Source organism: Roseateles sp. P2_H4, assembly GCF_056403315.1.
Genome location: NZ_JBFUFR010000032.1, coordinates 1 through 53,135 on the forward strand (window position 1 = coordinate 1; position 53,135 = coordinate 53,135).

Genomic DNA, 53,135 nt, shown 5'->3' on the forward strand with positions numbered 1-53,135 from the left:
GCAGGCACGACAAGTCCACCGGACTTGCCGTGTCCGGCCTCAGCCCCCGAGGGGACGGCGATGCTTGCCGGCTCGACCGGCAAGCACATCGCCAGGGCGGGCCGGCCAGGGAGCGGCCCGGCGCTCGGCCCGCAGGTTTCATCTGCCTCGATGGCTGATAACGCCGAGATCGAACTGAAGTTCCTCGTGCCGGCGGCGGCCCGTGTGGCGCTGGCGGCCGAGCTGACGGGACGCGGCACCGCGCGACGCGTCGCGCTGATCGATGCCTATTTCGACACGCCCGACCAGCGCCTGGCGCGCGCCGGTCTGGCCTGGCGCATGCGCCGCGAAGGCCGCCGCTGGGTACAGGGATTGAAGGCCGCACAGGCAGGGGCGCTGGAGCGCTTCGAGCATGAGGTCCTGCGTCCCGATGCCCATCTCGACCCACAGGCGCATGACGAAACCGCACGCGGCCGGCAGCTGGCGGAGCTGTTGGAGAAGGCCCATGCCCAGGGCCAGGACGTCGGCCTGCGCTTCCAGGTCCAGCAACGCCGCCTGCTGCGCCGCGTGCGCACGCGCGGCGCCGTCGTCGACATCGCGCTGGACGAGGGCCGGCTCACGGCCGGCGCCCAAGCGCTGCCGCTGCGCGAGATCGAGTTCGAGCTGGTGTCGGGCTCGGTGGTAGCGATGCTGGGGCTGGTCGAGCGTTGGCGACAGCGCTTCGGCCTCGTCTACGACCCGCGCAACAAGGCGGAGCGTGGCCACCGGCTGGCAGAGGGCTCGCCCCATCCGCCGCTGCGCAAGGCCAAATCGCCCCGCTATGACAAGGCTTCCAGCACGCTGGATGCCTTCGGCGCCGTGTTTGACGAATGCCTGGCTCACATCAGCCGCAACGCCATCGGCCTGGCTGAGGGCGACCCCGAGTTGCGCGCCGAGCATGTGCACCAGGCTCGCGTCGGCATCCGCCGGCTGCGCAGCGCGCTGCGAGCCTTCCGCGGCTGGGTGGCCGAGGCGCCGGCCGAGTTGGTGGAGGGCCTGCGCGCGCTGTTCGCCGAACTCGGCAAGGCGCGCGACAGCGATGTGTTGGGCAGCGGTGTCGTCGCCGAACTCCAGCGGGCCGGTGCACCGCCGCTGGCCCTGCGCGCAGACGGCAACACGCCCGACCTCGCCGCATTGATCCGCAGCGACGCCACGCAGCACCTGCTGCTGGCCTGGATCACCTGGCGCGCCGGCCTTCAGCCCCTCACGGAGCCGCTGGATGCTCTGAAGCGCCTGGCGCGCAAGCGGCTGCGCGGCTGGCACAAAGGCCTGGTGGACGGCTGCCACCGCTTCGACGAACTCGAACCCACCGCGCTGCATGCGCTGCGCAAGCACGCCAAGCGACAGCGCTATGCGCTCGAATTCTTCGCGCCGCTGCTGCCGCGCAGGCAGGCGGCCCGGCATCTGCAGGCCCTGGCCGCGGCCCAGCAGGCATTGGGTGAGATCAACGACCTCGTCGTCGCCCGCGACCGCTATCAGGCCCTGGTGGCCAGCGACCCCGCCGCCTGGTTCGCCGTCGGCTGGCTGACGGCACGCCTGGCCGAAGCGCGGGAAAAGGCACGCGGCGACCTCGGCCACCTGGCGGCCATCGAGAACCTAGCGCGCTAGCCTCAGCCTCACGATGGGCCGCGCCGGCTTGCGCCTTGCGACCTCCTCGAAGCCCAGTTCATCGAACATGGCCAGCGAGCCGAACCAGGGCGCGTCCGGTGCGCCGTCCTGCGCCTTGTCGACCGGGTAGGCCTCCACCAGCTTCACGCCGCGTGAACGGGCGTAGTCCACCGCGCCCCGCAGCAGCGCCCGGGCGACGCCCTGCTTGCGGTGCTCCGACGGCACGACGAGGCAGACGATGGACCAGACCGGCTCGTCGTCCACCGCCTTCATGGCCGGCGAGTTGCGCAGCTTGGCGTAGGCCTCGCGCGGGCCGAGCGACAGCCAGCCCACCGGCGTGTCGCCGTGGTAGCCGATCAGGCCGGGCGGTGGGTCGTGGGCCGCGAGCCCCTGCAGCGTGTCATGGGCCCGTTGGCGCTGCGCATCGCTGGGCCGCGTGTAGGCACCCTTGCCGCTGACGCGGTAGTACATGCACCAGCATCCGCGCGCCACCGAGCAGCCGCGCGCCTCGAAGACGGCCTCCAGATCGGGCCAGCGCTCGGGCGTCAGCGCATGCACGGCGAGCTCCACGGCGGTCTCAGCTCGGTGAGGACAGCTTCAGCCCGACGATACCGGCCACGATGAGAGCGACGCTGAACAACCGCGCCGGGTTGGCCGGCTCACCGAGCAGGAAGATGCCCAGCACGACGGTGCCGACCGCGCCGACGCCGACCCAGACGCCATAGGCCGTGCCCACCGGCAGCGACTTCATCGCGATGCCGAGCAGCCACAGGCTGGCGATCATGCAGGCCGCCGTCGCCACGCTGGGCCAGGGGCGCGTGAAGCCCTCGGTGTATTTCAGGCCGATGGCCCAGCCGACCTCGAGCAGGCCGGCAATGACAAGAACGATCCAGGCCATCCGTCTTCCTTCCGCAATGCCCGGGTCATCGCCAAGGCCTCGGCAGGATTCTGGCCGGGCCGGAATTCCCGGTCCTCCGTGGGGCTGCCTCCCAGCCGCCGCGGACTCTCGCGCTGTCCTACACACAAGCACCTGGATACGGCAAAAACTCGACACGACGACGGCCAAGGAGAGCACATGGAAATGCCGCAAACCCACTCATTGAGCGAAGGCTGGTCCCAGGGCTGGATGGTGCTGAGGGTGAAGCTGGAACCGCCCGGCGACTTCGTCAGCTTCCATGCCCATGCCGCCGAGGCGCAGGCCGACGCCCGGCAGCGCGGCGCCGGCCATCAGGTCTTCCATGGGAGCTATCGCGCCGGCACCGGTGAGTTCATCGTCGACTAGCGCGGTTCTGCGCACACCCTCGCTCTGGTAGCGTCGCGGCATGGACCTGCCCCTCTTCCGCTACCACCCCGATCCCCTCGCGACCGGCGCCATCGAAAAGCGCAAGGTCGAATGCGTCTGTTGCGGCCAGCAGCGCAGCTTCGTCTACGTGCAGCCGGTGTATGCCACCACCGACCTGGACGAGAAGCTCTGCCCCTGGTGCATCGCCGACGGTTCGGCGGCGAGCAAGTTTGCGGCGAACTTCTCGGACCCGCAGCCCCTCGCGAAGGCCGGTGTGTCGCAAGAGATCGTCGACGAGGTGAGCCTGAGGACGCCGGGCTACTCCTGCTGGCAGCAGGAGGAGTGGCTGGCGCATTGCGACGACGCCTGCGAGTTCCACGGTGATGCCTCCGAGGAGGACGTGGAGGACGCGAGCGCGGCCACGAAGGCGGACTGGTGTCAACGCTACGGGCTGGGCGAGAAGGACTGGGTCCGCGCGACGGCCAACTACGAGCCCGCAGGCGACAGCGCCTTCTACAAATTCGTGTGCCGGCATTGCGGCGCGGTGCGGCTGGGTTGGGATTGCTCGTGAATTGAGCGCCATCGAGCCCCGCTTGCCTGCCCGGACAATCGGGGCATGTCTCATGCCGTGTCTCTTCTGCGCGCCGCGCGCCTGGCGAGTGCCACCAAGCCCTTCTCGGCTCGCGGTGGCTTCAAGCGGGAGCGCTGCGAAGGCTGCCGGCTGGTGCCGACGCACTGCATGTGCGCCTTGCGCACGTCGGTGGCCACGCGCGCCGCGGTGTGCCTGCTGATGGCCGACATCGAGCCGCTGAAGCCGACCAACACCGGTTGGCTGATCGCCGATGTGGTCGCCGACACCTTCGCTTTCGGCTGGTCGCGAACCGAGCCCGATCCCACCCTCCTCGCGCTGCTGAGCGATCCGGCCTGGGACTGCTACGTCGTCTTCCCGGGCCAGTACGCCGCGCCGGAGCGCGTGGTGCAGGCCCTCAGGCCGCAGGCGCCTGGCCAGGGCGGCATCACCAGGCGGCCCCTCTTCATCCTGCTGGACGGCACCTGGTCCGAGGCGCGCAAGATGTTCAGCCGCAGCCCCTACCTGAACCACATGCCGGTGCTCAACCTGGCGCCCACCGGGGCCTCGCAATACCGGCTGCGCCGCTCACGCTGCGACGACCATTTCTGCACCAGCGAAGTGGCCGCGCGCTGCCTGAGCCTGGCGGGCGACGAGCGCGCGGAGAAGACGCTGGACGCGTATCTGGGCGTCTTCACGCATCACTACCTGCAGGCGAAGAACCAGTTGCCCGTCGCCTGGGAGGGCGCGGCGCATCAGCGCCTGCACGAGGCGATTGCCCGGCAGGCCTAGCAAGTCGGCGATCAGGCCTCCACGATCACCTCGAAGCCGCCGAAGATCATCCGCTGTCCGTCGAACGGCATGCCTTCCGGCCCCTTCTTCATGCTCGGGTCCTCCATGACCTTCTTCATGCCCGCGTTGCGCGCCTGCTTGGAAGGCCAGACCACCCACGAGAAGACGACGGCCTCATCGGCCTTGCGCTGCACGGCCAGTGGGAAGGAGGTGAGCTTGCCTTCCGGCACGTCATCGCCCCAGCACTCGACCACCTGCAGGGCGCCGTGCTGCTTGAACAGCGCGGCCATCTCCAGCGCCAGCTGGCGATAGGTCTCGCGCTTGGCCACGGGCACAGGGACCAGATATCCGTCGACATAGTTCATGGTGTCTCTCCATCGGGGGACGGCAACAACGCCGCCTCATGGGCGACGAGGGAGCGGGAGCGATCTCGACAAGATCGGCCGCCGGACATGTAAGTGCATGTGCGGAGGGGCTGCGCCCCCCGTATCGTCTGCCCTCCGAACTCGACTCCATTTCCGGCATGACCCACCCCCACTTGCACGGCCTGCCCGCACTGCGCGGTGGCCTGCTGGCCCTGCTGGCCGCGGCGCTGTTTGGCATCAGCACGCCCTTGGTGCAGCGGCTGGGCATGGGCCTGGGACCGTTCACGACAGCGGCCTTGCTCTATGCAGGGGCCGCCGTCATCGGCGCGCTGCTGCGCCAGCGGGTGGAGAAGGAAGCCCGGCTGCTGCGTTCGGACCTGCCCCGCCTGCTGGCTGTCGCCTTCTTCGGCGCCTTGCTGGGGCCCGTGGCCCTGGCCTGGGGCCTGCAGCGCACCAGCGGCACCGGGGCCTCCCTGATGCTGACGCTGGAAGCCCTCTTCACTGCCGTGCTGGCCTGGCGCCTGTACGGCGAGACCCTGGACAGGCGCGTGCAGGCCGGCATGGGACTGCTGCTCGCCGGTGGCGTATTGCTCGTGCTGGACCAGGGGCCGGCATCGGGTGGCCCATGGCTCGGACTGCTGGCGGTGCTGGCAGCCACAGCGGCCTGGGGCATGGACAACACCTTGTCGCGCGCGCTGGCCGAGCGCGACCCCGCCCAGGTGGTGCTGGCCAAGGCCACGCTGGGCGCCACGGCAACGACGGCACTCGCCTTCGCTTCAGGCGAGCCGCTGCCCTCGGCCGGTGTCGTCCTGGGCTTGCTGGCCGTGGGCGCCGCCGGCTACGGCCTGAGCCTGCGCTTCTATCTGCTGGCCCAGCGCGAGTTTGGCGCGGCGCGCACGGGCTCGGTCTTCGCCTTCGCCCCCTTCATCGGCGCCGCACTGGCCTTCGCGCTGGGCGATCGTTCGGCCGGCTGGGGCATGGCGCTGGCCGGCGGGTTGATGCTCGCGGGCGTCGCCCTGCATCTCGCCGAATTGCACGAACATGAACACGAGCACGAGGCCCTGGATCACGAGCACGCCCATCGACATGACGATGGCCACCACGACCATCACCACGACACCCTGCCCGAGGGCGCACACAGCCACCCGCATCGGCACCGGCCCATGCGCCACAGCCATGCGCACGTGCCGGACGCGCACCACGGCCACGACCATTGAGCGCTAGGACAGCCGCCGCTTCACCGCCGCCACCAGCGGCTCGATCGCCGAAGGTGGAAACGGCGACACGCTGCTGGCGTTGATCTCGCACAGCACGTGGCTGCCCGGCTGCTCGCCGAACAGGAAGTCGCAGTCCCACAGCAGCGGCAGCTGTTCTCGCGTGAGGCCCACGCGCTCGCGCAGCAGCTCCACCCAGCCGCCCTCCAGGCGCTCGCGCAGCGCCTGGAACTGCGGCAGGTCCGCCGGGTGGTAGAGGCGCGTGGTGGTGGCGGGCGGCGGCGCGCCGTCGGTGGCCGGGTACAGGGCATTGATGTGCTGGTGGCCGAAGCCCGCCACGCGGTCGCCGACGAGGTAGGCGCGCACCATGCCGTCCACCAGGCGCGGCTGCCAGGCCTGGTCCACCATGTGGCCGCCGGCCTCGGGCTCGAAATACGGCGCCAGGCGCTGCAGCAGCCCGTCCATGTCCAGGGTCTCTTCCTGCGCGCCGCGCTGGGCATGGCGCACCGTCATCAGCGGCGAAGCCTGCACCGACTCCACGCGCCACACGCCGTTGCCGCTCTGGCCCCGGTACTGCTTCAGCACCCGCGCGCCGTGCCGCAGCCGCTGCGGCAGCGCCACCGCCAGCTGCGCCAGGCTGTCCACACGCACCGCATCGCTGCCGAAGGGCAGATCCCTCGTCTCAACGAGCACGTCCTTGGTGCCCAGCCTGAGGAGGGTGTCGGGGTGGGTGCTGACGAGCACGCCGGCCGCAGCCACCTCGCGCAGCAGCCTGTCCAGGCGGTCGCGCCGCCGGCCGCCCTCGATGGGGTTGCACCAGACGAGCACGGCCTGCACGCGCCGCAGCTGCGCGGCCACTTCATCGGCGAAGTCGTCGTGATAGACGGCCGGCTCGGCGGGCAGGCCGGCGGCCTTGAAGGCATCGAAGAGGGCCGCGAAGCGGCTCTGCGCCGGGTCGCTGCGGTCACGCGCGGCGCGGTCGCCCGGGTAGAGCAAGGCGATGGTGGGCTGGCCTGGCATGCAAGCTCCTGAGGCGTCAGAGGTGGGCAAGCGGACAGAGCACCAGCCCCGCGATGGCGACGGCGACAACGATGGGCTCCGGCACTCTCATGGTCCGGTTCACCGGGCGGTGAACAGGGCGCACTTGATTGATTCATGTCGCGAAGAATGCATTGATGTAGAGCTCGATACAAGAATTCGACCCTGGGCCTGCGGAGATTCAGCCGAGGCAACCCCGCGCGTCGATTGCCGCGGAGGCCTACACTGCGCCGCACATCAGCTCCAAACCCTCCGCCCATGGACAGCCGAGAGAGCAGCCGGTTTACGGCTCCTCTGGCCCAACGCGTGGCAGAGGGTGCCGGCTCCCTGCAGATTGCCGACGCGATCGGCGCGACGTGGACGGACATCCAGTTCGCCCTGCAACCCGTGCTCGGGCAGCGTGGTGTCGCCGCGCTGTTCAGGCGCACGCTACACCTGACGGCCACACACCACCCCTGCCTTGCACCGCTCAAGTCAGGCGGCATCGACGCCACGACCGGGTTGGTCGAACTGACCACCCTCTTCGCTGCACAGCAACCGGCGGTCGCCATGGAGGCTTGCAGTGCCCTGTTCATGAACTTCCACGAGCTGCTGACGACCTTGATCGGCGCTCCGCTGACCGAACGGCTTCTACAGGCCGTCTGGTCGACCCCTTCGAGCGCTGCCCCGGCGCAGGATCCCAAGCCATGACTCCCAAAGTGACGATCAACAGCCTGTCAACGGGAGTGCCCGGGCTGGACGACCTGCTCGGCGGTGGCTTGCCGGAGTTCTCGTTCAATCTCATTGCCGGCCAACCCGGCTGCGGCAAGACGACGCTGGCGCACCAGATCATGTTCGCGCTGGCCACCGAGGCGCGCCCGGCGCTGTACTTCACCGTGCTGGGCGAGCCGCCGCTGAAGATGCTGCGCTACCAGCAGCAGTTCAGCTTCTTCGACCCTGCGGCCATCAACCGCAGCGTGCGCTTCGTCAACCTCTGCGAGGAGGCGATGGCCGGTGACCTGGACCAGGTGCTGGCGCGCATCACCGAGGAAGTCGCCGCGCACGAGCCGGCACTCGTCTTCGTCGATTCCTTCCGCTCCGTCGTGCTGGCCACCGATGCGGGCGGCCACGCGCACAACCACTTGCAGCGCTTCATGCAGCAGCTTGGCATGCTGATGACGAGCTGGCAGGCCACCACCTTCCTGATCGGCGAGTACTTCACCGACACCGACTCCAACCCGGTGTTCACGGTGGCGGATGGGCTGATCTGGATGCGTCAGAGCGTGCAGCGCAACGCGATGGTGCGCAAGATGGAGATCATGAAGATGCGCGGCCAGCCTTCGCTGCCGGGCCTGCACTCGTTTCGCATCAGCGGCGACGGCGTGCACGTCTTCGTGCCGGCATCGGCTCCGCCGCCGACGACGACGGGCGCCAGCACCGCGCCACGCGCGTCCATGGGCGTGCCTGGTCTGGACGAGATGATGGATGGCGGCCTGCCGCGCGGCTACTCGCTGCTGCTGGCGGGCCCGTCCGGGTCGGGCAAGAGCATCCTGGCGGCGGCCTTCCTGGACGCCGGCGTGCGCAACGGCGAGACCGGCGTCATCGCTGCCTTCGAGCGGCGCCCCCATCGCGTGCACAACAAGGCGCTGGCGCAGTACATCGCGGATGGCCGCATCGGCCTCGTCGAGAGCCACGCGGCCGACATCTCCATCGAGGAGGTCATGCAGATGCTTGCCACGGAGATCCGCCAGCGGGGCGCCAGTCGCGTCGTCATCGACTCGCTGTCAGGGTTCGAACTGGCGCTGGGGCCGTCGTTCAAGGAGGATTTCCGCGAGTCCTTGCTGCGCCTGGTCACGTCGTTGGCCGGTCTGGGCGTCACCGTGCTGATGACGTCGGAGCTGGAGGACCGCTACACCGATCTGCGCTTCAGCCCCTACGGCACGGCCTTCATGACCGACGCCATCATCGTGCAGCGCTACATCGAGGTCGAAAGCCGGCTGCGCCGCGTGCTGGCGGTCGTGAAAGTGCGCGACAGCAGACATTCGGATCAGCTGCGCGAATACAGCATCGGCGACAGGGGCATCGAGATCGGCACGATGCTTGCTGGACAGGAGGGTCTGCTGGGCGGTCGCCCGGCGACCCGGCCCCGCGGCGTCGCCGCCGGCGAGGCCTAGCAACGCGCTGCCATCCCGGCAGGGCAATATTTCAGGGGCGCGGCATGGCCACGGTTCCCGACGCACCGGACCCGAACGCACTGCAGGCGGAGCTTGCCGCGCTGCGGGTGCAGACCGTCGAGGCGAAGGCGGAACTGGGTCGCGTCCGCGCCGACCTGGTCGAGGCCCGGGAGCAGCTGGGCAGCCACACCATGCACCAGTTGCTGGAGGCCAACGAGCAACTGGTGATGGACGCCGTGCGCTCGCGCGACATGGCCGACTCCACGGCCTTGCTGGTGGCCGAGCTGACGCGATCCAGCGAGCTCGATTCGCTGACGCGGCTGCCCAATCGACTGTTGCTGATCGATCGCTTCTCTCAGGGCCTGACCCATGCCAGGCGCCATGAGGGCAGGCTCGCCCTGCTGTTCATGGATCTCGACGGGTTCAAGCAGATCAACGACGCGCTGGGCCACCAGATCGGTGACGCCGTGCTGCGCGCGGTCAGCCTGTGTCTGGTCGGCTGCGTGCGCCAGATCGACACCGTGTGCCGCCTGGGCGGCGATGAGTTCATCGTGCTGTTGCCGGAGATCACCGACGTCCACGACGCCGGGCTGGTGGCGCAGAAACTGATGGACTCATTGGCGCAGCTGACGCAGGTGGGCGGCGTGCGGGTGCGGGTATCGGCCAGCATCGGCATCAGCGTCTACCCCGACGATGCCGAGGGCATCGAGGCGCTGGTCGACTGCGCGGACCAGGCGATGTACCGCAGCAAACATGCCGGCGGCGGCGGCTACAGCTTCTTCTCGACACGCGGCCCGGGACCGGGCCACAGCTGAGCGCTTGCCGAATATCGGTAAAAGCGGACCGCGGACCCTGGGAATCGGCTGCGTTTACCGCCCCTCGTCTGGGTGGCCAGGCCGGCGCCCTGCACTGCCAGCGCCCCCTACGCCCGGCACACCGGCCTGACGCACCGCGACGCGCGCCTGGGCGCGGACCTTGCCGCCTGAGTGGCACCCGACCAGGACGACGAGGACGCGATCGACACGCAACCGAACACCGCCATCGGCGCCGACTCCAAGAGCCCCACCTGATTGCCGTCGAGGACGGCATCAAGACGGGCCTTCCCGAGGCCTCCGCCCGGCATGGCGCGCTGTTTGCCAGGTGCCGGCGTCGCGCCCACCTCGATCCCTGGAAGCCCCCATGCCCACCTCTCGCAAGACCTCGGCGGCAGCCGCCGCCCGCAATACCGACAGCGCAGCCGCCCACCCGGGCCAGCCCACCGACCAGGCCTCCCGCAAGACCGCCGAGACCGGCGACATGGCCGCCGCCATGCCCTTCAACGCCAACAAGGCTGCGGAGCATGGTGAGCAGCCGCAAGCCCCTGTCGGCGCCACCGTCCCGCCGCCATCGCGCCTCCCCACGGGCAGCACGCTGACGGAAGCGACGGCGACAGGCAAGGCCGGCGGCGCGGCACAGGACGGCGTCAACCCCACGGCGGCTCCGCTGGACCGCGTGCGCGTGGACAGCGGCGGCCAGCGGCTGACGACCAACCAGGGCGTGCCCATCGCCGACAACCAGAACTCGCTGAAGTCCGGCACCCGCGGCCCCACGCTGCTGGAAGACTTCATCCTGCGCGAGAAGATCACCCACTTCGACCACGAGCGCACGCCTGAGCGCATCGTGCATGCGCGCGGCTCGGCGGCGCATGGTTTCTTCGAGGCCTACGACGCCATCCCCCAGTTGACCAAGGCGGCGCCTTTCCAGGAAGCCGGCAAGGTCACGCCGGTGTTCGTGCGCTTCTCCACCGTGGCCGGCGAGCGCGGCTCCAAGGACACGGCACGCGACGTGCGCGGTTTTGCCGTCAAGTTCTACACCGACGAAGGGAACTGGGACCTGGTCGGCAACAACATGCCGGTGTTCTTCATCCAGGATGCGATGAAGTTCCCCGACCTCGTGCATGCCGTCAAGCCCGAGCCCCACCACGGCATGCCGCAGGCCGGCAGCGCCCACGACACCTTCTGGGACTTCGTCTCGCTGATGCCCGAGTCCACCCACATGCTGATGTGGGTGATGAGCGACCGGGCCATCCCGCGCAGCTACGCGACCATGCAGGGCTTTGGCGTGCACACCTACCGGATGGTCAATGCCGAAGGTGTCTCGGTGTTCGTCAAGTTCCACTGGAACCCCAGGTTCGGCACCCATTCGCTGTGCTGGGACGAGGCCGTGAAGATCTCCGGCGCCGATCCCGACTACCACCGCCGCGACCTGTGGGAGCGCATCGAGGGCGGCGCCTTCCCCGAGTGGGAGCTGGGCCTGCAGGTGTTCACCGAAGAGCAGGCCAACGATTTCAGCTTCGACATCCTGGACGCCACCAAGCTGATCCCCGAGGAACTCATCCCCATCCAGCCCGTCGGCCGCATGGTGCTGAACCGCAACCCCGACAACTTCTTCGCCGAGACCGAGCAGGTCGCCTTCTGCACCGCCAACATCATCCCGGGGCTGGACTTCTCCAACGACCCGCTGCTGGCCGGCCGCATCCACTCCTATGTGGACACGCAGATCACACGCCTGGGCGGGCCCAACTTCCACGAGATCCCGATCAACTCGCCCCTCGCGCCGGTGCACAACAACCAGCGCGACGGCATGCACCGCCAGGCCATTCACCGTGGCCGCGTCGCCTACGAGCCCAACTCGCTGGGCGGCGGCTGCCCCTTCCAGGCCGGTGCGGCCCAGGGCTTCACGTCGGTCGCGACAAGGCTGCAGGTCCAGGACGAGCAAGGCAAGGTGAGGGCCAAGCCCGAGCTCTTCGCCGAGCATTTCAACCAGGCCGCGCTGTTCTTCGACAGCCAGACCGCGGCCGAGCAGGCCCACATCGCCGCGGCCTTCCGCTTCGAACTGAGCAAGCTCACGGTGCCGGCCATCCGCCAGCGCGTCGTGTCCATGCTGCGCAATGCGTCGGAGGCGCTGGCCGCCAAGGTGGCCGAGGGCTTGAACATGTCACCGCTGCCGGAGGCCATGCCGCGAGCGCTGCAGCAGCCGGTCAAGCCGGAGATCACCGTGTCGCCGGCGTTGTCGCTGATGGCGCGCCCGGGTGACGGGTCAGTCAAGGGGCGCAAGGTGGCCGTGCTCGTGGCCGACGGCTGCGTGGGCCAGAGCGCCTTGGACCTGCATGCCCTGCTGTTCGAGGCCGGTGCCGTGCCGCGCTTCGTCGCGCCGCGCATCGGGCCCGTCGCCACCGAGGACGGCGTGGCGCTGCAGGCGGATGCCTCGCTGGAGAACGAACCCGGCTTCCTGTTCGACGCGCTGGTGCTGCCGGACGGCGCCGCTGCCGTGGTTGCGCTGGCCGGCGACGGCCACACGATGGAATGCATCCGCGATCAATACCGCCACGGCAAGACCATCGTGGCGCTGGGCACCGGCGCCGACCTGCTCGACCTCGCCGGCGTGCCGGACGAACTGCCCGGTGGCGGCACGGACCCCGGCATCAGCGTCACACCCGACGCGCCGACGGGCGCCGAGGCGCTGCTGCGCGGCCTGGCCCGCCATCGCCACCCTGAGCGCGAGACCGATCCGCCGGCCCTTTGACACGGCTTGACACCATTGCGGCGCAGGACCGGCACGTGCCTTGCCGCTTCTGTGCGCCGCAGCCCGCCGGCAAACATCAAGGGATCAGCGATGAACAACCCTTTGTCTCACGTCGGCCAGACGGCCCGGCCTGAAGGTGCCTCGCCCATCGCGAGTGCCCTGACCGACGTTCACCTGGGCGTGCGCTTCAGGGCCGAAGCCATTGCCCGCAATGACCTGTTCGAGGGTCGCTTCACCCTCCTCGAGGAGGGCATGGGAGGTGGCAGCGGCCGCGACGACAGCTACCGCCCCACCACGGACAACGCCTGGGCGACGCCCACCGAAGCGCTCACCTATGCCACCGAGGCCGCTCACCATGCCATCGAGGGCATCCCGCCTTTCACCAAGGGGCAGCCATCGGGCAAATGAGGCCGGCGGGCGGTGTCACGGGCCGGCGCCATAGCTGCGCGGCAGCAGGATGCGGAAGGCCGTGCCCACGCCGATGTCGGACTCGAGCTCGGTGGTCGCGTCGAGCAGGTCGCACAGGCGCTTGACGATGGACAGCCCGATGCCCTCGCCGACCTGCTGGCGCACCGGGCGCCTGTCCGCGGGCGACGCCTGGGCCTCGGCCAGGTCGACATTGACGTGGGTGATCGCGCCGGTGGCATGGTCGCTCGCGACCTGCCTGGATTGATCGGTGGCTTCCTCGAGGGCGCCGGCCAGTTGGGAGCCCGGGCCGGCATGGAAGCCCGGGCCGGTGTCCCTCACCTCGAAGAACCAGCGCTCCCGATCGCTGGAGACGCCGTCGTCACAACGGACGGTGATGCCGCCCGTGTGGGTGTACTTGATGGCATTGATGACCAGGTTCTGGGCAATGCGCCGGATCTTGACCACGTCGCCCTCGACGGGCAGTGCCGTCGGGCCCTCGAAGCGCAGGTACAGGCCGCGCTCCTGCGCATGCGCTTGCAGGTCCTCGCACAAGGTGCCGAGCAAGGCGACGGCATCGACAGCCTCCAGATGGCGGTGCTCCAGCCCGCCCTGCAGTCGGGCCAGGCTGGTCACGTCATTGAGCAGATGGCTCAACGAGCCGACATTGCGATCCAGCAGGCGCAGGAAGCTGCTACGCGTCAGCTCGGAGGCCTTGGGCGAGGCCAGCCCCGCGGTCGCCGTGGCGACGACGCCGAGGTTGCCGCGCAGGTCATGCGCCGCCTGCTGCCACAGCCGTGCGCGCTCCTGCTCCAGCTCGCGCACGGATTGCAGCGCCTGCTCAAGATCACGGATGTGGCTGGTCGCCTCGATCTGCTGCAGCTGGAAATACTGCGACACGCTGGCGCTGATGGCATCGCCGCATTGCTGGGCCCAGATCCGGCGCGCTTCAGCCATGACGGCCGGACTGAGGGCGGGGTTGTCGACCGCGTACGCTTCCAACTCCACGACAACGCATTCGTTCAGCCGACCGAGTTCGCGGGTCACCTCGGCCAGGTCGAATCCCTGCTGCCAGCGATGCAGGCCATGGGCTGCCGCGTCCCCCTGCTGGCGTTCCTCATCATCGGCCGCCGCCATCCCACCGCCGGCGAGCCTGCGCTCGAAGTCGACCAGCAGCGCGGGAATGTGGTCATGCAACTGGGCGCGGGGCAGTGCGGCCCCGGTGGTGAGCGCCGGGTCCGCCGTCACGGCGACGCGCCATGCCTGCAGGATGACGCCACGCCGCCGCTTCAGATATGCGCTCAGTGCCAAATGCTCGACGGCTTGCATCGGCGCATCCTTGTCCAACGAAATCAGGGCTCCATTCTGGGCTCAAAAGCCAGGCCGGCGTGAAKTTCGCTTGAGAGCGACGGCCACGTGCGCAGCCGCACGGACGGGCGCGCAATACCTTGCCAGCATGGGAGCCGCACCCAGGAGCCCGCATGTTCTACAGCGTCAGCCACGTCACCGCGGCCCATGTGAAGGCCGTGGACGGCGATATCGGCCCCATCGACGACGCGCTGTTCGACGACCGCCACTGGGTCATCCGCTATCTCGTCGTGGATGCGGGCAGCTGGCTGGCCGAACGCGATGTGCTGATCTCGCCCTACTCCGTCAAGCAACCGGTGGGGCACGACGGCGTGATCAACGTCGCACTGACGCGCCGGCTCATACGCAGCAGCCCGCCGCTGGACATCGAACGCCCGGTCTCACGCCAGCAGGAGCAGGCGTTCGAGCGCCACTACCACTACCCGGCCTACTGGGACGGCGGTGGCCTGTGGGCGCTCGGCGCCATGCCTTATCCATCGGTCGCGCCGCGGCTCGATGCCGATCAGCAGATGGTTGGCAACTACCCGGCAGACATGCAGTTGCGCAGCACCGAGCAGGTGTGCAGCTACGAGGTCCAGGCCACCGACCACGGCATCGGCCAGGTGCAGGACTTCGTGTTCGACGACGAGAGCTGGCAGATCCGCTACCTGGTCGTGGACACCCAGAGCTGGTGGCCCGGCGGACGCAAGGTGCTGATCGCGCTGCCCTGGGTGGACCGCATCGACTGGGCCCGCCAGCGCATCCACGTGTCGCTGACGCGGGAGCAGGTCAAGCGCAGCCCGGTCTACCAGGATGTCGCCACCATCCATCGCGACTACGAAGTCCTGCTGCATGCGAACTATCAACGCCCGGGCTATTGGGCCTGAGCCTTCAGCGCCATCGAAAGGCATGACCATGACCGCACGAGAAACCTATGTCGAGAACATCAAGCTCGAACTCGATGGGCTGAACGATCAGCTCAGCTCCTTCGAAACCAAGGTGACCCACGCCAGGCAGGACGCGCGCGAACGCTACGCCGCCGAGTTGGCCAAGCTGCGCGTGCATTCACATGATGCGCGGATGAAGTGGGAGGCCTTGCAGACGTCCAGCGAGGCCTCGTGGCACCAGTGGGTGTCCGACATGGACCGAACGCGCGATGCCTTCATCCACGCCTTTCACGATTTCAAGGAGCGCCTTTGAAGCCCGCAGTTGCAGGGCGGTGGGCAGGGCGCAGCGTGATGTCGTTGCTGACGCCGGCCAATCCGGGCAGATAACGCACGCACTCGGCGGCATCCTGGCGTTGGTAGTTCCACAGCACTTCGCCCGACAGGGTCAGCCAGCCGGCCGTGGCGCTGGCCCTGACGCCGCAAGGGAGCAGCTCACGGTTCCAGGTCAGGGCACTCTGCGCCAGGTAGGCGAGCTCCGCGTCACAAAGCATGGGCAAGGCAGGTTGGCGGGGTGCGTTGGCGTTCATGCAAGGCTCCGCGGTGAATGATGAGGCTGAGGCTGCGCGCCGGCACCGCTCGCGTCTGTGCGGCAGCCCACCTCGCACCCGACGCAGGCGTGCGCTGGCGCACCGTCAAAAGTCCCATGTCGCTCTAAGGTCGAGCCCGTCGCGGCCAGAAATCCTTCGACGGCCGGACGTTGAGCCAGGAGCTCCCATGAAGAAGTCGATGAAGTCCAAGAGCAAACCCGCCGAACCCGCCGGCCACCCGCCCGTGCTGGACATCAAGCCGGAAGGGCCCAAGGTATCGGCTCCCACGCCGGAGCGCCACAAGTCATCCGGTCGCCGAGGCCAGAAGGGCGGACGCTGAACGCCGTCAGCCGCTGAAGCGGTAGCGCAGCTTGCTCAGGCGGCCGTGCCAATAGGTCCGGCGCCCGTCCAGCAGCAACCAGGCCCACTCGCCGGCGAGCGGAACGCGCATGCCGTCCCGTATCGCCCAGTCCTTCCAGCGTCCCTCCCAGCGTGTCATCACCATGGCCCGGCCCACCCTGCGGCCGCGCGCCTCGGAGCGCACGGCCTCCACCAGGCCCGCGTCGCCGAAGCTGAAGCGCAGCGTCACCGACACCGCGCCATCCGTCAGCGTGGCATCGGCACGCCGCGCGTCCACCGCGACCCATTGCACGCCCTGGCTGGGCAGCAGCGCCGTGGGGTACCAGGGCGCCTCGGCCAGGAAACGCATCAGCTCCGCGCGCGCCAGCTCGCCCTCACCTTGTTGGCGGGCCATGTCGATGAAACCCAGCAGCACCGCATGCAACAGGCCCGCGCCGGCCAGATAGCCGTCGTGCAGGCGCACGCTCAGCCCCGCGAACACGCCCACGCGGGCATTCCACAGAAAGCCCGGCCCGCGGGTCGCCACATGCTGCTCCGCCGTGAAGGGCTGGGAGCGCCCGCTCGCGGGCGACAGGCTGAGGAAGCCGCTCTGCGTCAGGTGCACGCCGCTCACCATGGGCTGGCCGGCGGTCAGTGCAGCGCGCAGATAGCGCTGCACGGGCGCCGGCAGGTCGTTCAGTTCGGCAGGATCGAAATGCGTCACGCCGGCCGGCCCGGGTTCGGCGCCGAGCCGGGCCGTCAACGCGCTGGACCGTGAGCACCACAGTCGATGGCCTCGCGCACCCAGCAGGGTGATCACGGCCGCCAGGGCCGCCACAAGAAGCAAAGCAGCGAGCAGCCAGAGCATGCGGGTGGCCGGTTTCGTTGAGTGAGGGGTCGTGCAGGCTCGCCGGCCCCAGGGGCACCGTCTGTGCGTTGGCGAACGCAGCCACCGCACAGACCGCGATGGGTTTCGCGTGCAGCCTCGGCCAGGAATCTTCTGCGAAAGCTGTCATGACCTCCGCCAACACCACCGCCACCGCCTCGGTCATGCCGAGCTTCACCGCCGCCAGCCCCGCGCCACCTCCCCCGACCGCGCCGCTGGAGAACCTGATGGACACGCTGCACAGGACCGGCCACTTCAAGCACTTGATCGCCGCCATCAAGGCCACCGGCCTGACCAGCCCATTCAATGCATCGGGCCCGCATACCTTGTTCGCACCCAACGACTTCGCGTTTGGCAAGCTGGCCAAGGAAGTGCTGATCGACCTGTACAAGCCCGAAGGCAAGGCCAGGCTGACCGCCATCCTGAGGCTGCACCTGGTACCCCGCCGCGTGAAGGCGGCCGCCGCCGGCGACGCGCCCGCTTCGCTGAAGTCGCTGCAGGGCGACGAGCTCGCCATGAACACGGCCCAAGGCTTGAGGGTGAACGAAGCCCGCATCGTCGAGCGCGATCTGGAGGCGTCCAACGGCCTCATCCACGTGATCGATACGGTGCTGATGCCTGCTTCAGGCTGAACCCCGAGGTCCGCGCCGCCGTCAGTGCGCCACGCCACCCAGGGTGGCGTCCGGCGAGAACTTCATGCCCAGGCGGTAGCTCCTGCGGTCCTGCAAATAGCAGATGCAGGCCGCGCCTTCCAGGCCGGCGCGATCGCTGACCGTGATCCAGCCCCGGTGATAGCGAATCAACCCCGCCGCCTGCAGGCAGCCTGCCGCCACGGTGACGCCGACGCGGCGCACGCCCAGCAGATGGGCCATGGCTTCCTGCGTGACCGCAAAGCCGTCGCCCAGGCAACGGTCCTGCCCCATCAGCAGCCAACGCGCCAGCCGCGCCTGCAGTGCATGGAAGTGCAGGCAGGCCGACGCGGTGGCCGATTGCCGCAACTGCACATGCAGATAGCGCATCAGCAGCCGGCGCAACCCCGGGCTGGCGGGCAGCTCCTGGCGCAAGACCGAGGCGGGCATGGCCCACGCCTGCCCCTCCTGCTGCACCAGCACGGTCACCGGGCTGGCGGCCACGCCCAGCAACAGCTGGGCACCCAGCACACCCTCGCTGCCCACCATGCCCACCTGCAGCAAAGGATGGGCATCCAGCGGCGTGAGCAGCGATATGCAGCCGTGCAGCGGAAACAGCAGCGTCCGCGCGGGCATGTCCTGGACGGCAAGCCGCTGGCCGCTGCGCAAAGGCACCTGGATGCTCTGCTTCAGCAGGCGTGTCTGCTCGGCGGCGGGCAGGTGGGCAAGCAACTGGTTGATGGCCATGTGCCAGTCTGGGCGCGACCCGCCCGCGGCGCTGTGCGCCAACGCACGCTGCCTAATGAGGTGGCAGCGGTCGGTTCAGCAGCCGGTCGTATTCATCCTTGACGACGCCGTAGCACTCGCAGCTGCGCTTTTCGAGGCCCAGGCGGTCGATCACCGTGATGCGGCCACGGGCGTAGTCGATCAGACCGAGCTTTTGCAGCTTCAGCGCCGCCTCGGTGACGCCTTCCCGACGCACGCCCAGCATGTTGGCAATCAGCTCCTGCGTCATCACCAGCTCATCGCCGGCGATGCGGTCCAGGCTCAGCAGCAGCCAACGGCACAGCTGCTGCTCCAGCAGATGGTGGCGGTTGCAGACGGCCGTCTGCGCCATCTGCGTCAGCAGCGCCTGGGTGTAGCGCAGCAACAGGTGCATGCCCACGCCATAGCGGTTGAACTCGGTCTTGATGGTCGCGGCACTGAGCCGGTAGCAGCCCCCCGCGCTCTGCACGACGGCCCGGCTGGGCGTGGTCTCGCCGCCCATGAAGAGCGACACGCCGACGACGCCTTCGTAGCCCACCACGGCGATCTCGGCCGAGCCACCGTCCTCCAGCACATAGAGCAGCGACACGATGGCCGTGGTGGGGAAATACACATGGCTTTGCGGCCGGCCGGACTCGTACAGCACCTGGCCGAGTTCCAGCGGCACGCACTCGAGCTGGCCCGACCACCGTGCCCATTCCTCGTCGGGCAGGGCCGCCAGCAGGCGGTTGCTGCGGGGTGAAAGAGCGTCTAACGGTGCAGGCATCTATCCCTTGTGCTGGTCACGGACAAATTGTGACTCTAGCCAGGGCGCGGCCGTCCGTGTGTTCGCTAGCGCACATAGCCCCCCCCCCCCCGGAAACGGCCTGTCACTGCGTCAGCGCCAGCAGCACGTCGGCATACCAGGCCAGATTGAGCCCCAGGGAAGCATCCGCGGTGGCGTCGCGCGTCTTCATGTCCATGCGCGACGCGTGCACGCCCAGGAGCTGCCAAGGCAGGCTGGGGTCACCCTCGGGGTCGTGGCGCACCACCGGCGCGCCGCTGCTGCCACGATGCAAAGGCGCGTCGGTGACGAAGCAGCCCTGGCCCTGGAAACGCACGCCGAAGGCCGAGGCCACGACGGCGCTGCGCACGACCGGCAGGTGGTGCAGCGTGTCATGGAAGCCCAGTGGAAAACCCGCCACCAGCAGCGCCTGGCCCAGGCGCACCGCGTGCATCTGCACCTGGATGTGGCGGGTGCCGAAGGCGCAGAACTGCGCGCCGCGAGGCATGGCCATGCCCGGAATCTCCAATGCCGCGACGTCGACGTCGCCCCCGCTGTCGCTGGCCTGGCGCCATTGCGGTATGCCATCGTCATACAGCGGCAACGAGATGCGGTGCTGATGCGTCAGATCGATGCCGGCCGCATGCAGGCAGAACTCGACACGCTGCGGGCGGTGGTCCGAGCCGATATCCAGCAACACATGCCGGCTGGTGATCAGGAACAGATGGGGGCCACGCTGGAAGAAGAAACCGCTGGCAGCCGTCAACACGCGCGGGCCGATGAAAGTCTCCACCTGTGCGCAGGCGAGCAGCAGGGGATCCACGCTGTTGGCGCGCGACTGGACGGCATACATGGCGACTCCGGCAAGGTGGCGCCGCCGACCAGCGCAAACCGGCCCGGGCAGACCGGGCAAGGTTCCCGAGCTCTCGGTTCGCGGGGCCGACGGCGGCGCCATGCTGCGTGCGCGATTTGCGGGCGTCGGTGCGCTGCCGCACGTAGCGGTGCACGGTCCGCAAGCGCCCCTTGAAAGCGTTCAGTGCGCTATCGAACCGACGCGGCGGCGCAAAGCCGTCAAGCTGGTCACTCCAAGGACCCGCCATGAAGATCTCTTTGATGAACGGCCCGCCACCGCGCGCGCGCGGTATTGGCCGGCTTGTCGCGGCCGGCATGCTCACCGCGTTCTGCGCCGCCCCTGTCCACGCCGAACTGATCGGCCTTGCCGACCTCCATGCCGGCTTCGCACGCGCCACCGCCGACCTCGCCGCCGCCAGGACGGCCTGCGATCAGCGAGTCGGCAACCCGCGCGACGTCTGCCGCGAACAGGCCCTCGCCAAGGAAAGGGTGACCCGCGCTGAACTCGTGGTGGCCAGCACCGGCACCCGCAAGTCACAGGACTACCTGGCTGCCGTCAAGCTGGATACCGCCTACGACGTTGCCCGCACGCAGTGCAACGACAAGACCGGCGATGCCAAGCGCGCCTGCACCCGGCAGGCCCAGGCCATGCGCAGCAAAGGCCAGGCCGCCCTGAAGCCGGACCCGCACATGACCGCCGCCCCGGTCGATGAGCACCGTGGGGCCGATGACAAGGCGGCCGCCGAGAAATGCAGCGCGTTGGCCGCCGACGCCCGCGCCCGCTGCATGGCTGCCGCCAAACCCCTCAAGGGTGGCAAGACCTGAGCCGCATGATTCGCATCGAACTGGAAGTCCAGCTGAAGTACGAGGTCAGCGCCCCGGGTGCCGACTTCATCTTCAACATCCACCCGGCGTACACGCCGTGCCAGCAGGTCTTCGCCGAGGACCTGCAGGTGAACCAGGGCGTCGAGTTGAATATTCAGACCGACCCCAGCACCGGCAACCGGCACCTGCGCCTTCAGGCGGCTCCCGGGGATCTCGAGATCCGCTATCAGGCCACCGTGGACCTGTCCCATCGCATGGATCACCCGGCGGACCTGCCTGAAGTCGCGGTCCACCAGTTGCCGCTCGACGTGCTGCAGTACATCTATCCCAGCCGCTACTGCCAGTCCGATCGCCTGATCAAGCTCGCGAGGGCCGAGTTCGGCGAGATCGCGCCAGGGCACAGCCGCGTGCAGGCCATCGCGGAGTGGATACGGAGCCGGGTGTCGTTCACGTCGAACACGTCGACCTCGACCACGTCGGCGGTCGACACCCTGATCGAGCGCAGCGGTGTCTGCCGCGATTTCACGCACCTGATGGTCGCGCTGTGCCGGGCCTTGAACATCCCCGCCCGGTTCGCGACCGGCACGGACTACGGCGCCGATCCTGCACTCGGCCCACCCGACTTCCACGCCTATGCCGAGGTGTATCTCGGCGGGCGCTGGTACATCTTCGACCCCTCCGGCACCGCGATCCCGATGGGCCTCGTGCGCTTCGGCACGGGGCGCGACGCCGCCGACGTCGCCTTCGCCACCATCTTCGGCACCGTCAACTCATGGGCACCGTGGATACGCACGACCGCCCACGAAGACCCTGCCACCGGCCTGGTGCTGCCGCATCACAGCGACATGGCACTCTCCACGGATGCCAGCGCGGCCTGACGGTCAAGCGCGGCCAGCCACTGGGCTCCGGGCGAGCCGGCAAGGTTCGAGCCCCGGCCTCACTCGCCTGCTGGCGCGACAGGCTCGGCGTGGCGGCAGAGCCAGGAGAAGTAGGCGATCTTGCCGCGCGGCCTGCTGTAGCGCTGCTTCCTGAAAGTCAGGCGCACGCGTCCCGTCGGTGCGGCATCGATCTCGACGCACATCTCATCGTCGAGTGCGCAGGCCGGATCCGGCAGGGATTTGCTGGCCTGGGCGATGTACTGGCCCGGCACGCGGGCCAGGATGCCGTTGTGATCAGCTGGGGCGAAACGTGACGGCACGCTGGGGTTGAGGGCTTCGGTCATGCCGCCATCGTGTCCGGGAGCAGGCTCACCAGGTGAGCCTGTCCAGGAACTCGACGGCCGTTGCGCGTACAACGCGTCAGCCACCGCTGTCACGAGCGCGTACGACGCCTTGCGACCCACCCCATCAGGGCCAGGCCGGAGATCAGCAGCGCCGTGCTGCTCACCTCGGGAACCGGGCTCGCGGCGCTGACGCCGGCCACGCGCGCGTTGAGCGTCCACAGCCCATCCAGCGTCATGTCGGACTCGTTGGCGAGGTTGACTGGCCGTCGCCAAGGGTCAGGCCGGCACGGCCGGCACCTGAGCGCCGCACACCGACCACGGCGAGCAGCGAGCCGATGGCCGTCAGCGCGGCACCGCCGATGAGGCCGGCCTGCTGGCCGAGGGCGAGGCCAGCGATGACGAGCAGCAGGGTGCCGGCCACCGTCCAGGCCAGCGGGCCCCAGTGCCGGCGCGCGCGCGCGATCCAGGCCATGGCGCTGAGGTTCACGATCAGGGCGAGCAGCAGCAGCGGCCAGTACCGCTCCCAGCCGGGCACTTGGGGCAACGCCATCAGCCCCGTGGTGCTCAGGTAAGCAGCGCCGCAGACGGGACACTTGGGCAGCAGCGCCAGCAGCAGCGCCCACAGCGTGGGTGCAGCGCCTGCCACGGTCGCCGCCCTGGGCCGGGCGGGTTCGGCGGCCGGCGCGGCCACAGTGAGCTGCTGAATCTCGGCGGCAATCTCGGCTGGATCCCAATCCAGGCGCTCATGGGCTGCACGGATGCGACCGCTGGCGTCGAGCAGGTAGACCTCGATGCGGTGCCGGTTGACCAGTGAACCCGCGAAACCCACGCCGAGGCCGAAGTGGACCTGCAGTGCGCCAAGCCCTCCGGTGGAGCGCAGCAGCCGGCAGTGCGGTCCCGGCACGAGGCCGCGGCTTTCGGCGTAGCCGCGCAGGCGATGCGGCAGGTCGAACTCGGGGTCGTAGGTGATGGCCACCAGGTTGACGGCCGCGTCGGCGCCTGCCAGCAGCTTCTGCAATTGGGCCAGCTTGGCGACGGTGAGCGAGCATTTGCGCTCGTTGTCGCAACGCGTGTAGAAGAAGGCCACCACGCTGGGTCGGCCGACAAAAACGTCGTTCCACGCATGGGCGGCGCCATCCTGGTCTTCGAAGCTCACCGATGCCGCCGGTGCGGCGAGGCTGGCCTCGCGCGCACGGCGGCGCCACAGCGGCGGCAACGCGCAGCAGTTGGCCTCCTCTTCATCGTCAGCCGCATCGGGCAGTGCCTGAAGGATGCCCGCCAACGCCTCGCGATGGTCGTCGGCCAAGCCGGCCGACTCGGCGGCCAACGCTGTCAGCGCGGGCTTGATGCCCTTCGCCTGCGGGCCCATCCAGCGCAGCGTGTCGAGGGCTTCCGCCAAGGCGGTGCGGGCGTCCATGGTGGCTGCCGCGCCGCCCCATTGGTCCAGGTCCACGAAGTCGTCACGGCGGGCCAGGGTTTGCAGTGCACGCAGCAGGCAGCCTGCAAACGCCGGCTGAGGCTGGCCTGCGCTGCGCAGGGCGCGGGCCGCCGCCGCGAGGACGTAGGGCTGGTGGCCGGTCTGCATCTCCTCCAGCACCAGGGGCAGGGCCGCGTCGCCCAGTGGCTCGCGGCCGAGGGCCACCAGCACCCAGCCGCGCCGGCGGGCCACCTCGGCCGAGCTGCACTCGGCATAGGCGGTGTGCTCTTCCTGCAGCAGCGTCACGAGCGCCTGCGTGCGCGACCCGGCAGTCTCCAGCGCGCAGGCAGCCAAGACCTCCGCCTTCAACCGCTCCGGCGTCCATGGCAGCGAAGCGGTCGACACGGTGGCCTCAGCTGTAGCGGCCCTTGAAGCTCAAGACGGCCGTCTTCAGGCCGGCGTCAGCGGTGTTCTGGCCGAGGGTCTCGACCTTCTTCATCAGCGTCGCGTCGGACGCGAGCGCCGACTCTTCGCCGAACTGGGACAGCGCCGTGAGGCCGACGGCTCTTGCGTCATCGCTGTCGGAGTCGTCCATCGCGATGAGGCGCGCGCACTGCTGCATGCGCCGGGGCGCGAGGTGGTTCAGCGCGCTGGCGGCAATCTGGCGCAGCTCCATGGATTCCTTCTTGTCCTTCAGCACGCCCTCGAACAGGTCCACCGAGTTGCCGTCGGCGGCCAGCACGCGCAATGCCTCGCGCCGGGCCAGTGCATTGGGGGGCTGCTTCTCGATCTTCCTCGCCACCGCGTAGGCGCCGGCGTGGGGGTCGTAGCTGAGGAGCTGCAGCGCCTTCTCGGGCGGCAGCAGGGCCCTGGCGGGGTTCTCCAGTCCGTCGAGCAGCAGGGCCTGGGTGTCGGCGTCCTGCTCGCGGGCCAGCAGGCCGAAGGCGCGCTGGCGCATCTCTGGATCGGCGTCGCCGCGCAGCTCGCGCAGCACGGCCAAGTAAGTGGCCCGGTACTTGGCGAACGTGACGGGATCGAAGGCCGCGGCCTGCAAGGCCATCAGTGCCGCGTTGCGCAGCTGCGGGTTGCCGCCGCCATCCCGCAGCAGCTTGCAGACCGCGTCAAAGCTCCTCTTGCTGCCGGTCACGTCCGGGCCGAGGCGGATGAGTGCGGCCAGGCGCTGCTTGAGCGTGGCGCTGGCATCGGACAGCGCATCGGCCGCCGACATCGGCCTCGGGAGCGCGGCCCTCTTCACGRCCGCCTTCACGATCGCCTTTTTGACAGCCTTCTTGACGGTCACGGCGGGCGTCGCTTTCGGCGCAGCGCTCTTGAGATGCGCTGGATTGCCCGAGAAGGCGGTTTTTGCCGCGGGCTTGTTGCGGGCCGTCGTCTTGGCCCCCGTGCGCTTTGCGGTCTTGGCAGTCACCATGATGTTGCGCTCCGAATGCAGGGGGTGTCAGGCCGCGGCGACGTCGTCGTACGCGAAGCCCAGCTTGGCGCCGCTGTTCGCAACGCCTTGGAAATCGAGCATATCCCTGACCCGCGGCACGGCGCCGGGCGCCGAGACGCAGGCCGAGCTCGCCATCGCGCCACCGGGCGCCGTCGACGGCCGCGGCGCCGTCACGTCGCCGCCCCAGGGCCACAGCGAGTCCGGCAGGTTGTGGCCGATGAGCAGGTTGCCAGCAGGGGTTCCGGGGTCGTAGGCCGTGGCCTCCGAATCCTTGTAGCGCCGCGCATCCTGCGCCTGCCACTTGGCCCACAGGCGGTCGACATTGCAATGCAGCAGGAAGAACAACGGGTCCTTCGCCGCGGTGGGGATGGACGAGATGCTGCCGCTGAAATAGCTGACGTGGGCACTGCCGTGGGGATTGCCCTCCAATGCCTTGAAAAGCCGGTAGGTGTTGCCCAGCGCCAGCGTCTGCGCCTCGGTGCGGACTGAGGGGCTGGAGGCACTGCCGGGGCTGGCACCGAGCTGGCGCCGCGCGATGCCCTGCACGCCGTCGGTCGCCCAGAACTGCAGCGGGTTGGACGGGCTGAACTGCACGGTGCCGAGCGAGTCAGGCACACCGATGAAGTCCCGGGTGAACAGGTTGGGGGAAGCCTTGTCGAAGCGCCAGTACGGCAGCGTCACGGAGCGGTCGATGGCCTGCAGTTCGCGCTCCAGGTCCAGCAGGTAGGCGCGATGCCAGGGCAGGAAGCCCGACGCGCCGTGGGCCTGGTCGCTCGCCGCTCCCGCCACGTGCATATTGCGGAAGTCGGCAAAGCGCCCGGTTCCCTTGTTGTTGAGCTTGGCCATCGCGCCGATGAAGCGGGCGCGCTCGCCGGCGGTCAGCAGGTCGGCGTTCCTGCGCACCCTGACCATCACCGGCAGGCGACCGACCTCGGTGTCCAGCGTGGAGACGACGATGCTGACGTCGCGGTCCGCCTTGCTGGGCGAACCGAACTTGCCGCGCACGTAGACGGTCTGCGACGTGCCGTTGGTGGGCAGCTTGACCTTGAGCGTCGTCGTGAACGTGCCGTCCGGCGTGGCGCAGAAGCGGATCGAGCCGCCGTCGGGCTGCCGCGCCTCCGACAGCGTCACCTGCACGCCCACGCCGATCGGCGCCTCCAGCAGCCGCAGGCGCAGCGGCGACGGCGCCCACGTGAGATAGCGAGCTGACTCGCTTGCGCTGTTGTTGACGTTGAAGTCGATGCGCATGCCGCCTTCCTCCCTGTGCACGGCCACGGTGATGTCCGGGCCTTGTTGCGCTGCATCCTAGGAGGGGACTGAGACGAGGGCATCCACACAATCGTGGAGAACCGCGAGGGAAACTGCGGCGACCGTGCCTGCACGCCATGACTATCCCAAAGGCGACGGCCATGCGGCTCGGCGTGCCCGGTGTGAAGTCAATCGCCCCAGCTCACCACACCAATGCAGGCAGTTCGTGAAAGACCCGGCGGGTGCCGGCAATCCAGTGGCGCTTGAGCACCTCGAAATACGGGTCGCCGGCATCGAAGCGGCGCTTCATGCTGACGTTGAGTGAATCGCGCGCGTAGCACAGCAGGTCGATGGGCATGCCCACGGACAGATTGCTGAGCATCGTCGAGTCGTAGGAGACGAGCACGCATTTGGTCGCGTCTTCCATGCTCGCGCCGTGCGTGACCGCGAGGTCGAGGATGGGCTTGCCGTACTTGGCCTCGCCCGTCTGCAGGAAGGTGGTCTCGGTGCCGGCCTCGATGAAGTTGCCTTCGGCGTAGATGCGGAAGAGGCGCATGTCCTCGCCGGCAATCTGCCCACCGAGGATGAACGAGGCGTTGAACTTGAGGCCGCCGCTTTCCAGGAAAGGCCCGTCACGGCGCTCGATGTCGCGCATCGCGTCGGCGACCAGGTTGGCGACATCGAACATCGACGTCACCGACCAGATGTGCGGCGCGCCCGCCGCTGCCCGCTGCCGCAGCACACCGATCACCGCCTGCGTGGCGGCAAGGTCGCCCGAGCTGAGCAGCACCAGCACGCGGTCGCCAGCGCGCTCGAAGACGGTCATCTTGCAGAAGCTGGCGTAGTTGTCGACACCGGCATGGGTGCGGGAGTCGCTGGCGAAGATCAGGCCGTCGTCCAGCTTGACGCCGACACAGTAGGTCATTGCGCGCCCGCCTCGGCGGCCTCGACCACATCGGCCCACACCCGGAAGCTCTCCAGCCGGTTGGGGCCGAAGGTGCTCGACAGTGCGACGTCGCTGGCGTCACGGCCACGCGCGATCAGCACCCGCCCGATGCGCGGCACGTTGTTGCGGGCGTCGAAGGTGTACCAGCGGTCGCCCAGGTAGGCCTCGAACCAGCCTGCAAAGTCCATCGTGCCCCAGGGCTGCGGCGTGCCGTAGTCGCCGAGATAGCCGGTGCAGTAGCGCGCCGGGATGTTCATGCATCGGCACAGGGCTATGGCCAGATGCGCATAGTCGCGGCAGACGCCCTCGCCCTCGTTGTAGGCCTCCAGCGCCGTACGGGTGCGGCGCGCATGCTCGTAGCCGAACTCGATGTGCCCGTGCACGAAATCGCAGATTGCCTGCACGCGTGCCCAGCCCGTAGGGCCGTCGGCGAAGCGCTTCCAGGCGATCTCTGAAAGTTGATCGGTCTCGCAGTAGCGGCTGCCCAGCAGATAGACCAAGGTCGACTCCGGCAGCGTCTCGACGGGGTTCTGTTGCGCGTCGGGCGCCACGATGTCGGCCAGGCCGCTGTCGTTGACGATGGCATCGGTGCTGAGGGTGAAGCGCCCTGCGGGAGCGACGAGGCGGCTGCACCAGTTGCCGAACAGGTCGCGGTAGGCAGTGACCGGCACGGAGGGACTGGTCAGCAGATGGTCGGGGCGGACCAGGTCCGACGCGCGGGAGTAGTGGATGCTGAGCTGCAGGATCATCGGCGTAGGCTGTTCGCAGTGATGAACCATCTCGAATCCGACGCGGAACTGCATGCTGGGTCCTTGGCAAACGACCAGCATGGCCGGTCATCGCGCGGCCGTCTGTCTGGTATCGCACACAGCGCGGTCGCCGCGGGTCGCCTGCCTTGCGCATGCACCCGCGGCAGATCTGCCCGGACCACTGGAATGGCTCGTGGCAGGACGAGTCGAACGTCCCGGGGTATTTGCGGGCCCACCATGCCTTCGCGTCGAACAACCGAGCGACAGGGATGGAGCCCGCCGTGGTGATTGCTTCACTTCCAGGATCTCGGTGGACCACACAGAATGCGCCCCTCCCACCCGACCGGCGATCTCGGCGACTAGGCATGCGCAAGTGGTTCTACGTTTTGGAGCTGACCGGCGGCTACTTCTACGTCGGCATCTCGGACAACTTCGTTCGGCGGCACCGCCAGCATATGAACGGCAAGGGGGCTGTGTGGACCAAGCTGCACGAGCCGATCCGAGTCCTGTTTCAGCATCAGCACGAGGTGGCCGATTACAGAGCCGCAGAATTGCTCGAGAACGAGATCACCGTGCGGACGATGATCGAACATGGCTGGCAGAAGGTGCGCGGCGGATTCTTCTGCGCACTTGAGGACGAGAACGTCGAAGGGCTGCTTCGATCGCATGGTCATTGGGACCGCGTGCTGCAGTCGACCCTCGCGCCGGCGCAGCCACCCGGCGACTGGGCGATGGCCATGCAGACGCTGTTGACGCTGGCGGAGGACTATCACGCAACAAACGCCAACGATGCGGCCCGCGACACGTTGCTGACCCATTTGATGGGCCTGCGCGAGCACCGGAACTGGCGTCCGGACCTGGAGCCCGCGCTGGAGGAGAAGTTCTGGGGTGCCAAGGGTGTGCTGCGCGTGCTGCTGTCCATCCGACACAACCGCGTGATCGGCTTCAAGCTCCAGGATCCGTTCGCAGTGCTAGCCAGCGGCATGCAGATGGGGCGTGGTGCCGTGCAGCCGTGGACGCACCTCTTCCTGATCGCATGGGATGCCTACCGACCCGACGCCACCGATGCGCAGCACCAGCGGGTCGAGGACTTTTCTGCCGACCCCAGTCACCGATTGCCGGACCGGCGATACGACCCATTCGTCTCGCTGCTGTTTCCTGAGATGCGCTGGCGTCTTCGCGAGGCCACTGCGCCAGCAGTTGGCGATGGGGCGCACGCACGGCGCTGACGCTATCGGCCCCAGCCGATTTCCCGTATGACCGGGGCGAGCGCATAAACGGCGGACTGGACTCTTCTTCGCTCGTCTCCTTCAACCCCCAGTGATCTGCTGTAGCCGTCACAGCAACCGTGCCTTCGGTGAGAACCGACAGCAACCGTTGTCGGTTTGCGTTCAGCCCAAAACTGAAATGCGGCGGCGCGCAACGACTTAGCCCCGAACGTGCCAGCGAGCTTTGAATCGACGTCTCGCTCAAGTTTGAACTATCGGTTTTCTTTGCGCTCAACGTTGAACTTTCGGCGCCGGCGCCGCATCGACCCGCTGGCCCTTGACGAAAACCGCATGAGCTAGTCGCCAACTCACTCGTCCATACATAGCGCAGCACGTCTTCGGTGGCGTGGTCCAGATCGGCTTGTAGAGAGCGGTCCTGACCGGCGCAGCGAAGCACGACAAGAAAGCTACCAGTGGCCCCTCTGTCGCCGATGCAGGCTTGCGGTTTCAGTCGGCGCAGTCTGTCTGCCCATCGAAGTCGAGAGGGGCGTATGTGTCGGTCGATGGAATCCGATAGCCCATGGCTTGGTAGCCGCGCCGTCGCTTGTCCCACATGCGCAACAGGGCAGGGTGACCCGCGTCGACGAAGTCGATGACCCGCACGCGTGTCTTGTCCGCATGCTCGCGGTGCAGGCGGCCGGCATATTGCTGCAACGTGCCCTTCCATGAGATCGGCATGGCCAGCACCAGCGTGTCCAGTGGCGCGTGGTCGAATCCCTCGCCGATCAACTTGCCTGTGGACAGCAGTACGCGTGGCGTGTCCGGCGGCAACGCGTCGAGTTCCCCGACAAGTGCGGTGCGCTGCTTCCTTGACATACGTCCATGCAACGTGAACAGCGTCGACACCCGGTCCGCCAGCATCGCTTCGATTGCACCAAGGTGGTCGGTCCGCTCGGTCAGAACAAGCACCTTGTGTCCCTGCTCGAAAGCGCTGGCGACCTCGTTCGCGATAGCCTGGATGCGGCCCGCATCATTGGCGATGTGCCGGAAGACATCTTGGATGCTGGCATTGGCAGGTAGCCGGACGTGGGCCGACAGGTAGCAGGGGATCACGTCCAAGGACTGAGGCGCGCCCGCCGGCCGTGCGGCCGTGTGCCGCATGGGCCCGCACTGCATGAAGATGATTGGTTGTCGTCCGTCGCGCCGAATCGGCGTGGCGGTGAGCCCGAGCACATATTTGGCCCGCACCCGTTTCATGATGGCTTCGAACGAAACCGCCGAGAGATGGTGACATTCGTCGACGATGACCTGGCCGTAGTTCTCGACGATCTCGTTCGTTTCGCCCTGCCGGAACAAGGACTGCATCACCGCGACGTCGATTCGGCCGGTCGGCTTGGCCTTGCCGCCCCCGATGGCTCCGATTACACCCCTGCCCACGCCCAGGAAGCCTTGCAGCCGCTCCTGCCACTGCTTGAGCAATTCAGTGCGATGGACCAGTACCAGCGTGTTCACGCCTCGGCGGGCGATCAACGCCGTCGCCGTGACTGTCTTGCCAAACGCCGTCGGCGCGCAAAGGATGCCGGTGTCATGACGGAGCATGGCGATGACCGCTTGCTCTTGGTCCGAGCGCAGCTTGCCGGCAAAGCTCACGTCCAGAGGTTCACCGCTGAATCGTTCGTCTCGCAGATCAAAGCGGATGTCGTTGTCGCTGAGGAGCTCTTCGACGACGTCCCGACAGCCGCGAGGCAGGGCGATGTGGTTGGGAAAATTCTCCGCGCAGCCGATCACGCGCGGCTCGTTCCACACCGACAGACGCATCGCCTGCGCCTTGTAGAACTCGGGGTTCTGGAATGCCGCCAGGCGGATCAGGCGGTTCGCCAGCGCTTGCGGCAGAGAAGCCTTGTCGAAGTACAGCAAGTTGGCCGAGGTCACGGTCAGCGACGCGGGCATTGTGCCGGGCAAGCGCCGCCCGGCAGGTGCGGTCCGCCTCCAGGGTTCCTGTTGATCTTCCTCGGTGGTGAAAGTGACGTCGAGCGGGTGCGAGCTCCCGGTGGCGCGCAGGATCGTTGGCTCGATGTGGTGCCCTGCCATGGTCGGGACGGAGTCGAGGAAGACCCATTGGTCGGCATAGGGGTGCAGCTCGTCGTCCACGAACACGCTGCCACCGCTTTCGCGCGGTAGCTTCTGCAGCGGCAGGGCGATCAGGTTGCCGAAGCCGCCCTTGGGCATCGTGTCCTGGTTCGGGAACAGCCGGTCATAGGACGTGAGCTTCAGTTGCCTCGTGCGGGCGCAGGTGTGGCTGATGATGGCAGTTCCGAGTCGGCGCGCATCCCGCGCGGCGACTCTTGAAGAAAAGAACACCCACGCGTGCGCGCCCTCGCCTGAGCGCGAGACCTCAAGCGCAGCCGGTACACCGAGTTCATGGCACGACTGGACGAAGGCCCGGGCATCGCTGCGCCACTCGGCATCATCGAAGTCCACCGCGAGGAAATGGCAACTGTCGTCCTCCAGCAGGGGATAGACACCGACGGTGTGGCGGCCGGCGAGATGGTCGTAGATAGTCTGGTCGGTCAATGGGACCAGCAGCCGATGGCCGCAATCGGCGCACTTGATGCGCGGCTTCTCGCAGACGCCAACACGCCACTCGTTGGCGCATGCAGGCGAATAGCCGGCCTTGCCCGCCTTGGTTTCCCAGCGCACGGGGTAAACGTCGGTACGGCCCCGAAATAGGCGGCGAAAGAGCGCGACCTTGGCGGCGGTCGTGAGCGGTGTCGCCGTAGTGGCCGCAACGAGTGCGGTCGCGGGCTTGGATACCCGCCAGGCGATGTCGTGCGCGTCCAGCAGCGCAGCCAGTCGGACGTTCTCGTCGCGTAGCCGTTCCAATTCCTGCGTGAGTTCGTCGCTACGGTCTGCCGTCACCGGACACCTCGCCCTGACGCGAGTGGATCAATTGTTCGCGGCTGCTGCATTGGCAGCCTGTGCGACGGAGGCGCACGCATCCATCAGCGCGTCGAAGGGCAGTGCGTTGCCGACCAGGATATCGTCGGCGCGCATGCTGTCGTAGTCCGCCGCCAGCGCATCGCGCGCAGTTCCGTCGGGCACGATCTGCAGTTTCCCGGTGATCGCCGCGAAGTAGTCGATCACGGCACCTTCGGCATCCTTTTCGATGAAGAAGAGCGACTTGTGTTCCGCGACCGCCTTGGCGACTTCGCGGTCATCTATGGCGGCCGCGAAGTGCGAACTGCGTCCTATCGCGGCGATGTCGTGCCAGTGCCGGGCATAGCGTTCGCCGCGGATCCGGGCCTGCGCGCAGTAGACGTGTGCGGCGGTGGCCTTTTCCCAGAACGTCCGCGCCACGCTCATCACCTGCGGGGAGGCAAGAGGGAACAGGACACCATCGACATGTCCATCCATGTCGCAGCTGACTTGCATCACCTGGTGCGGCTCGCCAGTAGCGCGGCCACCGAACTCCAGCGTCACGACGGGTGAGACATAGCCGGTTCCAAGCTTGTGAGCCGGGTAGTGCAGTAGCAGCCTCTCGTGATCTGCGCCGCCGATCTCCAGCTTCACGTCGAGTCGGTCACGCGCTAGAGCCTCCACGAGCACAGGTCGAACCTGGGCGTCGATCCACTCAGGAAGGCGGTCACGGACGGCCTTGGTCCACTTGCTGGCTTGGCTTCGGCTGCCGGGCAAAGCGCTGTCGTCATCGACCAAGTCTGCGATCAGCTTGCGGATGTCATAGGTGAGGTCGATGTCCTCGGAGAACCGATCAATGATCTTGTAGGCCTTGGACAGCGATGTGCCGCCTTTGAACGTCAAGTCGGCGGCGAGGGGTGAGCTGAACAACGCGTTCAGGGCCCAGACCACCCAGGCATCCTTCTCGAGGAGGTGGGCTGGCCGCCCAGTGCGCTCGCGGGCGATTTCCAGGACTTCGCGCTGGTCGTCAGCGCCGAGGGCGAAGAAGGGCTCAGCCACGAGCTGCTTCTTCGCCGATGGCACGGGCCATCCAGGATGGGAGAGCCGCTCGATTGGCGGTCAGAGTCCGCCACTCTGCCTCTGGCAGCGTCCGGCGCAGCGTCGCCAGCGACTCGCGGGCGTGGGGCGCCCCCATCCAGGCCAGGGCCCGGACCGCAGCTCCCGCAGGGCCGGTCCCCAAGGCCAGCATCCAGCGTGGCGCGTGCTTGATCGTCACTTCCGACCGGCCAAGCCTAAGCTGTTGCGTCCGTCCCGACGTCACGTAGGCCTGTCGAATCGGGACCTGTTGAGTCAGTCCCAGCGCGTTGGCCGCCGCAGCGCCATGAGGCGCTACTGTTTCTCCGCTTCGGGCCGCCAGCGACTCGACCACCTTTTCAGGCGCTGGTGCCCGTGTGCCGAAGCGGCTTGACACCGGCGTCGTATAGCTCCCGCGCGCGATGCGAAGCAGCTTCCCTTCCTTGGTTAGGCGAGAGAAAGCCTGGTCCACGGCCGCTCGACTCCCGAGGTGCAGGAACTCTTTTGGCGAGAGCACGCCTCCCTCAGGCAAGGACTTAGCGTGGACGACTATCGATTCGGGCAACGTCATGGAAACCTCTGTGAGGATTCTAGATCAGTTTCTGACATGCAGCGCCGACACGGCGTCAGCGACAACCGTGCAGCTCATCCCACCGGATCTGCAGTCTGTCGCCCTTCGTTAGGTCCGCCTCCGGGTCAGGAGATATGGTGTGCTACATCAGCAACACACCTCGGAGCTCCCATGACTCCCACCTGGACTGACCAGGCGCCGATCTACCAGCAGCTGGCCGACCGTCTGGCCGTGCAACTGCTCGACGGCAGCCCCCCGGAAGGCGAGGCCCTGCCCTCTGTGCGCATGCTCGCCAGCCAATACGTCATCAACCCGCTGACGGTCACGCGGGCGCTGCAGGCGCTCAGCGACCACGGCCTGATCGAGTCGCGCCGCGGCCTGGGCATGTTCGTCATGACGGGCGCCCGCGAGCGCCTGCTGCGCCAGGAACGCGAACAGTTCCTGCAGAAGGACTGGCCGGCGCTGCGCGCCAAGCTCAAGCGCCTGGGCCTGAATGCCAAGGATCTGAACTGGGAGTCGACATGAACCTCATCGAAGTCAAGAACGTCTCGCTGCGCTACGGCAAGAAAACCGCGCTGAACGACGTCTCCGTCACCGTGCCCAAGGGCCGGGTCGTCGGCCTGCTGGGCCACAACGGCGCGGGCAAGACCTCGCTGATGAAGGCCATGGTCGGCCTGCTGCCGGTGCAGGGCGAAATGAGCGTGCTGGGCATGGAGCCCACCAAGCACCGCCAGCAGCTGCTGACCGAGCTGAGCTACATCCCCGATGTGGCCGTGCTGCCGCGCTGGGCACGCGTGCATGAGCTGATCACGCTGATGACGCGGCTGCAGCCCAAGTTCTCCGCCGAGCGCGCCCGGGCCCTGCTCAAGCGCACCAGCGTCAGCGAGGGCGACAAGGTCAAGAGCCTGTCCAAGGGCATGGTGGCCCAGACCCACCTGGCGCTGATCGCCGCCATCGATGCCAAGCTGATGATCCTGGACGAGCCGACGCTGGGCTTGGACGTGGTGTCGCGCAAGAGCTTCTACGAGATGCTCATCGACGAGTGGTGCGATGGCGAGCGCAGCGTGCTGATCTCGACCCACCAGGTCGAGGAGGTCGAGGCGCTGCTGAGCGACGTGATCATGCTGGACGAGGGGCGCGTGGCGCTGTCCATCAGCCTGGAGGACATCGACCGCCGCTTCGTGGCGCTGAACCACGACCCGGCCGCCGCCGATGCGATGGCCGCCGCCCACCCGCTGCTGCGCTACCGCGAGCAGGGGCGCACGACGTCGCTGTTCGACGGCGCGCCGCCCGAGCACATCACGAGCCTGGGCCAGCGCGTGCGCCCCAGCCTCGTCGACCTCTTCATGGCGCTGACCCGCAACCCGGCGCTGAACGGCAAGCAAGCCTGAAGGAAACGTGATGAAAACCCATATCCCCACCCTGCTGCTGCGCGAGTGGATGCAGCACAAGCTTGGCTGGCTGATCGCCGCTTTCGCGCCCCCCATCCTCTTTCTGGGCATGCTGCCGTTCGGCCACATGGACGGCAGCCCCAGCATTCCACCGGAGCTGATTGCGCTGATCGTGCTGGTGGCCAGCGGCTGCATCGTCTACGCGATCTGCCTGCTGGTGGCGCTGTTCCAGTTGCCTGGCCTGGCGCGGCGCGACGCGCAGGACCGCTCCATCGAGTTCTGGCTGTCACTGCCCGGGCGGCCCAGCGAGAGCATCGTCTCCACGGTGCTGGCCCATGCCTGGCTGGCCCCGGTGGGCGGGGCCATCATCGGCACGCTGTTCGGGCTGCCGATCGCGCTGACGGGCCTCGGCATCAAGTTCGGCTGGGACAGCGCGTTCGGACTGAATTGGGGCGAAGTGCTGGCGGCCGCCACACCGCTGCTGCTGCGCGGCATGGTTGGCACCGTGCTGCTGACGCTGTGGCTGCTGCCGGTGATCATGGTGCTGATGGCGGCTTCGGCCTGGCTCAAGCGACTGGGCGTGCCGCTGGTGCTGGTGGGCGGCGGCGTGGCCACTGCCGTGATGCACAACGTCTATGGCATCGACTGGCCGCTGAATGCGCTGATGGACCTGAACCAGCACATCAACCACTCGCTGGTGTACGACGGCCATGCGCTGATGCGCACGCTGCAGTCCGAGGACAGCCTGGGGGCCGCGATGGTCGCCGACCTGGGCCGGTCGCTGGCGGAACTGGCCTCGCTGTCGTTCGTCGGCTGGATGGCCGTGGCCGCCGCGGGCTTCGCCCTGGTGGTGGTGAAGCGCTCGCGCGGTGGTTGAACGAGGCTGATCAGGCCGGCTTGCCGGCCAGGCCTTCAGCCGATAGCGGCACGATGCGTGCCGCCATTTCCTTGCGGAAGCGGTTGAGCTCCTGCACGGTCGCGAAGCTGCGGTCCATCAGCAGGCTCATGTTGTGCAGGATGCGCTCGACGACCTTGTTCTCCCAGACGGAGTCGAACTGGATCTGCGTGTCCAGCCAGCGCTCCAGCCACTCGGGGTCGGGCAGGCGGCTCTGGATGGTGTCGCGCGGGAAGAGCTTGGCGTTGACGTGCAGATTGGTCGGGTGCAGGGCCTGGGCCGTGCGGCGGGCGCTGGCCATCAGCACACCCACCTTGGCGAAGGCGGCGCGCGCCTCATCACCGAACTTGACCATGGCGCGCTTCATGTAGCGCAGGTAGGCGCCGCCATGGCGGGCCTCGTCACGCGACAGGGTCTCGTAGATGGCCTTGATGACCGGCTCGTTGTGCCATTCGGAGGCGCGGCGGTACCAGTGGTTCAGGCGGATCTCGCCGCAGAAATGCATCATCAGCGTTTCCAGCGCCGGGGCGGGGTCGAAGTCGAAGCGCACTTCGTGCAACTCGGCCTCGGTGGGCACGAGGTCGGGGCGGAAACGCTTCAGGTACTCGATCAGGACCAGGCTGTGCTTCTGCTCCTCGAAGAACCAGACCGACATGAAGGCCGAGAAATCGCTGTCCTCGCGGTTGTCGCGCAGGAACATCTCGGTGGCGGGCAGGGCCGACCACTCGGTGATGGCGTTCATCTTGATCGTCTGGGCCTGTTCATCGGTCAGCTGGCTGGCGTCGAACTTGTCCCAGGGAATGTCCTTGTCCATGTTCCAGCGCACGGCTTCGAGTTGCTTGAACAGTTCGGGGTAAAGCATGTCGGGTCCTCGTTTAGACGTGGGATTCTAAAAGTTCGCGCCGGCGTGTCATTTCCGGCCCTACGGCGCCAAGGCCATCCAGGCAGGCACGCCCTGCGGTAACCCCGGCAAACGCAGTGCCTTCCTGCCTTGGCGCAAGCCGCAGCCCAGGACACGGCCAGAAATATTCGACAAAGCGGCTTACACGTCCTACTGTTTGTAATCCTGCCATCGCGGCGCGCAGGGGTGCAAGACAGCCCATGGCGACGACAACAATCGTCACAGGAACCCGGTACAGCGCCTTGGAATTCCGCACTCGGTGCCCACTCTCAAGCTACACACCCAGTGAAAACCCGAGTCCACCTCGACTCGTACTGTCCGTTCAACCAGGAATTTAGGTCGCGCAACCTCTCTGATATTCAGAGCTGCAATCTCGCAAGCCGTTCTCCTCCTCCTCCCTCCCTCCCTCGTTGGCTTCGAGGCGTTCTGCGACCGCTTTTATGACCCAAGGCTCGCGTCATCACGACGCGGGCCTTCTTTTTGGCAGGCCTATTTCAGCCAGCCCTTGCGGCGGAAGTAGATGAAGGGGGCGGCAACGGACAGCAGCATCAGCACGAGGGCGAAGGGATAGCCCCAGCTCGACTCCAGCTCCGGCATGTTCTTGAAGTTCATGCCGTAGATGGACGCGATCAAGGTGGGCGGCAGCAAGGCGACGCTGGCCACCGAGAAGATCTTGATGATCTTGTTCTGGTTGATGTTGATGAAGCCGACCGTGGCGTCCATCAGGAAGTTGATCTTGTCGAAGAGGAAGGCCGTGTGCGAATCGAGCGAGTCGATGTCGCGCAGGATCTGGCGCGACTCCTCGAACTGCTCGGCGTTCAGCATGCGACTGCGCATCATGAAGCTGACCGCACGGCGCGTGTCCATCACGTTGCGGCGGATGCGGCCGTTCAAGTCTTCCTCGCGCGCAATCGCCGACAGCACTTCGCCGGCGGCGGCGTCGGTCACGTCGCTCTTCAGCACGCGCACGCTGACGGCCTCCAGCTTGTCGTAGATGCCCTCCAGCACGTCGGCCGAATATTCGGCGTCGGCGTCGTAGAGCTTGAGCAGCACGTCCTTGGCATCCTCGATCAGGGCCGGGATGCGCCGCGCGCGCAGCCGCAGCAGGCGGAACACCGGCAGGTCCTCGTTGTGGATGGAGAACAGGATGTTGTTGAACAGGATGAAGGCGACGCGCACATTGCGCGCCGACTTGCCGTCGGGGCCTTCGTCGCCTTCGATGAGAAAGTCGGAACGGATGTGCAGTTCGCCGTTGTCTTCCTCGTAGAAGCGCGCCGACTCTTCCAGGTCCTCGTCGACGATGTCCTCGGGAATGGTCAGCCCGAAGCGGTCGCGGATCCAGCCCTTTTCCTCGGTACTCGGGCTCTCAAGGTCGACCCAGACCGGGCGCGACTGGGCCAGGTCTTCGGCGGTTTCGATTTCTTCCTGGAACAGGCCGCCCTTCAGGCGCCCGTTGTCCAGCGTGAACACATTCAGCATGCATCGTCTCCAGCAGCGCTGGCGAGGAGGACGACGGCTGGCGCCGTCCGGGGTGGCGGGGTTCAGTCAACCGTCTCACTCCGGGCGGGCGGGCCTGAGAAAGGCCAGCAGCGCGAGTGGACGGTCACCGAGGGTGATCGCAGTCCAAGAAACTCTCCGTAGGGGGAATCTGCGGATTATTGCACCCGTGCAAGACGTGAAAGAAGCCGCGAAAACGAGGCCCTCCAGCCGACAAACGGTCACCGTCATCCCCTTGTCACGCAGCGGCTTCGCGAGCAAACTGGACTCGTCCATTTCCCCACTCCCACCCACCTCCGCTACCCGAAAGACCCCTCTCCCTCCTCCCCCTTTCGTCTCAGTTTTCTGGTTTGTTTTCCGTCCCATCCTCTGAAAGGAGGCTTTATGAATCTGACGATCAGTGGCCATCATCTCGAAGTCACCCCAGCGCTGCGCGAGTACGTGCTAACCAAGTTGGACCGTGTGACCCGCCACTTCGACCAGGTTGTTGATATCAACGTCCTGTTGACCGTAGAGAAGCAAAAGGAGAAGGAACGCCGCCAGCGCGCCGAAGTGACGCTGCACGTGAAGGGCCGCGACATCTTTGTCGAGCAGTCCCACGAAGATCTGTATGCCGCCATTGATCAATTGATGGACAAGCTGGACCGCCAGGTCTGCCGCCACAAGGACAAGGTGCAGGATCACCACCACGCCTCGGCCAAGCGCCTCGAGGTGCCCGCACGCTGAGCCCCACCGGCTCATCTCACGGCGGCCTGCGGGCCGCTTTTGTTTTTGCACTGCGCCGTCGGGCGCCATCCGCGGCAATCGGTTGTTGCTGCAGTGCCGCAAAAACCCTCATTCATGGGTACGCAGAGGCGTTTTCCACGCGTCTAGGGTCTGCCGCCCACCCCAAAACGGCGCTGGGTTCCATAATCTGTCGCTCTGATTGACCCACCAGCCCGGCAGCGGCCGCGCCCATCAGGCGCCCCCGAAAGCTTGGCCTCAGCCCATGAACCGTCTCGCCGCCATCCTGCCCGCCGACAATGTGTTGGTGAATGTGGATGCGTCCAGCAAGAAACGCGCCTTTGAACATGCAGGTCTGCTGTTCGAGAACCATCACCAGATGGGCCGCGCGCTGGTCACCGACAACCTGTTCGCCCGCGAGCGCTTGGGCTCGACCGGCCTCGGGCATGGCGTTGCCATCCCGCACGGTCGCGTCAAGGGCCTGAAGAATCCCCTCGCCGCCGTGCTGCGCCTGGCCCAGCCCATCGGCTTCGATGCGCCGGACGACGAGCCCGTCGGCCTGCTGATCTTCCTGCTGGTGCCCGAGGCGGCCACGCAGCGTCATCTGGAAATCCTGTCCGAGATCGCCGAGATGCTGTCCGACCGCGAACTGCGCGAGCAGCTCAAGGCCGAGCCCGACGCCGCCACCCTGCACAAGCTGATCGCGGCCTGGGAGCCGCTGAAGTCCGTCGCTTGATGCCGCTGATTGGCGCCTCGCGTAAACCCTATGGCGATGGCTTGATAGCGGGCCGAGTGCCGGGCCGCCCCAAGCCGGCCCGCCGCCCCCTCGGGGGCCGAGGTCGGACTGGGCAAGTCCAGTGGACTTGCCAAGCCTACCGAGGAGCTGCGGCCACTGCCGCAGCGCGGCCTGCAAGGCCGGCTGACGTACCCGGCAGCCGAGGGGCTCCATGAAACCCACCTCGATCAGCGCCGAGCGGCTGTTTGAAGAGCACCGCGAAGCCCTGCGGTGGGAGTGGATCGCCGGCCACGCCCATCCCGAGCGCCGCTTCGACGAAGCCGCCGTGCGCGACGCCCAGAGCGCGGCCGACCTGGTCGGCTACCTGAACTACATCCATCCCTACCGGGTGCAGATCGTCGGCCGCCGCGAGGTGGCCTATCTGAGCCAGGAAGGCACCGAGGTCCAGGACCGCCGCATCTCGCGCATCGTCACACTGGAGCCGCCGGTCATCATCGTCGCCGACGACACCGTGCCGCCGCCGCGCCTGGTCGCCATGTGCGATCGCGCCGAGATCCCGCTGTTCCGCACCAACGAATCCGCCGGCCATGTCATCGACCTGGTGCGCGGCTATCTGTCCCAGCTGTTCGCCAACCGCACGACGCGGCACGGCGTGTTCATGGACATCCTGGGCCTGGGCGTGCTGCTGACCGGCGAATCGGGCCTCGGCAAGAGCGAACTCGGCCTGGAGCTGATCTCGCGCGGCCATGGCCTGGTGGCCGACGACGCCGTCGACTTCTTCCGCATCGCCCAGACCGCCATCGAGGGCCGTTGCCCCGAGCTGCTGCTGAATCTGCTGGAAGTGCGCGGCATCGGCCTGCTGGACATCAAGTCCATCTTTGGCGAGACGGCCGTGCGCCGCAAGATGCGCCTCAAGCTCATCGTGCACCTGGTGCGCAAGGAGACGATGGAGCGCGACTTCGAGCGCCTGCCCTACGAGCCGCTGTACGAGGACGTGCTTGGCATGCCGGTGCGCAAGGTCGTCATCGCCGTGGACGCTGGCCGCAACCTGGCCGTGCTGGTGGAGGCCGCCGTGCGCAACACCATCCTGCAGCTGCGCGGTATCGATACCTACAAGGAATTCGTCGAGCGCCACCAGCGCGCCATCGACAACGGCTCGATGGATTGAACCGCTGGGCGGCTGATCAGCCCTTGTTGGGGCAGTCGGTCTTGGTGCATGTCGCGTACAGCGCCAGCGAGTGCTCCTGCAGCTGGAAGCCGCGCTCGCTCGCAATGGCGTGCTGGCGCTCCTCGATGCCGGGATCGAAGAACTCCTCGACCTTGCCGCAGTTCAGGCAGACGAGGTGGTCGTGGTGATGCCCCTCGTTGAGCTCGTAGACGGCCTTGCCGGTCTCGAAATGGTTGCGGCTCAAGAGGCCGGCCTGCTCGAACTGCTGCAGCACGCGGTAGACCGTCGCCAGGCCGATGTCGGCGCCTTCGCCGAGCAAAGCCTTGTAAACATCTTCGGCGGTCATGTGTCGCTGCGCCGCACGCTGGAAGATCTCCAGGATCTTGATGCGCGGCAGCGTCGCCTTGAGGCCGCTGTTCTTGATGTCGCTGGTCTGGTTCTTGGTGGGCATGGCGGGCAGGCAAGGGGGGCGAGAGGGCCCCGCTAGAATCCGCCCGATCATAGCCAGCCGGACTTCCGACTGGTGCTTCCCGCCCTCTGTCGTCAGCCGCCCATGCGTCCCCTGCTTGCCTCTTTCCCGCTGCTTGCGCTGCTTGGCGGCTGCTCCTACCTCCCCACCTGGGATTCCCTGCCCAACGTCACCGGCGAAAGAGTGCTGGGCGTGCTGACGCCCTATCGCGTCGAGGTGGTGCAGGGCAATGTGCTGACCAAGGAGATGGTCGCCCGCGTCAAGCCCGGCATGCCCAAGGCCCAGGTGCGCGACCTGCTCGGCTCGCCGCTGCTGACCGACGTCTTCCACGAGTCGCGCTGGGACTATGTCTTCACGATCCGCCGCCAGGGTGCTGCCAACCAGCAGCGCCTGGTCGTCGCGGTCTTCGACGGCGACAAGCTCAAGGAGCTGACGGTGCCTGATGACCTGCCGGCCGAGAACGACTTCGTGGCCGCCATCAACACCTTCAAGCCCAGCAGCAAGTCGCCCAAGCTCGACCTGAGCGAAGCCGAGCGCGCAGCCCTGCCGCCGCCCAAGAAGAGCGCCGAGGCCGCCCCCACGGCCGCCGCCGAAGGCCCGGCGCCGGGCCGCACCTACCCGCCGCTGGACGCTGCTCCGGCCAAGGCAGGTTCGTGATCAAGGTTGCCGTCATGGGCGCCTCCGGGCGCATGGGCAAGATGCTCATCGAGGCCGTCGAGGCCGCCGACGACTGCGCGCTGCACGTCACGCTGGACAAGGGCGACGATGTGCGCGCCGGCCTCACCGGCGCCGACGTGATGATCGACTTCACGCGCCCCGAGGCGACGCTGGCCCATCTGGCCGTCTGCGCCGAGCTGGGCGTCAAGGCCGTCATCGGCACGACCGGCTTCGACGAGGCCCAGAAGGCCGAGATCGCGAAGTTCGCCGAACGCACGGCCATCGTCTTTGCGCCCAATATGAGCGTGGGCGTCAACGTCGTGCTCAAGCTGCTGGACCTGGCCGCCCGCGCGATGAACGAAGGCTTCGACATCGAGATCGTCGAAGCCCACCACCGCAACAAGGTCGATGCGCCCAGCGGCACGGCGCTGCAGATGGGCCATGTCGTCGCCGACGCCCTCGGCCGCGACCTGAAGGCCTGCGCCGTCTATGGCCGCGAAGGCGTGACCGGCGTGCGCGACCCGTCGACCATCGGATTCGCCACCGTGCGTGGCGGCGACATCATCGGCGACCACACCGTGCTGTTCGCCGGCACCGGCGAGCGCATCGAGATCAGCCACAAGGCCAGCAACCGCGGCATCTATGCCCAGGGCAGCCTGCGCGCCGCGCGCTTCCTGGTGGGCAAGAGCGCCGGGCTGTTCGGCATGAACGACGTCTTGGGACTCAACACCTGAAATGACGAAGCCCCCACGCTCACTTCGTTCGCTGCCCCCCGGGGGGGCGCATCAGCGCCTTCGGGCGGCCGGGCAGCACTGATGGGCGGCTTCGCGGACTTCTGGGCCCAAAGCGACCTGGTCGGCCGCGCGGTGGCGCTGCTGTTGCTGGCCATGTCCGTCAGTGCCTGGGCGTTGATCCTGTGGAAGACCTGGCTGCTGCGCCGCGCCCGCAAGGGCCTGGTGCGCGCCGTGCCAGCCTTCTGGAGCGCAGCCGGTGTGGCTGAAGGCCGCAGCGCGCTGCAGAGCTTCGACACCGAAGGCCTGTTGCTGCCGCTGCTGGACGCTGCAACTGCCGAGACCCGCAGCGCCACGCTGGACGCCGCCGGCAAACGCGAATCCCGCCTGACCCGCCGCCTGCGTGACGCCCTGCATGCCGTGCTGGCCAAGCTGCAGTTCGGCCAGGTGCTGCTGGCCTCCGTCGGCGCCACGGCGCCCTTCGTGGGCCTGTTCGGCACCGTCTGGGGCATCTACCACGCGCTGGCCAGCATCTCGGCGGCCGGCAACATCACCATCGAGAAGATTTCCGGCCCGGTCGGCGAGGCGCTGATCATGACGGCCGCCGGCCTCGCGGTCGCCATCCCCGCCGTGCTGGCCTACAACGTCTTCGGCAAGATGGTCGCGGCCTGTGAAGCGGACCTGGAAGGTTTCGCGCACGACCTGCGCGAACTGCTGGACCACGACTGATGGCTTTTGGCCGCCTCGAGAAGCCCGAGGGCTCCCGGCCCATGAGCGACATCAACATGACGCCGCTGATCGACGTCATGCTGGTGCTGCTGGTCATCTTCATGATCACGGCGCCGCTGATGACGGCGTCGCTGCGCCTGGACCTGCCCAAGAGCGAGGCCGCGACGCCGAGCGACGCGCCGAGCTTCATTGCGGTCGCGATCACGCCGGACGGCAAGCTGCATCTGGGTGAGGATGAGCTGGATGCCAGGACCTTCCAGCAGCGCATCAGCGAACTCGGCCGCGCCAATGCGCAGCTGGAGGTGCAGTTGCGCGCCGACCGCGTCGTGCCCTACGGCCAGGTGGCCGAGCTGATCGGCTGGGTGCAGGCCGCCGGACTGAACCGCATCGCCTTCGTCGCGCAAGCGGCTGCATCGGCGCCCTGACCGAAGGGTTGCGCAGGATGCGCAACCTACAATTTGGCGCATGAACGCCAAGACCGAAGCGCCCAGCTACAACCCGAACGAGATCGAAGCCGCCGCCCGTGCCTACTGGACGGGGCGCGACGCCTACCGCGTGACCGAGGACGCGAGCAAGCCGCACTTCTACGCCTGCTCCATGCTGCCCTACCCCTCGGGCAAGCTGCACATGGGCCATGTGCGCAACTACACCATCAACGACATGCTGGCCCGCCAGCTGCGCATGAAGGGCTTCAACGTCCTCATGCCGATGGGCTGGGACGCCTTCGGCCTGCCGGCCGAGAACGCCGCCATGAAGGGCAAGGTGCCGCCGGCGCAGTGGACCTATTCCAACATCGCCCACATGAAGGGCCAGATGCAGGCCATGGGCCTGGCCATCGACTGGAGCCGTGAGGTCGCGACCTGCCAGCCCAGCTACTACAAGTGGAACCAGTGGCTGTTCCTGAAGATGCTGGAGAAGGGCATCGCCGAGCGCCGCACCCAGGTCGTCAACTGGGACCCGGTGGACCAGACCGTGCTGGCCAACGAGCAGGTCATCGACGGCCGCGGCTGGCGCTCGGGCGCCCTGGTCGAGAAGCGCGAGATCCCCGGCTACTACCTGAAGATCACCCAGTACGCCGAGGAGCTGCTGTCGGCGGTGGCCGACCCGGCCGACCCCAACTACCTGTCCGGCTGGCCCGAGCGCGTGCGGCTGATGCAGGAGAACTGGATCGGCAAGAGCCAGGGCGTGCGCTTCGCCTTCCCGCATTCCATCGAAGGCGGCGGTGGTCGCCTGTGGGTGTTCACGACCCGCGCCGACACCATCATGGGCGTGACCTTCTGCGCCGTCGCACCCGAGCATCCGCTCGCGACGGTTGCCGCCAAGGACAAGCCCGAAGTCGCCCGCTTCATCGAGGAATGCAAGGCCGGCGGCACGACCGAGGCCGAGCTGGCCACGCAGGACAAGAAGGGCGTGCCCACGGGCCTGTTCGTCACCCACCCCATCACCGGCGCCCAGGTCGAGGTCTGGGTCGGCAACTATGTGCTGATGAGCTATGGCGACGGCGCCGTCATGGGCGTGCCGGCGCACGACGAGCGCGACTTCGCCTTCGCGCTGAAATACCAGCTGCCGATCAAGCAGGTCATCGACGTCGACGGCCAGGCCTACGACGACAAGAAATGGGCCGAGTGGTACGGCGACAAGCAAAAGGCCCGCTGCATCAACTCCGGCGTGCTCGATGGCCTCTCGCATGTGGACGCCGTCAACAAGGTCGCCGAGCTGCTGGCGGCCAAGGAACTGGGCGAGAAGAAGACCACCTGGCGCCTGCGCGACTGGGGCGTCAGCCGCCAGCGCTACTGGGGCACGCCGATCCCGATCATCCATTGCGACGATTGCGGCGTCGTGCCGGTCCCTGAAAAGGACCTGCCCGTCGTGCTGCCGGACGACCTGATCCCCGACGGTAGCGGCAACCCGCTGAACAAGCACGCCGCCTTCCTGAATGTCGGCTGCCCGAAATGCGGCAAGCCGGCCAAGCGCGAGACGGACACGATGGACACCTTCGTCGATTCGTCCTGGTACTTCATGCGCTATTGCGACCCGACCAACGAACAGGCCATGGTCGCGGACGGCACCAAGTACTGGATGCCGATGAACCAGTACATCGGCGGCATCGAGCACGCCATCCTGCACCTGCTGTATGCGCGCTTCTGGACCAAGGCGATGCGCGATCTGGGCCTGGTGACGATCAGCGAGCCCTTCGAGAAGCTGCTGACCCAGGGCATGGTGCTGAAGGGCGCGTTCTTCCACAAGCCCGAGGGCGGCGGCAAGGACTACTACTGGGATCACGAGATCGACGTCATCCACGACGAGAAGGGCGGCATCACCGGCGCCAAGCTGAAGAAGGACGGCACGCCACTCGAGTACGAGATGACGACCATGTCCAAGTCGAAGAACAACGGCGTGGACCCGCAAGCCCTCATCGACCAGTACGGCGCCGACACGGCCCGCCTGTTCGTCATGTTCGCCAGCCCGCCGGAGCAGACGCTGGAGTGGAACGACGCGGCCGTCGAAGGCGCGCACCGCTTCCTGAAGCGCGTATGGAACTTCGGCGCGCGCAATGCCGACGCCATCAAGTCGGGCGGCCAGGACTACGCCGCATTGAACGGCGACGGCAAGGCGCTGCGCCGCGAGGTGCACAACGTGCTCAAGCAGGTCAGCTACGACTACGAGCGCATGCAGTACAACACCGTCGTCTCCGGCGCGATGAAGCTGCTGAACGCGCTGGAAGCCTTCAAGGCCGAAGGCCAGTCGGCGGCAGTGCGCGACGGCTTCTCGGTGCTGCTGCGCGTGCTCTACCCGGCCACACCGCACGTCGCCCACCAGCTCTGGCAGGACCTCGGCTTTGCCGCCGAGCTCGGCGATCTGCTGGACGCACCCTGGCCCACGGTCGACGAGGCCGCGCTGGTGCAGGACGAGATCGAGCTGATGCTGCAGGTCAACGGCAAGCTGCGCGGCGCGGTCAAGGTGCCGGCCTCGGCCGACAAGGCGGCCATCGAGGCTGCCGCGCTGGCCAACCCCGAGTTCGCCAAGTTCAGCGAAGGCAAGGCGCCCAAGAAGGTCGTCATCGTGCCCGGCCGCCTCGTCAATATCGTCGTCTGATGGACCGTCGCCTCGCCCTGCTCAGCCTCGCAGCCCTCACCGGCTGCGGCTTCGAGCTGCGCCACGAACCGGTGCTGTCCTTCCAGACATTGGCGCTGACCGGCTTCCCACCCGAGTCGCCCTTGGCTGCCGGGCTCAAGCGCCAGATCAAGCGCACGCCGGTGCAGTTGCTGGACGACCCGGCGCGCGCCCAGGTCGTGCTGGAGGCGACGCGCGAGTACCGCGACCGCACCGTCGTCGCGTCCACCAGCGTCGGCCAGGTGCGTGAGTGGTCGCTGCGCCTGCAGTTCGACTACCTGATCCGCACGGCGGCCGGCGAACTGCTCGTGCCCAAGGTCGAGCTGCGCCTGTCGCGCGACATGAACTTCACCGAGACGGCCGCCCTGGCCAAGGAGCAGGAGGCCGCCAACCTCTACGGTGCGATGCATTCCGACGCCATCGCCCAGGTCATGCGCCGCCTGGCGGCCGTCAAGCTCCCGACCTGATGCAGCTGCGTGCCGAGGGCCTGGCGGCCCATCTGAACAAGGGCCTGGCCCGCATCTACACGGTCCACGGTGACGAGCCCTTGCTCGCGCAGGAGGCCGCCGACCAGATCCGTGCCGCCGCGCGCGCCCAGGGCTTTGGCGAACGCCAGATCTTCATCGTCAGCGGCGCCTATTTCGACTGGGCCCCGGTGCTGGCCGCGGCCCAGGCCATGAGCCTGTTCTCCGAGCGCCAGTTCATCGAGATCCGCATCCCCAGCGGCAAGCCCGGCAAGGACGGCTCCGACGCGCTGCAGCGCTATGCCCAGGCCGCGCCCGACGATGTGCTGACGCTGGTGACCCTGCCGCGCCTGGACAAGACCCAGCTCTCCAGCGCCTGGTTCACGGCCCTGGACGGCAACGGCGTGTCCCTGCGCGTCGAACCGGTCGAGCGCCGCATGCTGCCGGCCTGGCTGGCCCAGCGCCTCAAGGCCCAGGGCCAGTCCATGCCCGAGGGCGAGGACGGCCAGAAGGCCCTGGCCTTCTTCGCCGACCGCGTCGAGGGCAATCTGCTGGCCGCCCACCAGGAATTGCAGAAGCTCGCCCTGCTGCATCCCAAGGGCGAACTGACTTTTGAACACATCGAGGCCGCCGTGCTCGACGTCGCCCGCTTCGACGTCTTCAAGCTCAGCGAAGCCGTGCTGTCGGGCGCCATTCCGCGGCTGTTGCGCATGCTGGATGGCCTGGAGGCCGAGGGCGAAGCCGCTGTGCTGGTGCACTGGACGCTGGCCGAAGATGCCCGCGCGCTGTCTCGCGTGCGCGCCGCGCTGGACGCCGGCCGCCCGCTGCCCATGGCGATGCGCGAAGCCCGCGTCTGGGGTGCCAAGGAGCGCCTCATCGAGCGCATCGCGCCGCGCCTGGACAGCGCCCAGGCCGGCGCCCTGGTGCAGGCCGCCCAGGTCTGCGACGGCCTGGTCAAGGGCCTGCGCCACCCCGACTGGCCCAGCGATCCCTGGGCCGCGCTGCGCCGCCTGGCCCTGATGCTGGCCGAGGCCGCGAGCGGTAAAGCAGGCGCAGTCCTCAGCGCCCGCTGACGCGGCGCCGGGCACGCCCCGGCGCGCACACGCAACACAACCCCACACCTCGGGCCAGGCCGGGGTGAAACACGCGCGCAGCTCTTGTATATTGGATCCAATTATTGGATCCACTTTGAGCTTGGCATGGACGGCAGCGCACGCATCATCGATTCACACACCGGCGGCGAGCCCACGCGCGTGCTCGTCAGCGGCGGGCCTGACCTGGGCTTGGGGAGCATGGCCGAGCGGCTGGTACGGCTGCGCGGCGAGCACGACGCCTGGCGCCGCGCACTGATCCTGGAGCCCCGCGGCTCCGAAGTGCTGGTGGGCGCCTGGCTGTGCGCGCCGCGCCAGCCGGGCGAGGACTGGGGCGTGATCTTCTTCAACAACGTCGGCTACCTCGGCATGTGCGGCCACGGCACCATCGGCGTCGTCGCCACGCTGCGCCACCTCGGCCTCATCGAGCCGGGCCTGCTGCGGCTGGCCACGCCGGTCGGCGCCGTGCAGGCCACGCTGCACGAGGACGGCGCGGTGACGGTGGCCAATGTGCCGTCCTACCGCTTGGCGCGGCAGGTCGCGGTGACGCTGGAAGACGGCCAGACCGTGCATGGCGATATCGCCTGGGGCGGCAACTGGTTCTTCCTGTGCGGCGACCATGGCCAGGCCCTGGCAGCTGAGCGCACGCAGGCGCTGACCGCTTACGCGCTGGCCCTGCGCGCGGCGCTGCAACGAAACGGCATCACCGGTGCGGACGGCGCCGAGATCGACCACATCGAGCTGCTGGGCCCGCCCGCTGATGCCGCCAACAACGGCCGCAATTTCGTGCTCTGCCCCGGCGCGGCTTACGACCGCTCTCCCTGCGGCACCGGCACCAGCGCCAAGCTGGCCTGCCTGGCGGCGGACGGCGAACTGGCGCCGGGCGCCGTCTGGCGCCAGGAGTCGGTGATCGGCTCGGTGTTCGAGGCCCGCTACGAGGCCGGCGCAGACGGTGCCATCCATCCCTTCATCCGCGGCCGCGCCCACGTGACGCTGGACGCCCGGGTCGTGTTCGACCCGGCAGACCMCATGCGCTGGGGCTTCTGAGCATGTCAGGTGTCCATGGCGCTACGGGCCGAGCGCCGGGCCGCTCCCAAGCCGGCCCGTCATGGCGATGTGCTTGCCGGTCAATCCGGCAAGCATCGCCGTCCCCTCAGGGGCTGAGTCCGGACACAACGCGCCCAGTGGGCGCGTTGTGCCTGACGAAGCGCTGCAGCCTCTGGCTGCAGCGCGGTCCCGGCCAAGGTACTCCTTGGACGAGGGGCTCAACCGAACGGGAACTCCAAACTGGGGCTGGGCTGGGTGAACCAGCGCGGCCCCTGGCCCGTCATGTAGAAGTGATCTTCAAGCCGCACGCCGAAGGCACCGGGCACGACGATCATGGGCTCATTGCTGCAGCACATGCCGATCTCCAGTGGCTGGCTGTTGCCGCGCACGAGATAGGGATGCTCGTGCAGGTCCAGGCCCACGCCGTGGCCGGTGCGATGCGGCAGGCCGGGCAGTTCATAGCCCGGCCCCAGACCATGGCTCTCCAGCACCGCGCGGGCCGCATCGTCCACAGCCTCGCAAGGCGTGCCAAGCTGGGCCGCCGCGAAGGCCGCGGCCTGGGCCTGGTGCTCGATGGCCCAGATGCGCCTCACCTCGGCGCTGGCCTGGCCGTGCACATAGGTGCGCGTCAGGTCCGAGGCATAGCCCTCGACGGAGCAGCCGCAGTCGATCAACACCACCTCGTTCTCGCCCAGGATCTGCGCGTTCTTCACGCCGTGCGGATAGCTCGTGGCCTGGCCAAACAGCACGATGCAAAAGCGCGAGCCGCCACCGCCGATGCGCCGGTGCGCTTGATCGATGAAGTCCTCGACCTCACGTGTATCCATACCCGTGCGCAGCACCTCACGCGCGGCCTGCTGCACGCGCAGCGTCATGTCGAAGGCGCGCTGCAGCAGCGCGATCTCCGCGGGCGACTTGCGCATGCGCAGCGCGGCGATGGCCTCGCTGTCGTCCACCAGCAGCAAGCCCGGCGCGACCTGCTGCAGCCGGCTGGCGAAGTGAAAGGGCAGGCTGCCGTCCAGCGCCAGGCCGTGGCCGCCGCAGGGCAGCCCGGCCGTCAACCGTGCGAGCAGCGCCCAAGGATCCTCGTGCTCGTCCCAAAGCTGCAACGGCGCCGGCAGGCCCCAGCGGTCCATCAGCGCGTCGCGCTCGAAGGCCGGGGCGATGTAGATCGCCTCGCCTTCGGCCGGCACCAGCGCGCCGAGCAGGCGCTCGCTGGGATACCAGGGCGTGCCCATGAAGTAGCGCAACGAACTGCCGGCATGCAGATAGAGGGCCTGCAACCCTTGGTCGCGCAGCAGCGCCTGCAGCCGCCGCAGGCGCTGGCGGTATTCGTCGGGCTGGATGGGCTGAACGCCAGCGCGCAGATCGGGCAAGGCGCTCAGCGCCGCATCGAAGGAAGTCATGGTGTCCATGGAGTAGTGGGATGAGTGAAGCCGCCGAATTGCTGACGCTCGATGAAGTGGCCTACCTGGGGCAGGACGCGCTGCGCCTGCTCGAGCATCTGTTCGAGCCGCTCGACGACGTGGTGTATTTCGTGAAGGACGGCGCCGGGCGCTACCGCAGCGCCAACCGCAGCCTGTGGCGGCGCTGCGGCCTGCAGGGGCGCGAGGACTTGATGGGCCGCACCGCGCGCGACCTCTTCCCGGCGACCATGGGCGAGGCCTTCCTCGACCAGGACCGCCAGGTCATGGCCAGCGGCCAGGCCCTGCACCGGCAGTTGGAGCTGCATGTCTACCCCGACCTGCGCGCCGGCTGGTGCCTGACGCACAAGCTGCCCATCCGCGATGCCGCGGGCCGCGTGGCCGGCGTGGCGGGCTTGTCGCGCGACCTCGGCCTGCCCGACCACAGCCACCCGCAGTACCAGTGCATCGCCCACATCGCCGCCTGCATCCGCACGCGCTTCGCTGAAGCCTTGCAACTGGGCGAACTGGCGCGCGACGCCGGCCTCAGCCCGGACCGCGTGGAGCGCATGTTCCATCGCGTCTTCCAGCTGACGCCGCGCGAGATGCTGGTGCAGGTGCGGGTGAACGCCGCGCGGGCGCGGCTGGCGGTGCCGCAGCCCGTCAGCATGGCCGAGCTGGCGCTGGACTGCGGCTACGCCGACCAGAGCGCCTTCACCCGCCAGTTCAAGGCCACGGTGGGCCTGACGCCATCGCACTACCGCCAGCTCCACGCCCCGCGCTAGGGCGCCGGCGGCATCAGCCGCCGTTGCAGGAAGCCGTAGCTGAGCGCCCACAGCCGGGCCTGCTGCGCGGGCGTCGACGCACCCGCATGGCCGCCCTCGGTGTTCTCCCAGTACAGCACCTCGTGGCCCTGCTCCTGCAGCCGCGCCACCATCTTGCGGGCGTGGCCGGGGTGGACGCGGTCGTCGCGCGTGGAGCTGGTGTAGAGCACCGGCGGATAGCGCTTGTCGGCCGTGGCGTTGTGATACGGCGAGTACTTGCCGATGTAGTCCCACTGCGCGGGGATGTCGGGGTTGCCGTACTCCTCGATCCAGGACGCGCCGGCCAGCATCTCGTGATAACGGCGCATGTCGGTCAGCGGCACCTGGCTGACCACGGCGCCGAACAGTTCGGGCCGCTGCACCATCGCCACCGACGTGAGCAAGCCGCCGAGACTGCCGCCCATGATGCCCAGCTTGTCGGGCCGCGTGATGCCGCGCTTCTGCAGGTCCTCGGCGACGGCGATGAAGTCGTCGAAGCTGCGCTGGCGTTGTTCACGCAAGGCCGCCTGGTGCCAGCGCGGGCCGAACTCGCCGCCGCCGCGCAGATTGGCCAGCACGTAGACACCGCCGCGCGCCAGCCAGGCCCGACCGAGGATGCCGTTGTAGGCCGGCCGCATCGAGATCTCGAAGCCGCCATAGCCGTAGAGCAGCGTCGGCCGGCCGCCCTCGGGCACGGGGCCGCGCGGGGCGACGATGAAATAGGGAATCAACGTGCCGTCGGCGGACTTGGCATGCAGCTGACGCACCTCCAGACCCGCCGTATCGAAGAACGCGGGCAGCTGCTGCAGGACGTTTCGCTTCGCCTGCCCGACTTGCGCGGCCTCCAGCCGCGCCGGCTGCAGGAAGCTGCTGCGCGTCAGCAGGTAGCGGTTGGAGGTCTGCCCGGCCAGAGCCATGACGGACAGGCTCTCCAGCTCACCGGTGGGCACGGCGCGGCGCTGCCATTGCTGGCCCGCGGGGCGCCATTCGGTGAGGTGCTGGCGCACGTCCTGCATGCTGACGATGAGCAGCGCATCACGCAGCGGCACCAGGCTTTGCAGCGCGCCGTCCCGCGCCGGGTCGTGCAGCAGGGTGAACTTCGGTTTGCCGTCCAACCAGGCCTGCAGCGGCGTGGTGATCACGGCACCCGCTGGGTAGCGTTCCCAGTCCGAGCGCAGCTCGATCAGCGCCTGATTGCCGAACAGCTGCACCTGCGCATCGTCGGGCTTGGGCAGTTCGACCGGCACTCCATCGCGCAGCAGGTACTGCTTGCCGGCGAAGAAGCTGGTGCGGCGCTCCAGCACGAACTGCTGGCGGCCGCCCAGATGCTCGCCCCAGGCCCACAGGCCGACTTCGTCGACGCCGCCCTCCAGCAGCAGCGGGGCCGAAGCCAGCAGTGCGCCGCGCTTCCACAGCTTCAACTGGCGTGGGTAGCCCGAGCGGGTCAGGCTGTCGGGCCCGAAGTCGGTGTAGACGCCCAGCGTGTCGGCATCCACCCAGCCCGCACCGCCCTTGGCCTCGGGCAGCGTGAAGCCGCCCTCGCCTGCGGAGATGAAGCGGCGCTCGACGGTGTCGAACTCGCGCAGCACATGCGCATCGCCGCCACCGCGGCTCAGGTTGACGAGGCA

The 53,135-nt window shown here is 68.0% G+C and carries 57 protein-coding genes (1 of these 57 running past the window's edge); 32 read left to right on the forward strand and 25 right to left on the reverse strand.

The window, feature by feature from the left end; translation table 11 throughout:
* Positions 1-150 precede the first annotated feature (150 nt).
* Positions 151-1,626 carry a CYTH and CHAD domain-containing protein gene (locus AC1DW3_RS21860; protein ID WP_477934826.1) on the forward strand — a complete coding sequence of 492 codons (1,476 nt, stop codon included), beginning with the start codon at positions 151-153 and terminating at the stop codon, positions 1,624-1,626.
* Here the strand turns inward: AC1DW3_RS21860 and AC1DW3_RS21865 are convergent.
* Positions 1,615-2,196 (reverse strand): GNAT family N-acetyltransferase, encoded by a 582-nt coding sequence (locus AC1DW3_RS21865; RefSeq protein WP_477934828.1) that lies wholly within the window; start codon positions 2,194-2,196, stop codon positions 1,615-1,617. The two genes, AC1DW3_RS21860 and AC1DW3_RS21865, sit on opposite strands and share 12 nt — an antisense overlap.
* Before the next feature lie 7 nt (positions 2,197-2,203).
* Positions 2,204-2,524, reverse strand: a complete 321-nt coding sequence (sugE, locus tag AC1DW3_RS21870) for a quaternary ammonium compound efflux SMR transporter SugE (protein WP_477934830.1) — start codon at positions 2,522-2,524, stop codon at positions 2,204-2,206.
* 177 nt (positions 2,525-2,701) lie between these two features.
* On the opposite strand from sugE, the gene AC1DW3_RS21875 reads away from it, so the two are divergent.
* The 3 genes from AC1DW3_RS21875 to AC1DW3_RS21885 are packed head-to-tail and all read left to right on the forward strand — an operon-like array spanning position 2,702 to position 4,268.
* Positions 2,702-2,908 carry a hypothetical protein gene (locus tag AC1DW3_RS21875; protein ID WP_477934832.1) on the forward strand — a complete coding sequence of 69 codons (207 nt, stop codon included), beginning with the start codon at positions 2,702-2,704 and terminating at the stop codon, positions 2,906-2,908.
* A gap of 40 nt (positions 2,909-2,948) precedes the next feature.
* Positions 2,949-3,479: a CbrC family protein gene (locus AC1DW3_RS21880; protein WP_477934834.1), complete on the forward strand. Its 531-nt coding sequence runs from the start codon at positions 2,949-2,951 to the stop codon at positions 3,477-3,479.
* Between the two features lie 45 nt (positions 3,480-3,524).
* Positions 3,525-4,268 (forward strand): tRNA-uridine aminocarboxypropyltransferase, encoded by a 744-nt coding sequence (locus AC1DW3_RS21885; RefSeq protein WP_477934836.1) that lies wholly within the window; start codon positions 3,525-3,527, stop codon positions 4,266-4,268.
* Between the two features lie 11 nt (positions 4,269-4,279).
* On the opposite strand, the gene AC1DW3_RS21890 is transcribed toward AC1DW3_RS21885, so the two are convergent.
* Positions 4,280-4,633: a DUF1428 domain-containing protein gene (locus tag AC1DW3_RS21890; RefSeq protein ID WP_477934838.1), complete on the reverse strand. Its 354-nt coding sequence runs from the start codon at positions 4,631-4,633 to the stop codon at positions 4,280-4,282.
* A 158-nt stretch (positions 4,634-4,791) separates the two neighbouring features.
* Here AC1DW3_RS21890 and AC1DW3_RS21895 point away from each other — a divergent pair, with 158 nt between their 5' ends.
* On the forward strand, positions 4,792-5,850 hold the full coding sequence (locus tag AC1DW3_RS21895) for a DMT family transporter (protein WP_477934840.1): 1,059 nt from the start codon (positions 4,792-4,794) through the stop codon (positions 5,848-5,850).
* 3 nt (positions 5,851-5,853) lie between these two features.
* On the opposite strand, the gene AC1DW3_RS21900 is transcribed toward AC1DW3_RS21895, so the two are convergent.
* Positions 5,854-6,867, reverse strand: a complete 1,014-nt coding sequence (locus tag AC1DW3_RS21900) for a Cj0069 family protein (protein WP_477934842.1) — start codon at positions 6,865-6,867, stop codon at positions 5,854-5,856.
* 276 nt (positions 6,868-7,143) lie between these two features.
* On the opposite strand from AC1DW3_RS21900, the gene AC1DW3_RS21905 reads away from it, so the two are divergent.
* The 5 genes from AC1DW3_RS21905 to AC1DW3_RS21925 all read left to right on the forward strand — a co-directional run bounded on the left by AC1DW3_RS21905 (position 7,144) and on the right by AC1DW3_RS21925 (position 13,010).
* Positions 7,144-7,575: a hypothetical protein gene (locus AC1DW3_RS21905; RefSeq protein WP_477934844.1), complete on the forward strand. Its 432-nt coding sequence runs from the start codon at positions 7,144-7,146 to the stop codon at positions 7,573-7,575.
* Positions 7,572-9,038 (forward strand): ATPase domain-containing protein, encoded by a 1,467-nt coding sequence (locus tag AC1DW3_RS21910; protein ID WP_477934846.1) that lies wholly within the window; start codon positions 7,572-7,574, stop codon positions 9,036-9,038. The genes AC1DW3_RS21905 and AC1DW3_RS21910 overlap by 4 nt, the downstream gene beginning before the upstream one ends.
* A gap of 44 nt (positions 9,039-9,082) precedes the next feature.
* Positions 9,083-9,853 (forward strand): diguanylate cyclase domain-containing protein, encoded by a 771-nt coding sequence (locus tag AC1DW3_RS21915; protein WP_477934848.1) that lies wholly within the window; start codon positions 9,083-9,085, stop codon positions 9,851-9,853.
* A 364-nt stretch (positions 9,854-10,217) separates the two neighbouring features.
* Positions 10,218-12,602, forward strand: a complete 2,385-nt coding sequence (locus AC1DW3_RS21920) for a catalase (RefSeq protein ID WP_477934850.1) — start codon at positions 10,218-10,220, stop codon at positions 12,600-12,602.
* Between the two features lie 90 nt (positions 12,603-12,692).
* Positions 12,693-13,010, forward strand: coding sequence for a hypothetical protein (locus AC1DW3_RS21925; protein ID WP_477934852.1), 318 nt, complete (start codon positions 12,693-12,695; stop codon positions 13,008-13,010).
* Positions 13,011-13,025: 15 nt separating this feature from the next.
* On the opposite strand, the gene AC1DW3_RS21930 is transcribed toward AC1DW3_RS21925, so the two are convergent.
* Positions 13,026-14,336, reverse strand: coding sequence for an ATP-binding protein (locus tag AC1DW3_RS21930; protein ID WP_477934853.1), 1,311 nt, complete (start codon positions 14,334-14,336; stop codon positions 13,026-13,028).
* A gap of 152 nt (positions 14,337-14,488) precedes the next feature.
* Between AC1DW3_RS21930 and AC1DW3_RS21935 the strand changes: the two genes are divergently transcribed.
* Both AC1DW3_RS21935 and AC1DW3_RS21940 read left to right on the forward strand, forming a co-directional pair.
* A complete protein-coding gene (locus tag AC1DW3_RS21935) occupies positions 14,489-15,241 on the forward strand; it encodes a PRC-barrel domain-containing protein (RefSeq protein WP_477934855.1) in 753 nt (250 codons plus the stop codon).
* A 28-nt stretch (positions 15,242-15,269) separates the two neighbouring features.
* The gene (locus AC1DW3_RS21940) at positions 15,270-15,554 is read left to right on the forward strand and encodes a sll1863 family stress response protein (protein ID WP_477934857.1); all 285 of its coding nucleotides are present in this window, start codon (positions 15,270-15,272) and stop codon (positions 15,552-15,554) included.
* Here the strand turns inward: AC1DW3_RS21940 and AC1DW3_RS21945 are convergent.
* Positions 15,538-15,828 (reverse strand): BON domain-containing protein, encoded by a 291-nt coding sequence (locus AC1DW3_RS21945; protein ID WP_477934859.1) that lies wholly within the window; start codon positions 15,826-15,828, stop codon positions 15,538-15,540. The two genes, AC1DW3_RS21940 and AC1DW3_RS21945, sit on opposite strands and share 17 nt — an antisense overlap.
* A 187-nt stretch (positions 15,829-16,015) precedes the next feature.
* Between AC1DW3_RS21945 and AC1DW3_RS21950 the strand changes: the two genes are divergently transcribed.
* On the forward strand, positions 16,016-16,168 hold the full coding sequence (locus tag AC1DW3_RS21950) for a hypothetical protein (protein ID WP_477934861.1): 153 nt from the start codon (positions 16,016-16,018) through the stop codon (positions 16,166-16,168).
* A gap of 6 nt (positions 16,169-16,174) precedes the next feature.
* Here the strand turns inward: AC1DW3_RS21950 and AC1DW3_RS21955 are convergent, their stop codons facing one another.
* Positions 16,175-17,035, reverse strand: coding sequence for a DUF6920 family protein (locus AC1DW3_RS21955; RefSeq protein ID WP_477934863.1), 861 nt, complete (start codon positions 17,033-17,035; stop codon positions 16,175-16,177).
* 146 nt (positions 17,036-17,181) lie between these two features.
* On the opposite strand from AC1DW3_RS21955, the gene AC1DW3_RS21960 reads away from it, so the two are divergent.
* Positions 17,182-17,685, forward strand: coding sequence for a fasciclin domain-containing protein (locus AC1DW3_RS21960; RefSeq protein ID WP_477934865.1), 504 nt, complete (start codon positions 17,182-17,184; stop codon positions 17,683-17,685).
* Positions 17,686-17,706: 21 nt separating this feature from the next.
* On the opposite strand, the gene AC1DW3_RS21965 is transcribed toward AC1DW3_RS21960, so the two are convergent.
* The 3 genes from AC1DW3_RS21965 to AC1DW3_RS21975 form a co-directional block, all read right to left on the reverse strand.
* Entirely contained in the window at positions 17,707-18,429 is a 723-nt protein-coding gene (locus AC1DW3_RS21965) for a Crp/Fnr family transcriptional regulator (protein ID WP_477934867.1), read from the reverse strand.
* Between the two features lie 52 nt (positions 18,430-18,481).
* A complete protein-coding gene (locus AC1DW3_RS21970) occupies positions 18,482-19,213 on the reverse strand; it encodes a Crp/Fnr family transcriptional regulator (protein WP_477934868.1) in 732 nt (243 codons plus the stop codon).
* A gap of 103 nt (positions 19,214-19,316) precedes the next feature.
* Positions 19,317-20,063 carry a trypsin-like peptidase domain-containing protein gene (locus AC1DW3_RS21975; protein WP_477934870.1) on the reverse strand — a complete coding sequence of 249 codons (747 nt, stop codon included), beginning with the start codon at positions 20,061-20,063 and terminating at the stop codon, positions 19,317-19,319.
* Between the two features lie 245 nt (positions 20,064-20,308).
* On the opposite strand from AC1DW3_RS21975, the gene AC1DW3_RS21980 reads away from it, so the two are divergent.
* Together AC1DW3_RS21980 and AC1DW3_RS21985 are read left to right on the forward strand one after the other, a co-directional pair.
* The gene (locus tag AC1DW3_RS21980; protein WP_477934872.1) at positions 20,309-20,887 is read left to right on the forward strand and encodes a hypothetical protein; all 579 of its coding nucleotides are present in this window, start codon (positions 20,309-20,311) and stop codon (positions 20,885-20,887) included.
* Positions 20,888-20,892: 5 nt separating this feature from the next.
* Positions 20,893-21,765: a transglutaminase-like domain-containing protein gene (locus tag AC1DW3_RS21985; RefSeq protein WP_477934874.1), complete on the forward strand. Its 873-nt coding sequence runs from the start codon at positions 20,893-20,895 to the stop codon at positions 21,763-21,765.
* Between the two features lie 59 nt (positions 21,766-21,824).
* On the opposite strand, the gene AC1DW3_RS21990 is transcribed toward AC1DW3_RS21985, so the two are convergent.
* From AC1DW3_RS21990 to AC1DW3_RS22020, 7 genes are all read right to left on the reverse strand, one after another.
* Entirely contained in the window at positions 21,825-22,109 is a 285-nt protein-coding gene (locus AC1DW3_RS21990) for a hypothetical protein (protein ID WP_477934876.1), read from the reverse strand.
* An 89-nt stretch (positions 22,110-22,198) separates the two neighbouring features.
* Positions 22,199-22,345 (reverse strand): hypothetical protein, encoded by a 147-nt coding sequence (locus tag AC1DW3_RS21995; RefSeq protein WP_477934878.1) that lies wholly within the window; start codon positions 22,343-22,345, stop codon positions 22,199-22,201.
* Positions 22,342-23,931, reverse strand: coding sequence for an SCO family protein (locus AC1DW3_RS22000; RefSeq protein ID WP_477934880.1), 1,590 nt, complete (start codon positions 23,929-23,931; stop codon positions 22,342-22,344). The genes AC1DW3_RS21995 and AC1DW3_RS22000 overlap by 4 nt, the downstream gene beginning before the upstream one ends.
* A 7-nt stretch (positions 23,932-23,938) precedes the next feature.
* On the reverse strand, positions 23,939-24,754 hold the full coding sequence (locus tag AC1DW3_RS22005; protein WP_477934882.1) for a hypothetical protein: 816 nt from the start codon (positions 24,752-24,754) through the stop codon (positions 23,939-23,941).
* Positions 24,755-24,982: 228 nt separating this feature from the next.
* Entirely contained in the window at positions 24,983-26,224 is a 1,242-nt protein-coding gene (locus AC1DW3_RS22010; RefSeq protein ID WP_477934965.1) for a tyrosinase family protein, read from the reverse strand.
* A gap of 202 nt (positions 26,225-26,426) precedes the next feature.
* The gene (locus tag AC1DW3_RS22015; protein WP_477934884.1) at positions 26,427-27,149 is read right to left on the reverse strand and encodes a proteasome-type protease; all 723 of its coding nucleotides are present in this window, start codon (positions 27,147-27,149) and stop codon (positions 26,427-26,429) included.
* The gene (locus AC1DW3_RS22020) at positions 27,146-27,973 is read right to left on the reverse strand and encodes a transglutaminase-like domain-containing protein (protein ID WP_477934886.1); all 828 of its coding nucleotides are present in this window, start codon (positions 27,971-27,973) and stop codon (positions 27,146-27,148) included. The genes AC1DW3_RS22015 and AC1DW3_RS22020 overlap by 4 nt, the downstream gene beginning before the upstream one ends.
* A 311-nt stretch (positions 27,974-28,284) precedes the next feature.
* Here AC1DW3_RS22020 and AC1DW3_RS22025 point away from each other — a divergent pair, with 311 nt between their 5' ends.
* A complete protein-coding gene (locus AC1DW3_RS22025; protein ID WP_477934888.1) occupies positions 28,285-29,148 on the forward strand; it encodes a GIY-YIG nuclease family protein in 864 nt (287 codons plus the stop codon).
* Between the two features lie 486 nt (positions 29,149-29,634).
* On the opposite strand, the gene AC1DW3_RS22030 is transcribed toward AC1DW3_RS22025, so the two are convergent.
* From AC1DW3_RS22030 to AC1DW3_RS22040, 3 genes are read right to left on the reverse strand one after another with little or no spacing between them, the layout of a single operon-like run.
* The gene (locus AC1DW3_RS22030; RefSeq protein ID WP_477934890.1) at positions 29,635-32,046 is read right to left on the reverse strand and encodes a TOTE conflict system archaeo-eukaryotic primase domain-containing protein; all 2,412 of its coding nucleotides are present in this window, start codon (positions 32,044-32,046) and stop codon (positions 29,635-29,637) included.
* A 27-nt stretch (positions 32,047-32,073) separates the two neighbouring features.
* Positions 32,074-33,102, reverse strand: a complete 1,029-nt coding sequence (locus AC1DW3_RS22035) for a nucleotidyl transferase AbiEii/AbiGii toxin family protein (RefSeq protein WP_477934892.1) — start codon at positions 33,100-33,102, stop codon at positions 32,074-32,076.
* Entirely contained in the window at positions 33,095-33,688 is a 594-nt protein-coding gene (locus AC1DW3_RS22040; protein ID WP_477934894.1) for a DUF6088 family protein, read from the reverse strand. The genes AC1DW3_RS22035 and AC1DW3_RS22040 overlap by 8 nt, the downstream gene beginning before the upstream one ends.
* A gap of 171 nt (positions 33,689-33,859) precedes the next feature.
* Between AC1DW3_RS22040 and AC1DW3_RS22045 the strand changes: the two genes are divergently transcribed.
* The 3 genes from AC1DW3_RS22045 to AC1DW3_RS22055 are packed head-to-tail and all read left to right on the forward strand — an operon-like array spanning position 33,860 to position 35,956.
* Complete coding sequence (locus AC1DW3_RS22045; RefSeq protein ID WP_477934896.1) at positions 33,860-34,213, forward strand: GntR family transcriptional regulator; 354 nt, start codon at positions 33,860-33,862, stop codon at positions 34,211-34,213.
* Positions 34,210-35,079 carry an ABC transporter ATP-binding protein gene (locus AC1DW3_RS22050; protein WP_477934898.1) on the forward strand — a complete coding sequence of 290 codons (870 nt, stop codon included), beginning with the start codon at positions 34,210-34,212 and terminating at the stop codon, positions 35,077-35,079. Before AC1DW3_RS22045 ends, AC1DW3_RS22050 begins: the two co-directional genes overlap by 4 nt.
* A 10-nt stretch (positions 35,080-35,089) precedes the next feature.
* Complete coding sequence (locus tag AC1DW3_RS22055) at positions 35,090-35,956, forward strand: hypothetical protein (RefSeq protein WP_477934900.1); 867 nt, start codon at positions 35,090-35,092, stop codon at positions 35,954-35,956.
* A 10-nt stretch (positions 35,957-35,966) separates the two neighbouring features.
* Here AC1DW3_RS22055 and AC1DW3_RS22060 read toward each other — a convergent pair whose 3' ends face one another.
* Positions 35,967-36,836 carry a ferritin family protein gene (locus tag AC1DW3_RS22060; RefSeq protein WP_477934901.1) on the reverse strand — a complete coding sequence of 290 codons (870 nt, stop codon included), beginning with the start codon at positions 36,834-36,836 and terminating at the stop codon, positions 35,967-35,969.
* 528 nt (positions 36,837-37,364) lie between these two features.
* Complete coding sequence (gene corA / locus AC1DW3_RS22065) at positions 37,365-38,354, reverse strand: magnesium/cobalt transporter CorA (RefSeq protein WP_477934903.1); 990 nt, start codon at positions 38,352-38,354, stop codon at positions 37,365-37,367.
* Positions 38,355-38,756: 402 nt separating this feature from the next.
* On the opposite strand from corA, the gene hpf reads away from it, so the two are divergent.
* From hpf to hprK, 3 genes are all read left to right on the forward strand, one after another.
* On the forward strand, positions 38,757-39,098 hold the full coding sequence (hpf, locus tag AC1DW3_RS22070; protein WP_056200061.1) for a ribosome hibernation-promoting factor, HPF/YfiA family: 342 nt from the start codon (positions 38,757-38,759) through the stop codon (positions 39,096-39,098).
* A 262-nt stretch (positions 39,099-39,360) separates the two neighbouring features.
* Positions 39,361-39,831, forward strand: a complete 471-nt coding sequence (locus tag AC1DW3_RS22075; RefSeq protein WP_056200063.1) for a PTS sugar transporter subunit IIA — start codon at positions 39,361-39,363, stop codon at positions 39,829-39,831.
* Between the two features lie 211 nt (positions 39,832-40,042).
* Positions 40,043-40,999: an HPr(Ser) kinase/phosphatase gene (gene hprK, locus AC1DW3_RS22080; RefSeq protein WP_477934905.1), complete on the forward strand. Its 957-nt coding sequence runs from the start codon at positions 40,043-40,045 to the stop codon at positions 40,997-40,999.
* A 16-nt stretch (positions 41,000-41,015) separates the two neighbouring features.
* Here hprK and fur read toward each other — a convergent pair whose 3' ends face one another.
* Positions 41,016-41,450, reverse strand: coding sequence for a ferric iron uptake transcriptional regulator (fur, locus tag AC1DW3_RS22085; protein WP_477934907.1), 435 nt, complete (start codon positions 41,448-41,450; stop codon positions 41,016-41,018).
* A 102-nt stretch (positions 41,451-41,552) separates the two neighbouring features.
* On the opposite strand from fur, the gene AC1DW3_RS22090 reads away from it, so the two are divergent.
* The 8 genes from AC1DW3_RS22090 (at position 41,553) to AC1DW3_RS22125 (ending at position 49,301) form a co-directional block, all read left to right on the forward strand.
* Positions 41,553-42,125 carry an outer membrane protein assembly factor BamE gene (locus AC1DW3_RS22090; RefSeq protein ID WP_477934908.1) on the forward strand — a complete coding sequence of 191 codons (573 nt, stop codon included), beginning with the start codon at positions 41,553-41,555 and terminating at the stop codon, positions 42,123-42,125.
* Positions 42,122-42,859: a 4-hydroxy-tetrahydrodipicolinate reductase gene (dapB, locus tag AC1DW3_RS22095; RefSeq protein ID WP_477934910.1), complete on the forward strand. Its 738-nt coding sequence runs from the start codon at positions 42,122-42,124 to the stop codon at positions 42,857-42,859. The genes AC1DW3_RS22090 and dapB overlap by 4 nt, the downstream gene beginning before the upstream one ends.
* Positions 42,860-42,940: 81 nt before the next feature.
* Positions 42,941-43,585 (forward strand): MotA/TolQ/ExbB proton channel family protein, encoded by a 645-nt coding sequence (locus tag AC1DW3_RS22100; protein ID WP_477934912.1) that lies wholly within the window; start codon positions 42,941-42,943, stop codon positions 43,583-43,585.
* Positions 43,585-44,010, forward strand: a complete 426-nt coding sequence (locus AC1DW3_RS22105; protein WP_477934914.1) for an ExbD/TolR family protein — start codon at positions 43,585-43,587, stop codon at positions 44,008-44,010. The genes AC1DW3_RS22100 and AC1DW3_RS22105 overlap by 1 nt, the downstream gene beginning before the upstream one ends.
* Before the next feature lie 40 nt (positions 44,011-44,050).
* A complete protein-coding gene (leuS, locus tag AC1DW3_RS22110; RefSeq protein WP_477934916.1) occupies positions 44,051-46,681 on the forward strand; it encodes a leucine--tRNA ligase in 2,631 nt (876 codons plus the stop codon).
* On the forward strand, positions 46,681-47,166 hold the full coding sequence (locus AC1DW3_RS22115; RefSeq protein WP_477934917.1) for an LPS-assembly lipoprotein LptE: 486 nt from the start codon (positions 46,681-46,683) through the stop codon (positions 47,164-47,166). The genes leuS and AC1DW3_RS22115 overlap by 1 nt, the downstream gene beginning before the upstream one ends.
* Positions 47,166-48,236 carry a DNA polymerase III subunit delta gene (gene holA / locus AC1DW3_RS22120; RefSeq protein WP_477934919.1) on the forward strand — a complete coding sequence of 357 codons (1,071 nt, stop codon included), beginning with the start codon at positions 47,166-47,168 and terminating at the stop codon, positions 48,234-48,236. Before AC1DW3_RS22115 ends, holA begins: the two co-directional genes overlap by 1 nt.
* 126 nt (positions 48,237-48,362) lie before the next feature.
* Positions 48,363-49,301, forward strand: coding sequence for a proline racemase family protein (locus AC1DW3_RS22125; protein WP_477934921.1), 939 nt, complete (start codon positions 48,363-48,365; stop codon positions 49,299-49,301).
* A gap of 218 nt (positions 49,302-49,519) precedes the next feature.
* On the opposite strand, the gene AC1DW3_RS22130 is transcribed toward AC1DW3_RS22125, so the two are convergent.
* A complete protein-coding gene (locus tag AC1DW3_RS22130; protein WP_477934923.1) occupies positions 49,520-50,707 on the reverse strand; it encodes a M24 family metallopeptidase in 1,188 nt (395 codons plus the stop codon).
* Between the two features lie 20 nt (positions 50,708-50,727).
* Between AC1DW3_RS22130 and AC1DW3_RS22135 the strand changes: the two genes are divergently transcribed.
* Positions 50,728-51,489, forward strand: coding sequence for an AraC family transcriptional regulator (locus tag AC1DW3_RS22135; RefSeq protein WP_477934925.1), 762 nt, complete (start codon positions 50,728-50,730; stop codon positions 51,487-51,489).
* On the opposite strand, the gene AC1DW3_RS22140 is transcribed toward AC1DW3_RS22135, so the two are convergent.
* On the reverse strand, positions 51,486-53,135 hold the 3' portion of the coding sequence (locus tag AC1DW3_RS22140) for a prolyl oligopeptidase family serine peptidase (RefSeq protein WP_477934927.1). The gene runs 432 nt beyond the window's last position; the window shows 1,650 of its 2,082 coding nt (coding positions 433-2,082); its start codon lies beyond the right edge, outside the window; it ends in the stop codon at positions 51,486-51,488. The genes AC1DW3_RS22135 and AC1DW3_RS22140 overlap by 4 nt on opposite strands.

What these genes read in the sequence shown, in the direction of transcription:
- AC1DW3_RS21955 (WP_477934863.1), bottom strand. Translation starts at nt 17,035, where the DNA reads ATGCTCTGGCTGCTCGCTGCTTTGCTTCTTGTGGCGGCCCTGGCGGCC.
- AC1DW3_RS21945 (WP_477934859.1), bottom strand. Translation starts at nt 15,828, where the DNA reads ATGAACGCCAACGCACCCCGCCAACCTGCCTTGCCCATGCTTTGTGAC.
- hpf (WP_056200061.1), top strand. Translation starts at nt 38,757, where the DNA reads ATGAATCTGACGATCAGTGGCCATCATCTCGAAGTCACCCCAGCGCTG.
- AC1DW3_RS21895 (WP_477934840.1), top strand. Translation starts at nt 4,792, where the DNA reads ATGACCCACCCCCACTTGCACGGCCTGCCCGCACTGCGCGGTGGCCTG.
- AC1DW3_RS22045 (WP_477934896.1), top strand. Translation starts at nt 33,860, where the DNA reads ATGACTCCCACCTGGACTGACCAGGCGCCGATCTACCAGCAGCTGGCC.
- AC1DW3_RS21930 (WP_477934853.1), bottom strand. Translation starts at nt 14,336, where the DNA reads ATGCAAGCCGTCGAGCATTTGGCACTGAGCGCATATCTGAAGCGGCGG.
- AC1DW3_RS22010 (WP_477934965.1), bottom strand. Translation starts at nt 26,224, where the DNA reads ATGCGCATCGACTTCAACGTCAACAACAGCGCAAGCGAGTCAGCTCGC.
- AC1DW3_RS21985 (WP_477934874.1), top strand. Translation starts at nt 20,893, where the DNA reads ATGATTCGCATCGAACTGGAAGTCCAGCTGAAGTACGAGGTCAGCGCC.
- AC1DW3_RS21880 (WP_477934834.1), top strand. Translation starts at nt 2,949, where the DNA reads ATGGACCTGCCCCTCTTCCGCTACCACCCCGATCCCCTCGCGACCGGC.
- AC1DW3_RS22075 (WP_056200063.1), top strand. Translation starts at nt 39,361, where the DNA reads ATGAACCGTCTCGCCGCCATCCTGCCCGCCGACAATGTGTTGGTGAAT.
- AC1DW3_RS21980 (WP_477934872.1), top strand. Translation starts at nt 20,309, where the DNA reads ATGAAGATCTCTTTGATGAACGGCCCGCCACCGCGCGCGCGCGGTATT.
- AC1DW3_RS22135 (WP_477934925.1), top strand. Translation starts at nt 50,728, where the DNA reads ATGAGTGAAGCCGCCGAATTGCTGACGCTCGATGAAGTGGCCTACCTG.
- AC1DW3_RS21860 (WP_477934826.1), top strand. Translation starts at nt 151, where the DNA reads ATGGCTGATAACGCCGAGATCGAACTGAAGTTCCTCGTGCCGGCGGCG.
- AC1DW3_RS21940 (WP_477934857.1), top strand. Translation starts at nt 15,270, where the DNA reads ATGACCGCACGAGAAACCTATGTCGAGAACATCAAGCTCGAACTCGAT.
- leuS (WP_477934916.1), top strand. Translation starts at nt 44,051, where the DNA reads ATGAACGCCAAGACCGAAGCGCCCAGCTACAACCCGAACGAGATCGAA.
- sugE (WP_477934830.1), bottom strand. Translation starts at nt 2,524, where the DNA reads ATGGCCTGGATCGTTCTTGTCATTGCCGGCCTGCTCGAGGTCGGCTGG.
- AC1DW3_RS22100 (WP_477934912.1), top strand. Translation starts at nt 42,941, where the DNA reads ATGGGCGGCTTCGCGGACTTCTGGGCCCAAAGCGACCTGGTCGGCCGC.
- AC1DW3_RS22020 (WP_477934886.1), bottom strand. Translation starts at nt 27,973, where the DNA reads ATGCAGTTCCGCGTCGGATTCGAGATGGTTCATCACTGCGAACAGCCT.
- AC1DW3_RS22015 (WP_477934884.1), bottom strand. Translation starts at nt 27,149, where the DNA reads ATGACCTACTGTGTCGGCGTCAAGCTGGACGACGGCCTGATCTTCGCC.
- AC1DW3_RS22055 (WP_477934900.1), top strand. Translation starts at nt 35,090, where the DNA reads ATGAAAACCCATATCCCCACCCTGCTGCTGCGCGAGTGGATGCAGCAC.
- AC1DW3_RS21935 (WP_477934855.1), top strand. Translation starts at nt 14,489, where the DNA reads ATGTTCTACAGCGTCAGCCACGTCACCGCGGCCCATGTGAAGGCCGTG.
- AC1DW3_RS21990 (WP_477934876.1), bottom strand. Translation starts at nt 22,109, where the DNA reads ATGACCGAAGCCCTCAACCCCAGCGTGCCGTCACGTTTCGCCCCAGCT.
- AC1DW3_RS21875 (WP_477934832.1), top strand. Translation starts at nt 2,702, where the DNA reads ATGGAAATGCCGCAAACCCACTCATTGAGCGAAGGCTGGTCCCAGGGC.
- holA (WP_477934919.1), top strand. Translation starts at nt 47,166, where the DNA reads ATGCAGCTGCGTGCCGAGGGCCTGGCGGCCCATCTGAACAAGGGCCTG.
- AC1DW3_RS22005 (WP_477934882.1), bottom strand. Translation starts at nt 24,754, where the DNA reads ATGTCGGCGGCCGATGCGCTGTCCGATGCCAGCGCCACGCTCAAGCAG.
- AC1DW3_RS21965 (WP_477934867.1), bottom strand. Translation starts at nt 18,429, where the DNA reads ATGGCCATCAACCAGTTGCTTGCCCACCTGCCCGCCGCCGAGCAGACA.
- AC1DW3_RS22050 (WP_477934898.1), top strand. Translation starts at nt 34,210, where the DNA reads ATGAACCTCATCGAAGTCAAGAACGTCTCGCTGCGCTACGGCAAGAAA.
- AC1DW3_RS21915 (WP_477934848.1), top strand. Translation starts at nt 9,083, where the DNA reads ATGGCCACGGTTCCCGACGCACCGGACCCGAACGCACTGCAGGCGGAG.
- fur (WP_477934907.1), bottom strand. Translation starts at nt 41,450, where the DNA reads ATGCCCACCAAGAACCAGACCAGCGACATCAAGAACAGCGGCCTCAAG.
- AC1DW3_RS21905 (WP_477934844.1), top strand. Translation starts at nt 7,144, where the DNA reads ATGGACAGCCGAGAGAGCAGCCGGTTTACGGCTCCTCTGGCCCAACGC.
- AC1DW3_RS22090 (WP_477934908.1), top strand. Translation starts at nt 41,553, where the DNA reads ATGCGTCCCCTGCTTGCCTCTTTCCCGCTGCTTGCGCTGCTTGGCGGC.
- AC1DW3_RS21925 (WP_477934852.1), top strand. Translation starts at nt 12,693, where the DNA reads ATGAACAACCCTTTGTCTCACGTCGGCCAGACGGCCCGGCCTGAAGGT.
- AC1DW3_RS22025 (WP_477934888.1), top strand. Translation starts at nt 28,285, where the DNA reads ATGCGCAAGTGGTTCTACGTTTTGGAGCTGACCGGCGGCTACTTCTAC.
- AC1DW3_RS21890 (WP_477934838.1), bottom strand. Translation starts at nt 4,633, where the DNA reads ATGAACTATGTCGACGGATATCTGGTCCCTGTGCCCGTGGCCAAGCGC.
- AC1DW3_RS21975 (WP_477934870.1), bottom strand. Translation starts at nt 20,063, where the DNA reads ATGTATGCCGTCCAGTCGCGCGCCAACAGCGTGGATCCCCTGCTGCTC.
- hprK (WP_477934905.1), top strand. Translation starts at nt 40,043, where the DNA reads ATGAAACCCACCTCGATCAGCGCCGAGCGGCTGTTTGAAGAGCACCGC.
- AC1DW3_RS22130 (WP_477934923.1), bottom strand. Translation starts at nt 50,707, where the DNA reads ATGACTTCCTTCGATGCGGCGCTGAGCGCCTTGCCCGATCTGCGCGCT.
- AC1DW3_RS22115 (WP_477934917.1), top strand. Translation starts at nt 46,681, where the DNA reads ATGGACCGTCGCCTCGCCCTGCTCAGCCTCGCAGCCCTCACCGGCTGC.
- AC1DW3_RS21995 (WP_477934878.1), bottom strand. Translation starts at nt 22,345, where the DNA reads ATGACGCTGGATGGGCTGTGGACGCTCAACGCGCGCGTGGCCGGCGTC.
- AC1DW3_RS22040 (WP_477934894.1), bottom strand. Translation starts at nt 33,688, where the DNA reads ATGACGTTGCCCGAATCGATAGTCGTCCACGCTAAGTCCTTGCCTGAG.
- AC1DW3_RS21920 (WP_477934850.1), top strand. Translation starts at nt 10,218, where the DNA reads ATGCCCACCTCTCGCAAGACCTCGGCGGCAGCCGCCGCCCGCAATACC.
- AC1DW3_RS22060 (WP_477934901.1), bottom strand. Translation starts at nt 36,836, where the DNA reads ATGCTTTACCCCGAACTGTTCAAGCAACTCGAAGCCGTGCGCTGGAAC.
- AC1DW3_RS21885 (WP_477934836.1), top strand. Translation starts at nt 3,525, where the DNA reads ATGTCTCATGCCGTGTCTCTTCTGCGCGCCGCGCGCCTGGCGAGTGCC.
- AC1DW3_RS21960 (WP_477934865.1), top strand. Translation starts at nt 17,182, where the DNA reads ATGACCTCCGCCAACACCACCGCCACCGCCTCGGTCATGCCGAGCTTC.
- AC1DW3_RS21970 (WP_477934868.1), bottom strand. Translation starts at nt 19,213, where the DNA reads ATGCCTGCACCGTTAGACGCTCTTTCACCCCGCAGCAACCGCCTGCTG.
- AC1DW3_RS21950 (WP_477934861.1), top strand. Translation starts at nt 16,016, where the DNA reads ATGAAGAAGTCGATGAAGTCCAAGAGCAAACCCGCCGAACCCGCCGGC.
- AC1DW3_RS22105 (WP_477934914.1), top strand. Translation starts at nt 43,585, where the DNA reads ATGGCTTTTGGCCGCCTCGAGAAGCCCGAGGGCTCCCGGCCCATGAGC.
- corA (WP_477934903.1), bottom strand. Translation starts at nt 38,354, where the DNA reads ATGCTGAATGTGTTCACGCTGGACAACGGGCGCCTGAAGGGCGGCCTG.
- AC1DW3_RS21910 (WP_477934846.1), top strand. Translation starts at nt 7,572, where the DNA reads ATGACTCCCAAAGTGACGATCAACAGCCTGTCAACGGGAGTGCCCGGG.
- AC1DW3_RS21900 (WP_477934842.1), bottom strand. Translation starts at nt 6,867, where the DNA reads ATGCCAGGCCAGCCCACCATCGCCTTGCTCTACCCGGGCGACCGCGCC.